42 protein-coding genes, 1 tRNA gene and 1 pseudogene (1 of these 44 running past the window's edge) are annotated in these 57,671 nt (G+C 57.9%); 24 read left to right on the forward strand and 20 right to left on the reverse strand.

Annotation, left to right across the window (positions count from 1 at the left end; all coding sequences use genetic code 11):
- Nucleotides 1–229 precede the first annotated feature (229 nt).
- Complete coding sequence (locus G3N58_RS08890; protein ID WP_205998958.1) at nt 230–502, forward strand: hypothetical protein; 273 nt, start codon at nt 230–232, stop codon at nt 500–502.
- Nucleotides 503–578: 76 nt separating this feature from the next.
- Here G3N58_RS08890 and G3N58_RS08895 read toward each other — a convergent pair whose 3' ends face one another.
- From G3N58_RS08895 to G3N58_RS08905, 3 genes are all read right to left on the reverse strand, one after another.
- Nucleotides 579–2,246, reverse strand: coding sequence for a Na+/H+ antiporter (locus G3N58_RS08895; protein ID WP_205998959.1), 1,668 nt, complete (start codon nt 2,244–2,246; stop codon nt 579–581).
- Nucleotides 2,247–2,350: 104 nt separating this feature from the next.
- Nucleotides 2,351–3,925, reverse strand: a complete 1,575-nt coding sequence (locus tag G3N58_RS08900) for a mechanosensitive ion channel domain-containing protein (RefSeq protein ID WP_346778253.1) — start codon at nt 3,923–3,925, stop codon at nt 2,351–2,353.
- Nucleotides 3,926–4,140: 215 nt separating this feature from the next.
- Nucleotides 4,141–5,241, reverse strand: a complete 1,101-nt coding sequence (locus tag G3N58_RS08905; protein WP_205998961.1) for a linear amide C-N hydrolase — start codon at nt 5,239–5,241, stop codon at nt 4,141–4,143.
- A 579-nt stretch (nt 5,242–5,820) separates the two neighbouring features.
- Here G3N58_RS08905 and G3N58_RS08910 point away from each other — a divergent pair.
- The 5 genes from G3N58_RS08910 (at nt 5,821) to G3N58_RS08930 (ending at nt 12,092) form a co-directional block, all read left to right on the forward strand.
- Nucleotides 5,821–6,027, forward strand: coding sequence for a hypothetical protein (locus G3N58_RS08910; protein WP_205998962.1), 207 nt, complete (start codon nt 5,821–5,823; stop codon nt 6,025–6,027).
- Between the two features lie 572 nt (nt 6,028–6,599).
- On the forward strand, nt 6,600–7,175 hold the full coding sequence (locus G3N58_RS08915) for a type 1 fimbrial protein (protein WP_241017043.1): 576 nt from the start codon (nt 6,600–6,602) through the stop codon (nt 7,173–7,175).
- 110 nt (nt 7,176–7,285) lie between these two features.
- Nucleotides 7,286–8,461, forward strand: coding sequence for a fimbrial protein (locus G3N58_RS08920; RefSeq protein WP_205998963.1), 1,176 nt, complete (start codon nt 7,286–7,288; stop codon nt 8,459–8,461).
- A gap of 121 nt (nt 8,462–8,582) precedes the next feature.
- Nucleotides 8,583–9,320, forward strand: coding sequence for a molecular chaperone (locus G3N58_RS08925; protein WP_205998964.1), 738 nt, complete (start codon nt 8,583–8,585; stop codon nt 9,318–9,320).
- 144 nt (nt 9,321–9,464) lie between these two features.
- Entirely contained in the window at nt 9,465–12,092 is a 2,628-nt protein-coding gene (locus G3N58_RS08930; RefSeq protein WP_205998965.1) for a fimbria/pilus outer membrane usher protein, read from the forward strand.
- 230 nt (nt 12,093–12,322) lie between these two features.
- Here G3N58_RS08930 and G3N58_RS08935 read toward each other — a convergent pair whose 3' ends face one another.
- The 3 genes from G3N58_RS08935 to G3N58_RS08945 all read right to left on the reverse strand — a co-directional run bounded on the left by G3N58_RS08935 (nt 12,323) and on the right by G3N58_RS08945 (nt 19,281).
- Nucleotides 12,323–12,619 carry a hypothetical protein gene (locus G3N58_RS08935; RefSeq protein WP_205998966.1) on the reverse strand — a complete coding sequence of 99 codons (297 nt, stop codon included), beginning with the start codon at nt 12,617–12,619 and terminating at the stop codon, nt 12,323–12,325.
- A 91-nt stretch (nt 12,620–12,710) separates the two neighbouring features.
- Nucleotides 12,711–16,214, reverse strand: a complete 3,504-nt coding sequence (locus G3N58_RS34625; RefSeq protein ID WP_205998967.1) for an ATP-binding protein — start codon at nt 16,212–16,214, stop codon at nt 12,711–12,713.
- 271 nt (nt 16,215–16,485) lie between these two features.
- Nucleotides 16,486–19,281 carry an ATP-binding protein gene (locus G3N58_RS08945; protein ID WP_205998968.1) on the reverse strand — a complete coding sequence of 932 codons (2,796 nt, stop codon included), beginning with the start codon at nt 19,279–19,281 and terminating at the stop codon, nt 16,486–16,488.
- A 242-nt stretch (nt 19,282–19,523) separates the two neighbouring features.
- Here G3N58_RS08945 and G3N58_RS08950 point away from each other — a divergent pair, with 242 nt between their 5' ends.
- Nucleotides 19,524–20,180, forward strand: coding sequence for a response regulator transcription factor (locus G3N58_RS08950; RefSeq protein ID WP_205998969.1), 657 nt, complete (start codon nt 19,524–19,526; stop codon nt 20,178–20,180).
- A gap of 70 nt (nt 20,181–20,250) precedes the next feature.
- Here G3N58_RS08950 and G3N58_RS08955 read toward each other — a convergent pair whose 3' ends face one another.
- The 3 genes from G3N58_RS08955 to G3N58_RS08965 all read right to left on the reverse strand — a co-directional run bounded on the left by G3N58_RS08955 (nt 20,251) and on the right by G3N58_RS08965 (nt 22,837).
- Nucleotides 20,251–21,486, reverse strand: coding sequence for an EAL domain-containing protein (locus tag G3N58_RS08955; protein ID WP_205998970.1), 1,236 nt, complete (start codon nt 21,484–21,486; stop codon nt 20,251–20,253).
- 235 nt (nt 21,487–21,721) lie between these two features.
- Nucleotides 21,722–22,402 (reverse strand): response regulator transcription factor, encoded by a 681-nt coding sequence (locus G3N58_RS08960; RefSeq protein WP_205998971.1) that lies wholly within the window; start codon nt 22,400–22,402, stop codon nt 21,722–21,724.
- Between the two features lie 84 nt (nt 22,403–22,486).
- Nucleotides 22,487–22,837, reverse strand: a complete 351-nt coding sequence (locus tag G3N58_RS08965) for a hypothetical protein (RefSeq protein WP_205998972.1) — start codon at nt 22,835–22,837, stop codon at nt 22,487–22,489.
- Nucleotides 22,838–23,760: 923 nt separating this feature from the next.
- On the opposite strand from G3N58_RS08965, the gene mobH reads away from it, so the two are divergent.
- Nucleotides 23,761–25,644, forward strand: a complete 1,884-nt coding sequence (gene mobH, locus G3N58_RS08970) for a MobH family relaxase (protein WP_205998973.1) — start codon at nt 23,761–23,763, stop codon at nt 25,642–25,644.
- A 112-nt stretch (nt 25,645–25,756) separates the two neighbouring features.
- Here the strand turns inward: mobH and G3N58_RS08975 are convergent, their stop codons facing one another.
- From G3N58_RS08975 to G3N58_RS08985, 3 genes are read right to left on the reverse strand one after another with little or no spacing between them, the layout of a single operon-like run.
- A complete protein-coding gene (locus tag G3N58_RS08975; protein WP_205998974.1) occupies nt 25,757–26,383 on the reverse strand; it encodes a ParB/RepB/Spo0J family partition protein in 627 nt (208 codons plus the stop codon).
- Nucleotides 26,373–26,813 carry a transcriptional regulator gene (locus G3N58_RS08980; RefSeq protein ID WP_205998975.1) on the reverse strand — a complete coding sequence of 147 codons (441 nt, stop codon included), beginning with the start codon at nt 26,811–26,813 and terminating at the stop codon, nt 26,373–26,375. The genes G3N58_RS08975 and G3N58_RS08980 overlap by 11 nt, the downstream gene beginning before the upstream one ends.
- Nucleotides 26,791–28,035 carry a DUF3440 domain-containing protein gene (locus tag G3N58_RS08985; RefSeq protein ID WP_205998976.1) on the reverse strand — a complete coding sequence of 415 codons (1,245 nt, stop codon included), beginning with the start codon at nt 28,033–28,035 and terminating at the stop codon, nt 26,791–26,793. Before G3N58_RS08985 ends, G3N58_RS08980 begins: the two co-directional genes overlap by 23 nt.
- Nucleotides 28,036–29,062: 1,027 nt before the next feature.
- Between G3N58_RS08985 and G3N58_RS08990 the strand changes: the two genes are divergently transcribed.
- Entirely contained in the window at nt 29,063–32,860 is a 3,798-nt protein-coding gene (locus tag G3N58_RS08990; RefSeq protein ID WP_241017046.1) for a transporter substrate-binding domain-containing protein, read from the forward strand.
- Between the two features lie 90 nt (nt 32,861–32,950).
- Here the strand turns inward: G3N58_RS08990 and G3N58_RS08995 are convergent, their stop codons facing one another.
- Together G3N58_RS08995 and G3N58_RS09000 are read right to left on the reverse strand one after the other, a co-directional pair.
- Complete coding sequence (locus G3N58_RS08995) at nt 32,951–33,916, reverse strand: DUF6685 family protein (protein WP_205998978.1); 966 nt, start codon at nt 33,914–33,916, stop codon at nt 32,951–32,953.
- Nucleotides 33,917–34,052: 136 nt separating this feature from the next.
- Nucleotides 34,053–34,703, reverse strand: a complete 651-nt coding sequence (locus G3N58_RS09000; protein ID WP_205998979.1) for a response regulator transcription factor — start codon at nt 34,701–34,703, stop codon at nt 34,053–34,055.
- Nucleotides 34,704–35,462: 759 nt separating this feature from the next.
- Between G3N58_RS09000 and G3N58_RS34110 the strand changes: the two are divergent.
- Nucleotides 35,463–35,588 (forward strand): annotated as a pseudogene (locus G3N58_RS34110) (TauD/TfdA family dioxygenase); the annotation flags it as partial.
- A gap of 438 nt (nt 35,589–36,026) precedes the next feature.
- On the forward strand, nt 36,027–36,842 hold the full coding sequence (trmB, locus tag G3N58_RS09005) for a tRNA (guanosine(46)-N7)-methyltransferase TrmB (RefSeq protein ID WP_205998980.1): 816 nt from the start codon (nt 36,027–36,029) through the stop codon (nt 36,840–36,842).
- Between the two features lie 117 nt (nt 36,843–36,959).
- Here the strand turns inward: trmB and G3N58_RS09010 are convergent, their stop codons facing one another.
- The 3 genes from G3N58_RS09010 to G3N58_RS09020 all read right to left on the reverse strand — a co-directional run bounded on the left by G3N58_RS09010 (nt 36,960) and on the right by G3N58_RS09020 (nt 38,974).
- Nucleotides 36,960–37,796, reverse strand: a complete 837-nt coding sequence (locus G3N58_RS09010; protein WP_205998981.1) for an undecaprenyl-diphosphate phosphatase — start codon at nt 37,794–37,796, stop codon at nt 36,960–36,962.
- Nucleotides 37,797–37,886: 90 nt separating this feature from the next.
- Nucleotides 37,887–38,480, reverse strand: coding sequence for a DUF1439 domain-containing protein (locus tag G3N58_RS09015; protein ID WP_167046417.1), 594 nt, complete (start codon nt 38,478–38,480; stop codon nt 37,887–37,889).
- Nucleotides 38,481–38,617: 137 nt separating this feature from the next.
- On the reverse strand, nt 38,618–38,974 hold the full coding sequence (locus G3N58_RS09020) for a YkgJ family cysteine cluster protein (protein ID WP_241016227.1): 357 nt from the start codon (nt 38,972–38,974) through the stop codon (nt 38,618–38,620).
- A gap of 228 nt (nt 38,975–39,202) precedes the next feature.
- Between G3N58_RS09020 and G3N58_RS09025 the strand changes: the two genes are divergently transcribed.
- Together G3N58_RS09025 and G3N58_RS09030 are read left to right on the forward strand one after the other, a co-directional pair.
- A tRNA-Leu gene (locus G3N58_RS09025) sits at nt 39,203–39,287 on the forward strand.
- 173 nt (nt 39,288–39,460) lie between these two features.
- Nucleotides 39,461–40,681, forward strand: a complete 1,221-nt coding sequence (locus G3N58_RS09030; RefSeq protein WP_205998982.1) for an integrase arm-type DNA-binding domain-containing protein — start codon at nt 39,461–39,463, stop codon at nt 40,679–40,681.
- Nucleotides 40,682–40,900: 219 nt separating this feature from the next.
- On the opposite strand, the gene G3N58_RS09035 is transcribed toward G3N58_RS09030, so the two are convergent.
- The gene (locus G3N58_RS09035) at nt 40,901–42,283 is read right to left on the reverse strand and encodes an amidase family protein (protein ID WP_346778252.1); all 1,383 of its coding nucleotides are present in this window, start codon (nt 42,281–42,283) and stop codon (nt 40,901–40,903) included.
- Nucleotides 42,280–43,362 (reverse strand): tartrate dehydrogenase, encoded by a 1,083-nt coding sequence (locus G3N58_RS09040; protein WP_167046829.1) that lies wholly within the window; start codon nt 43,360–43,362, stop codon nt 42,280–42,282. Before G3N58_RS09040 ends, G3N58_RS09035 begins: the two co-directional genes overlap by 4 nt.
- Before the next feature lie 118 nt (nt 43,363–43,480).
- On the opposite strand from G3N58_RS09040, the gene G3N58_RS09045 reads away from it, so the two are divergent.
- The 11 genes from G3N58_RS09045 to G3N58_RS09095 all read left to right on the forward strand — a co-directional run bounded on the left by G3N58_RS09045 (nt 43,481) and on the right by G3N58_RS09095 (nt 56,306).
- Entirely contained in the window at nt 43,481–44,380 is a 900-nt protein-coding gene (locus G3N58_RS09045) for a LysR family transcriptional regulator (RefSeq protein WP_167046407.1), read from the forward strand.
- A gap of 175 nt (nt 44,381–44,555) precedes the next feature.
- Complete coding sequence (locus G3N58_RS09050; protein ID WP_205998983.1) at nt 44,556–45,782, forward strand: GAF domain-containing protein; 1,227 nt, start codon at nt 44,556–44,558, stop codon at nt 45,780–45,782.
- Nucleotides 45,783–45,881: 99 nt separating this feature from the next.
- Nucleotides 45,882–47,177: an MFS transporter gene (locus tag G3N58_RS09055; protein WP_167046401.1), complete on the forward strand. Its 1,296-nt coding sequence runs from the start codon at nt 45,882–45,884 to the stop codon at nt 47,175–47,177.
- 83 nt (nt 47,178–47,260) lie between these two features.
- Nucleotides 47,261–48,148, forward strand: a complete 888-nt coding sequence (locus tag G3N58_RS09060) for a polysaccharide deacetylase (protein WP_167046399.1) — start codon at nt 47,261–47,263, stop codon at nt 48,146–48,148.
- Nucleotides 48,149–48,199: 51 nt separating this feature from the next.
- The gene (locus G3N58_RS09065) at nt 48,200–48,496 is read left to right on the forward strand and encodes a hypothetical protein (protein WP_205998984.1); all 297 of its coding nucleotides are present in this window, start codon (nt 48,200–48,202) and stop codon (nt 48,494–48,496) included.
- Nucleotides 48,493–49,539 carry a GTP-binding protein gene (locus tag G3N58_RS09070; RefSeq protein WP_167046393.1) on the forward strand — a complete coding sequence of 349 codons (1,047 nt, stop codon included), beginning with the start codon at nt 48,493–48,495 and terminating at the stop codon, nt 49,537–49,539. The genes G3N58_RS09065 and G3N58_RS09070 overlap by 4 nt, the downstream gene beginning before the upstream one ends.
- 403 nt (nt 49,540–49,942) lie before the next feature.
- Nucleotides 49,943–50,083 carry a hypothetical protein gene (locus tag G3N58_RS09075; protein ID WP_205998985.1) on the forward strand — a complete coding sequence of 47 codons (141 nt, stop codon included), beginning with the start codon at nt 49,943–49,945 and terminating at the stop codon, nt 50,081–50,083.
- 1,046 nt (nt 50,084–51,129) lie between these two features.
- Entirely contained in the window at nt 51,130–51,663 is a 534-nt protein-coding gene (locus G3N58_RS09080; RefSeq protein ID WP_167046387.1) for a PAAR domain-containing protein, read from the forward strand.
- Entirely contained in the window at nt 51,660–52,388 is a 729-nt protein-coding gene (locus tag G3N58_RS09085) for a VRR-NUC domain-containing protein (protein ID WP_205998986.1), read from the forward strand. Before G3N58_RS09080 ends, G3N58_RS09085 begins: the two co-directional genes overlap by 4 nt.
- Nucleotides 52,389–52,405: 17 nt before the next feature.
- The gene (locus G3N58_RS09090) at nt 52,406–53,494 is read left to right on the forward strand and encodes a type VI immunity family protein (RefSeq protein ID WP_205998987.1); all 1,089 of its coding nucleotides are present in this window, start codon (nt 52,406–52,408) and stop codon (nt 53,492–53,494) included.
- A 412-nt stretch (nt 53,495–53,906) separates the two neighbouring features.
- Nucleotides 53,907–56,306, forward strand: a complete 2,400-nt coding sequence (locus tag G3N58_RS09095; protein WP_205998988.1) for an NACHT domain-containing protein — start codon at nt 53,907–53,909, stop codon at nt 56,304–56,306.
- Nucleotides 56,307–57,139: 833 nt separating this feature from the next.
- Here the strand turns inward: G3N58_RS09095 and G3N58_RS09100 are convergent.
- Nucleotides 57,140–57,671 carry the final stretch of an amino acid permease gene (locus G3N58_RS09100; RefSeq protein WP_167041200.1) on the reverse strand. 854 nt of this gene lie beyond the right edge of the window, so only the last 532 of its 1,386 coding nucleotides appear in the window; its start codon lies off the right edge, out of view; it ends in the stop codon at nt 57,140–57,142.

Raw genomic sequence — 57,671 nt, forward strand, 5'->3', positions numbered from 1 at the left:
CATCCGCACCTCGTCAAAAAATGCAGGAATTACGCGTTAATATGCCTGCTTCCTGCAATTCCCTCAACCCCATTCAGAGCGCAAAGCCTTGCACCATAAGGCTTCGAGGATTGTTCAGGCTCGACTACCAAGGCAAAGTGATGCTTCATCTTGGAGGTGTCATTTCGTGACACCTTTTGGAGTGTGCATTTATTAAATTGAATATGCCTAAAGCGTTATGAAATCACTCGTGGATCTTTTGCTGCTGTTCGCGATTGTTGTTTTTTTTCTCAGAGCGGCATATCGCAAATCGACCCGCGCCGACCGGGTTGCAGAGGCAATTCCAACGCTGGCGCAGTATCTACAGAAGAATCCGCAGTGCAAAACGAGGCGTGGAATTCAGTGCATTGTTTGCAATTCAATGAGCATCAGAAACTGGGGCTATGAAGATGCGCACGATTCACGTCGCCTTTTCAAATGCAATCAGTGCAATACCACGCTCTACCGTACTGAAGACTGGTGATGAGGTGGTCGATAGACCAATTCTGGTCCTATGTGCAGGCGTCTAGCGCAAGTGCTGTGGTGTCCAGCCGATTGATCTAGTAGCCGTGGGGCTCAGTACCCGCGGATCCGAGTAGCGACGTCTCCTGCAGATCCAGCCACATCACGTGCTCACGAGCCAAAGTATCGGAGATGCGATGTCGCTTTGCCAGACGATACACGGCTTGTCGTGACGCCCCGATAGCTGCAAGTTGCATCTGACGTTCGATCGTGCGCTCTCTGGCAAACGTTTCGGCTGAGTGTTCTGTGGCATCTTGACCTGCCTGGCGTTGAAACTTCGCCAACAGGCTTTCTGTCACACTTGCACACAGGGCTGAGTCCTCGGGATGCTCGGTGATGAGACGCTGACGTGTTGCTACCACGCTCGCAGACGCCGCTTCAAGCATGGCAGCCCGCACGAGTTCTCGTTCGTGCGATACCGGGTCCGCAGCCGTGGAACTCATGCTCCGCAGCAGCGGCGGCAAGCTTATGCTTGCAACGATCAGTGAAAGCAATAACACGATGGCTGCCAAACAGATAGCAAGTTCGCGAGCAGGAAATGGAGTGCCATCAAGCAATGTAAGAGGTAGCGCCATGACGCCTGCCAGCGTGATAGAGCCCCGTGCACCCGCCAGGGACATCGCGAGGATGAGGCGTCTGCTCACCTTTGCCCGAGGCTTGCCGCGGCGCTTTCCTATAAACTCCTCCAGCTTCAAAGAAATAACCACCCAGACCAGCCGAGTCAAAATCAAGCCCAGGTAAATCACCGCGGCATATACGGGCAACCAATACAATTGTTCAGGCCGCCCGCTTTCCTTTGCCGCCAGGGCAAGGTTGCCTAACAGTGCCGGCAATTGCTCTCCGAGCAGTACAAACATCATCCCGTTCAGGGTGAATTGCACGATTGTCCATATCGTTTGACGATTGACCCGGCCCGTTGCCGGCAGCCGGCCCGACATCTCGACATAACTCATGCAGATGCCTGCCGCGACTGCTGCCAGAATTCCAGATGCTCCGGCCCGCTCGGCAATGGAATAAACGACAAACGGCATAACCAGGCTCAGCAGTACATCGCTGCCCGGCTCGACCCCAAATCGCCGTTGGATAACCCCTTTCGTGTACATCAGAATCGCGGTAACACTGACTCCTATGGCGATACCTGCTGAGGAAATCCACAAGAACGATAACGTCGCGTCCGAAAGCGAAAACGCGCCTGTCACAGCCGCCACAACAGCAAAGCGAAAGGCGACCAGACTGCTGGCATCATTAAAGAGCGCCTCTCCTTCCAATATGGTCATCATCTTTCGCGGGATGGGCACCCGGCGGGCAATCGCCCCGACTGCCACTGGGTCCGTGGGCGAGAGGATGGCCGCAATGGCAAATGCAACAGGCAGAGGTATCGAAGGAATCATCCAGTGAATGAGATACCCCGTACCAACTACCGTTAGCAACACCAAGCCGATAGCCAGTTGAAGAATTGATGAGACTTCGCGTAATGCCGCAACCTTCGAAACTCGCCATCCATCCAAGAACAGCAACGGCGGCAGGAACAACAGGAAAAAAATCTCCGGCTCAATCTGCACTCCGCGCTCGAACACCGCTGCGATTAGCACGCCGAGAGCTATCTGCAGGAACGGTATCGGAATAGAGATAGGTAGTACACGTACCACGATGCCGCTTAGCATGACTGCGGCCAGCATGGCGATGATGATCGTAAAGGTATCCATTAGGCTTTCTTGGCTGGCATCAACACGCCGGCCCCCATCACGTTGAGAATTTAAAAACCGCTATGCAGGGGATTCATCAATTGAGAGGTCGAAATAAAAAATACCTAAGAGGTGGATTCAGTCATCGTAGCGAGCACGGGTCTGGCAAGCGGGATATCCAATTCTTCAATCAATTCGAGTATCTGCAAAAGCAAGGCCTCCTGTATCTCGAGAAACGTCGTATAGTCTTTGGTCAAGACATAGGCTCGCAAATCTACATCGATATGGCCGACCGCGATGCCCACACAACGAACCCGTGGCCACCCGTCCGATTTCTCAATCGTTTCTTCAGCAGCGGCCAGACGCCGTATGCCCTCAAGTAGCTGACGGAGTTGATCGACAGAAGTATCGAGTTGCACCGAAAATCTTTGCGCTACCAGGCATTTGTTGCGTCGGGTGAGATTCTCGATCTTCATTTTGGCAAGATCGCCATTGGGCATCGTGACGAACGTCCCGTCCAGCGCACGAATTCGAGTGGACCGGGTTCCCACCGTTTCAACCGTTCCCAGTGCATTATTAAAGCTGATGGTGTCGCCGATGCGAAAGGGTCTGTCCGCGAACAACGCGATACCTCCGAAGAGGTTTTCGATCGTTGATTGCGCGGCCAGTGCAAGGGCAATACCGCCGACGCCAATGCCGGTAACGAGGCCATACGCGGGGATGCCAATTTCGTTGGCACCGTAAATGAGAAAGCCTCCTGCAAGACAGATCGCGGCAATGCGTGCAGTCAGACGAAGCAGATGGCTATCGAGGGTATTCCCTGCAATTCCAGGCTTACTAATGACGAGGTCGGCTAACAGGAGGCAACCGATCCATGCTGCCCAGGCCGCCAACCCATACCAAATCGCTGTGGCAAGCAGGCCCTCCCCCATTGCAAGAAGCCCCGCAGGGTTGATATGGGCGATGAGGAGTTGCACGCTCAAGTAATAGATGCTCAGGAACATAGTAGGCAATGTAAAGTGCCAAGCCAGTTTCTTTACATTGCTTGCGTGACGGCTCTGAGTCTGAACCACACGAACCCAACCGTAGGCAAGTGCCAACATCAATACCACAACACACGCTATCGCGATAAATTTCCAAATAGGGGTATTAAGATAATCCGCCTTCAGTGAGTCGGGGATGTGCTTTCCAAGCCAATCAGGGATAAAGGGTCCCGTGGCATTGATATACTCCAGGTGGAACAATGGGTAATGCCGGGGATGGAGTACCGGTAGATGCTGCATCCGGATATAGTCGTCGGCGAGAGCATCGATGCTATTAGTCGTGACGAGATAGGCGCCCGTATTGGGACCGCTCGTAACGCGAGCAATCTGGATATCGGTGCCAGGGATTTCCCAACTGGCAGGCAGGCCTTTTTCACCGGCGACCACCCCGGGTATTTTTGTCAGATCGGGGGCAGGCAGTCTGATCAGGATATCAGCAAGATAGGTAAGTGCTTCGTCGCCGACCTTGACTCGGCTGGCCTCCGGCACGGCGCTCAAATCAAGGAGCGTGCGCAAGCGTCGGAATTCATAACGAAGTTCGCGAAGATTGCCGAACGTTTTGTCGTTGGTATAGGCTCGATACAGGCTTTCGAGTCGCTTCGCGCCGGAGATCAGAGAACCGTACGTCTCGCTGGGACTGGAGCGATTGATAAGCACCAACGGGCTTTCGTCTTGAGCCCATATCGGAAAAGCCACGAGCAAAAGGCCGACCAAAAGACATACACGTCCGAGCAGGCATGCTATCCCGGTGCGACAACTCTTCACACTGACCATCTGCCCTTCCTTTTCTCGTTATTGCCTACGTTGTTAATTCCTGAGCATATTGCTCATTTATTGATTTTGCATTACTCACTTCACTGCAAATGCGGTGTTCATCGTCCAACGAGTTTAGAAAGAGAACTGTAAGAACTCGATAGCACGTGCGTCATTGGAACAGTCTTAAACGCGTCCAAATCCTGGCACAAAGCTTGAATATCAAAGCTCGTATAATTCATTCCATCGCTCCCTCGCACAAAGAATCTCTTTCCCTCAAGATCTGAGATACTCGTCCAAGAGGTGAACTCAGTTGGAATGCCTGTAAGAGCATGATCTTGTATGTTCAGATGATCACTCCCTTGATTCGGGGAGTCAACAGTGATGCCTCGCGGGCGATCAAAATTGTTCATAATATGCGCGACCATCTGAACCGATTTTTCCGGATCCACTTGTTTTTCTGCAAAAGCAGCATAAAACACTGCGCGAATGAAACGGTCGACTGAAGTGTCGGTGGCGGGCAGGCCTATTTTGGCAATGCCGGAGCCAAATTGTGCGGCTTCATAGTTTCCGAATTTGGCTTTGGAGTGGTCAATATTGGTCAGAAAGGTATAGTTGTTCAGATTCGTTAGGTGCCAGGGGAATTGGGGGGAATTGGTCATCACGCCCACCGGATTGTCATAAATCTCCCTGACTCCATGATGAAACTCAATCACTATGCTTTTTCCCGAGGCATCGTGAACAGCATAATGAAATGGCATTCTCAAGCCGCCCAAAATTGGCACAGCGTCCGGAATCACCTTCAAGCCAGTCAGTGCAGCCTTGACTTCATCGACATTTGAAAACTGACTTAAAACCCAGGCGCCAAGGTCTATGGCAGACAGCACGTTACATTTGGGTTCAGCCTCAGGAGCCGAGCCCGCGGCGTCAGGATAGGATTGGACACTGAAGGTGAGGCCGACACTATTCATACCCTCAATGACTTTGAGATCTGTGGCATCGCCAAGCTTTCCAGGCACAGGCGCCGTTGCGGGCATGGTGATGGCAAGGAATGGGTATTGGACATTCCAGGAAAGCGGGGAAAAGCCGTCAATGGAAGAAAACAACGGAAGCGACTTAGGAAAGAACGATATTTGATAGGGAAGCTCTATGCTTAGCTCTAACGTTCGTCCGAGATAGGCGCGCTTGGCTGCATCCAAATAAAGAAGAGAGGTGCACATAACCGTCCTTTCAAACGAAGGCTTTCTTTAGAGATTAATGAATTAGACAATAAATCCGCATTTCTTCACTCTTACGCTTTTGGGTATGGGTTGGCAAACCTGAGCGAGCCATCGGCGTGCGCTAGGGCCTGCGGGAGCCTGTGCCTTGGGAGCGTGACGTTGCAAATGCGGCACAGGTGTCGGCATGGCTAGGTTACGCACGCTTTGACTGAAGCACAACGCTTCGAGCCCAAGCTGCGACAGGCTGTCTTGATGCCACGGCTTCTCGTACTGCAGGACAAACGCCGCAACTTAGTCTGCGGCAACATCAGGCGGGCAATTTCCTCGCGGTCGCCACGGCTACTGTGATCGAGTTCGTCACGTTCGGCTTGTCGCGTCTGAACTACTTCCCATTGCCCGGCGAACAGTGCCATCAGAGCACTGATATCGCCGAGAGGGTGAGTGGCAGGTAGCATCCCCCCTTATTCTATCGGCGGAGACATTGCGTGAGAATCTTCGTCTGGTGCTGTGCGCGTGAAAGTGTCGCGTACTTGGCGTCCCGCTGCCTGGTTTATCGTCAACGCCACAAGGAAGCAGCCAATGCCGACTTCCGCCTACCAGCCTCCCCACGCGCGCCAGTTGCACCGCCTGCATAAACAACGTCTTGAACTCGGCCAGATGCAATTGGTGGAACTCTCGGTTTGTTTTGTGCACCGGAAAATTGCCCCCCCCCAAAACACCGGAATCTCCACATCCATCTCCAGCTGTCGGGTGATCTTGCGCGACGAACACACCGTCATGGCGTAGCCATACATACGCTAAAACCGTCAACAGCATCGACGGATCATACGACTGGCGCCTGGCGCCCTTCACGCGTGTCCATGAGACACCGATAGATTTGGATCGCGTCACAACCGCATCGTTCGCGCCCATGGAAAATGCTCCTCAGGCAGCCAGTCCTTCAGTGACGGTCAGCAATGGAAATTGATTGGAATTCTACGGTTTGTGGATCGTCGGCGTGACCCGCTTTAACTCAGCCTAATCCTACCGCCCACGCTCCTGGCGGTGGCACACCAGGCAACTTGGCTACCGTCGCGCGCGGCGAACGGCCGAAATTACTGTCGCACGTAGTGCAAGGCGGATTGGCGATGGCGCTTGAGTTGAACAGGTGGATGAGACGTGTCCACTTTCCAGTCATGTGGCCATTTTTCGTACCAATACGATCTATTTCTCAGAAATCTCGTACCAGTCAATAACGAAAATCAGCCGTTAATTCCTAGAATTTCGGTACCCGCTCATAAATCGGGTTGACGTTCTCAACAAGGAAGTTTTCCTGGTTGGGAAGATTCATTAATTCTAATCAGGTCCAAATTTATCCAATGAAAAATCACCTTATCGCCCTCGCTGTCCTTTCCGCAATGGGGATGACCGCAGCGCACGCGGCTCCCGTTGTTGGCGCGACCGGCCTCATCAAGTTCACCGGCCGCATCAATGCCAACGCCTGCACCGTTGCGAGCAACAGCGCCAACGTCAGCAGCAACGGCGGGAGCATCACCGTCGACATGGGTTCCGTGGCAATCAACGACCTGGGCACCGAAGCGCAACCCGCCTCCGGCACCGTCTCCGGTCAGCTGACCCAGCCTCTGACTCTGGAACTGACCTGCTCGGCTGGCACCGAAGTGGCCCTCAAGCTGACGCGCCAGGTTGCTGCGGGCAAGGGCATCGGCCTGCAACCGGGCGGCGCCCAGAACGTGCAGGTCATGCTGATCAATGACAACACCGGTACCCCGCTGGACTTCACGAGCGGCTCGGTCGCCCTGGCTGGTGACCTCGTCGGGGGTTACACCTCCTTCCCGCTGAAGGCTTACTACGCCATGGCCGCAGGCAAGGCCGCCACCGACGTGGTGACCGGTGTTGCCAACGCCACCGTGAACTACGAGCTGACCTACGAGTAAGCCGTAAACGACTCGCCTTTCAATCACTACTGCGAGGCGGGTCACGCACACCGCCGTCGGTTTGGCGGCGGATGTGTCACTTTTCCCCTGTTGTCGCCGAGGACATCCGTTTGTTCAATACCATGATTACAGCACTAATCCAAAAGTTCTTCGGTGGCAAGCCAGTAGTCCGCGCCGCATCCCTGGTATTTGCGGGCTGTCTCGCCTGGTCTTCTCAGGCAACGGCTGCGTCGACTTGCAGTAGTCAGGCTGCTTGGGGTGGTATGACCGCGTGGACTATCAAACCTCTAACGGAGAAGGTGACCGCCGGAATGGTGTTGGCCACAGCCAATGCGGCATCCCATACTTTCATCTTGAATCCTACAGAGGGCGAGTTGTTTAGGTCGGTCAGCTCCTGGTTTGGGACAAAGCCCGAATCGGAGTTCCAGACCATTCCTCTGAGAGGTGCCGCTGGCGTCGGATTGAGGGTCACGTGGGAGGCCGCGACTTCGTCGGGCGGCATTAAAGACATGACGACTGTAGATCCTGGTACGGTCATTGCGGGCCAACCAATCACAACAATGTCAGGGAAGTTGGACGGATCGGCATCCGACGTACTGTATGCCGACACCTTCAAGTTTGAATTGGTGGTGACTGATCCCGCTCTCTACGTCGGCGGCGACAAGACGCTTTCTACGGAGTCGTTTTTCTTTTATTGGACAGGCTTTGGAGAGGCCACATTCCCTGATGATCCCAACGGCACGGGTTGCATCGTCTCTATGGCCACACTGCCTCCTGGGGCCTTGGCCAATATTAAGCTGCCATACGAACCCGTTCCCACCTGCGAGTTCGATACTGCGGCGTTGAACCAGACTGTTCCGCTGTTGCCGATTGTGAGTGCTTCCGTAGCGCGTAGCAACGCCAGCCGATCTGCTGGCGCTGAAGGGGAAATGGGATTCACCCTCTCAGCGAGGAATTGTGACGCCGGCGCGAAGTTCAGCCTCTATTTCACGGATGCTCTGTCCGAAGGCAGTGAGCGGGACTACCTGCAGCAGGCCAATGACTCGAACGTCGGTATACGTATCTACTACGGAAACTCCACGACTCCGGTCGAATTCGGCCCCGCACCCGTCGGCAGCACGCTTCCCTCTCGAGCTCCCATCTCGCTGGGCGACAAGAGCGTGCCGGTAGGTGCCACTTACGATCTTCCTTTCACTGCTCAATACGTGCGGCTGCCGGACATGGAAGGAGGAGCCTCCGTCGGCGAGGTGAGCGCGAAGGCAAAGGTCACGGTCGTGTATCTGTGACTCTCGGGCAGCCGTGCTGCAAGCGAAGGGCACACGCCGGATTTCTGAAATTTCGTATGACTAATTTAACCCGCCTGTCCTGCCCCACCGCATTTCAGGAAAGGCGACATAGGAGGACAGCATGCCTATCTCAACCATCCTTCGGTATTTGTCCGCACTCGTGACTGCCGCCACTTTGACGTGGAGCGCAAGTGCAAACGCGTCGATAACGCTCAGTGGTACCCGGCTTGTCTTTGACGGCAAATATAAGGAAGCCTCGCTTGCCGTACGCAATGGGAACTCCAACATCTTGGTGCAAGCATGGATCGAAAGCAACACGCCCAATGACGAGGGCGAGTTGCCGCTTGCCGTGACACCGGCTCTGGCGAAGATGCGTCCTGACGGACAGCAGCTATTACGCGTGTTGTATGCAGGCGGCAAGAACGCATTGCCGCAGGACAAAGAGTCCGTGTTCTGGCTCAACGTGCAGGAAATACCGGAGGGCACAAATTCTGCGGGCTCGTTGCAGGTGGCGGTGCTTCAGCGCATCAAGGTATTTTTCCGTCCGAAGGGCCTGGCAGGCAATGTCGCAGATGCCCCCGGCGCGCTGACATGGAGCATTGCTCGCGAATCCGGCAAACCAATGCTGCAGATCACCAACCCGACCGCTTATCACGTCTCATTGAGCAACATCTCCGTCGGGGCCGGCAAGCGCCTACCTGCCACCATGATCGCACCGGGCGAAACCGTCCGCCTGCCGTTCGATGGAGCGGGTTCGAAACTGACTTTTTCGAGCATCAACGACTATGGCGGCGCCGACAAGTTCGAAGCCACGCTCTCCGACAGCAGCCCCGTCACGGCCCAAGCCGTGATCTCGTAATTTTTGACGGTTTAGGTACTGCCATACGGCCCTGCCGCGCAAACCTGCTTCGCACCAATCCCAATATCGTTCGCCTGGCGCGATCCGGATCTTCCGGATCGGCCGGCTAGTACTCGGCTGCGCAAGCCGCTGGCGACAAGTTTTATGAAAACAACCAAGCGATACTCCTGCAGCCGCGCCGCCGCGCTTAGCGCATTGGCCCTGGGCCTGCCGATCGGCGCGCAATCTGCGGAGAGCACCGAACCGCTGCGCGACCAGAAGAAAGTTGTCCTGGCGTCGGCGAATACGCAACAGCCATACAGCCTTGCTTTCATGAACGGGCTGCGTGCTCCGGTGGACGTCAAAAACCTGCTGTCGGGCAGCGATGTGCTGCCCGGCACCTATCGGGTGGACCTGTACCTGAATTCGACGTTCGCCGGTCGTCGCGATATCACCTTCCTGCAGGATGATGCGGGCGGTGAGCCTTGGCCTTGCTTTTCGATCGATATGTTGCAACAACTCGGCGTGTCTTCGGAGAAGATCGAGGTCGATGGTAAGCCGCTGCGTCCGGTGCAATGCTACCGGCTGGGCGAGCTCATCCTTGATGCCAAGGTCATCTACGATCCGGCCAGTCTGCGGCTGAACATCAGCATGCCGCAGATCTACCTGAATGCGGCTCGACGTGGCTATATCGACCCTGCGCTGTGGGAAGACGGCGTGCCCGTGGCATTTGTGAACTACAACGCCAGCACCATGCACAACTTTTCATCGTCCAGGGGCGCGTCTTCCTCGCAGCAGACTAACGTGAGCCTGCGCATGGGCGCCAACCTGGGGCCGTGGCGCCTGCGCAATAACTCGTTCGTCTCCTCGGGCGGGTATCAAGGTACCCAGTTCACCAGTCAGAACACGTACGTTCAGCGCGGGTTCAGCGGTATCAAGAGTCAACTTGCGCTGGGCGAGACCTACACACGGTCCGCGCTGTTTGATAGCGTGCGCTTCCTGGGCGTCACCATGGGGTCCGACGAAGCCATGCGCCCGGATAGCGAACAGGGCTACGCGCCCGTGATCCGCGGCACGGCCGAATCCAATGCGACGATCGAGGTCCGGCAGAATGGCTTCCTTATCTACACGACGACGGTGGCGCCAGGTCCGTTCGAGATCACCGACCTTGCTCCGTCAGGTTCCAATGGCGATCTGGAGATAACCGTCATCGAGGCCGACGGACGCCGCCGCGTGACGCGCCAGGCGTTCTCCAGCCCCCCGCTGATGGTGCGCGAAGGCCGCATCACGTATGACGCCGCCGTCGGGCAGTACCGCGAAGCCTATCGTGGCACCGATCGGCCTATGTTTGCCAGCGGCTCCATGCTTTATGGCCTGACCGGAAACCTCACCCTGGCAGGCGGCGCCCAGCTCTCACAGGGCTATCAGGCTCTGTCCACGGGAGTGGGGCTGAACACGAGTGCGGGCGCGATATCCCTGGATGCGACACATGCGCGTAGCGATGCAGCCGGCGACAAGGCCTCTGGCACGCGGTGGAATCTGCGCTATCAGAAGTTCATCGAAGCCACGAACACGAACGTATCCGTCAATTACCAACAGTCGTTCAGTCAGGGGTTCCGCAGCCTGGCCGACCACGTTCAGGCGGGCAGCATGATCGATGATCGCTACCGCTACTTCGCGAGCGCTGCCCAGGTGAAATCGCGCGTGGACGGCTACATGTCGCAGAACTTGGGCAGCAGCAGCCGTTACGGCAATCTGTACCTGAGCGGATCGCACTCTCGCCTGTGGGACGATTCACAATCCAGCAGCCTTACCGTCGGATATAGCAATTCCATCGGCCCCGTGAGCTACAACCTGGGCTACACGCATTCTCGCAACGTCAGTTCGCAGGTTTCCCGGCAGCGCTACTCCGACGACGTTGTGTCGTTGTCGCTGTCGTTCCCGCTGGGACGTGGCAGCAATGCGCCCCAGGGCTACACAGCGCTGAACCGGCAGTCGTCCGGGACTTCGGTACAGGCCGGGGTGACAGGCCGCCTACCGACCGAGCAGGACATCAGCTATTCCCTGGCAAGCGGCCGAGACGTCGATGGCGACGCCAGCGGATCAGCGGCGATCAGCACGACCACGTCCGTGGGACGTCTTAGTGCGTCGTACAGCCAAGGCAACCAGTTCCGCTCGGGCACGCTATCGGCCAACGGGTCGCTGGTCGTGCATGAAGGCGGCGTGAACCTGGGGCAGTCGCTCAGCGATACCTTCGCGCTGGCCAAGGTGGATCCGCCCGTGGCGGGCATTGCGGCATCCAGCTATTCGGGCGTGACGACGGGAAGCAATGGCTACGCCATCGTGCCTTCGGCAATGCCCTTCCGGGGAAACTGGATACAGATTAGTGCACGCGACGTAGATACCGACATTGAGTTCGACAACGCCACCCAGAAGGTCGTCCCCACGCGAGGCGCAGCGGCGCTGGCGACCTTCAAGGCCGACACTGGTCGCCGCGTCCAGTTCGAGATCGTGCAGGCGGACGGCCAGCCCATTCCGTTCGGCGCTACGGTCGACAGCGTCGATGGCACGCGCCTTGGCATTACGGATCCGCGTGGTCGCGCACTCACGATGATTACGGATGGTAAGGATTCGGGCAAGCTCACTGTCCGTTGGGCGCAGTCAGTGTGCGAAGTCCCATATACCCTACCTGCCCGCGAAGGCGGCGAGTATTACCTGCGAATCCCCGTGACCTGCGATCCTTCGGCGCCCGCGCTTCGTCGGGATAAGCCTGCTGCTAGCGACGTCGGCTAACGCAGTCGGTTATTGGGGTGAAAGTATCGGGGGCGGTCGCTTGTCGACCGCAGTCAAGAGTCCTGAGCATACCTAAACGATGGTCAGGCCAATGCAATGCGAGTCTTAATTCTTTGACGTCACACAGGGGGTGATGTATGGGTGAGATAGGTTAGAAGATGAACAGATTTGATGTGGTCCTCTTGTTGCTAAGCACAGCGGCCTCCGAAAGGTTTGATCTTTTTCTTAGTTTATACGGCGCGTTGACTCGGGCGGGATTTCATACGTCGTTCGCCACGCATCCGATTGACCTGCGCAAGCCGAACACGCGATTGCGCGTCGTAGTTGTCGATGGCAATGAACACGCACAGGATTTGGATCCTTTGCTGGTGACGCGTCAGTTGTGTGACCAGCATACGTTGCATCAACGTATCATTTACGTAGCGGGTACAACGCTTGGGGCTCTCAACCAGGGATGGAAAACCGGTGCGGATATGGTCGTGCGCGAGAATGTCCAGGGTGCTGTCCTGTGCGACTTGATAAGCCATCTAGTACGCAGTCCTTACCAAAGGACGATCCTCAGAAAGCGCAGCATCTCTGAGCATGTAAGAGAGCCCTGACAAGCGTTTTCACCGCTCGTTACGGTCGTACTTCCCGTGTGCAGCCCGCAGTTTCGGAAGGTTGTTGTCCATCTTGTAGCGAGGCTAGTAGCGTTTTCGCAAGTTCTGCCACGCTCTCCTGGCTGCCGTCCACTGGTGTGCTATCCAGCCGCTCGACGATCCGCTCGGCCTGTCTTGCCAGGTGAGGCGCTTCTCGCGTCGCTGTGCTCAATAGGGCATCGCACAGCGCTTCCACCGCATCTCCGCAAGCTCTTACTCCATGCTGCGAAATTGCCTGTGCTAAGACAGCACAGCGCTTAGCCACCTGTTCAAAGCCAAAGACGCGGCATGCGCCCTGGACGGAATGCAGTTCGGCCAGCAGGATCGGTGCGTCATCCCGGCGCGCACCTTCTAGCATTTTCTGCACCGCATCGAGGCAAGACTGCCTGTAGGTATGCCAGGTTTCTTCCGCCATCGGCCTGCCTCCCAGCAATCCGTCATCCGCCGTTCTGGATCCTGTCCAGCGCAGCCCGGCAACCTCGGCGAGCGCCTGCGCCAGATCCGTGAGAGATAGTGGTTTTCCCAGCACACGCGCCATACCGGCACGCTCACCTTCCTCGCGCTGCTGTGGCGTCACGTTGGCCGTTGCCGCCAATACCGGCATCCGGGGCCAGCGCTCGCGGGTCTGTCGAGCCAGCGCAAAACCATCTTGGCCGGGCATGGACAGGTCGGTGAGTAATACATCGAACGTCTCACGTTCCAGGCGCTCGAGCGCCTGTTCCGCATCCTCGACGGTGACGGCGTCACAACCGATCAGTCCAAGCTGCTCGGCGAACAGCCTGCGATTGACGGGGGAATCCTCCGCGACGAGCACCCGAAGGCGCTTGTCTAAGGTGACACTAGGCTGGTCCCGAACCGCTAATGCATGGCCCTGGAGCGCGTAGCGCAGTCCATTTACGAGCGCCCGCATGCCGTACGTGGTTGCGCTGACCAGGCGTCCGGACGCGACAGGCTGCGCGGGGCCGCCCTCTGTACAGTCGACGATCCAGGGTGCTTCTTCCACTACTCTGTTCTCATCATCGGGATGCCAGGTCTGACGATCGCCCCAGAACACCAGCACGCCAGCATCCTCAACGTCTTCGATCGCAATCAGCGCAGGATGGCCGTAGGTCGTCACCTGCAGTCCATAGGCGTTCAGCATGCGGGCGAGCGCCTCGCGCTGTTCTGCCGCGGCGGCGACTAGCAGGAGCTTTTCACCGTCAAAGCGTGGGGCATCGATCGCGTGGGCCGACACCCCGCGAGGCAACCGCAGCTCGAAGCGGCTGCCCGCACCCGCCTCGCTATGAGGCACCAGGCTCCCCCCCATGGCGTGGATCAGCCGCTGGCTCAGCGCTAGGCCCAATCCCGTGCCTCCAAACCGCCGGTTGATTGTCGCGTCCGCCTGGTTGAAATCCAGGAACAGGCGAGAAAGCTGTTCGGTGGTCATGCCTATACCGGTGTCCTCGACCTCAATGACCACCTGTGCGCGCGCATCATCACTCGACACACGTAGTATGACCTTTCCGGATTCGGTGAACTTGATCGCGTTGGAGAGCAGGTTATTCAGCACCTGCCTCAGACGCGCAGGGTCGCTCTGCATCGGGAAGGCGACCGCCTGGCCAAGGTCTCCCGCCAATTCCAGGCCTTTCGCCCGTGCCACCGGTGCGAACATCATCAGGGTCTCGGAAGCCAACTCCAGGATGTCGAACTGCAGGTCTTCCAATACCAGCTCGCCCGCTTCGATCTTCGAGAAGTCGAGCACATCGCTGACGACCGTGAGTAGGCCGTCGGAAGCACCGCGAATGATATTCAGACGGTCCCGCTGCAAGTCGTCCAGCGGCGAATACGCCAGGAGTTCCAGATTACCCAGCACGGCGTTCAAGGGGGTGCGGATTTCATGGCTCATCGCGGCGAGGAAAGCCGACTTGGCCGTGTTTGCGGACTCCGCTGCCAGCCGGGCGTCGTGCAGTTCCTGTTCCAGGCGCTTTTTTTCGGTCACGTCGGTGAACGCCGTGACCAGTACGTCCTGGTCCTGATAGCGAGCCCGCACCATGCTGACCGATAGATCTAATCGCTGGCCGTCGTGAGTCGAAAAGATCAGCTCGTCCCTGAGAACCGCAGGCGCGAGATCCCGCACGCCAGCCCGCGCGGGTTGACTCCCGCGCTCTTGATAATGCTGCAGAAGGGTCGACGAAAGATCGCTCCCGTCGTGGGCCACGCGTTTGGCGACATCTTCCATGGTAGGGCTGTGCAGGAGCGCGCCATCCCCATTCTGTGCGATGAGCCCCAGTCCGACAGGCGCGGTCTGAACCAGTGTGCGACTAAGCTGCTCGCTGTCGAAGACGCGCTGGGATTGGCGCACCGCCGGCACAAAAACACGCCGTTTTACCAACAGCAGGAGTAGCCAGGTTAGCGCAATGACAAACGTGGAGGTGGAAAGTGTCAAAATGACCTGAGAGCGGACGCCCGCCGCGATCTCGCGCCATGATAGCGCGTGGATAAGTGTCCATCCGGTGGATCCGAAAGGCCAGCTGCTCAGCTCGAAGCCGTTGGAAAATTTGCTCTCGGACGAGCCATGCAATCCGGAAGCCTGGGCCACGCGAAGCGCCTCCGACATGTCCCGGCCCGTTGTGTCGGGACATCGCACAATCTCGGAACCGTCGCCGGCGACGACCATACACGTCCCCGAGACGCCGCTCGACGGCAGGGTAGAGACCAACGCGGCGAGGGGCATTTCATAGACCAAGGTGCCGATGGGTTGACCATCGGCGGCCTGCAGTTGCGTTGCAACACGCACCGCTTGCTGGCCTGTGAGGGGACTCTCATACGGCGGCAGCCAACGCAGCTGCGGCACGCCGCCGACGCCCGCGGCAGTATGTGCAACCGAAATGGGCTTTCCTTGCGACGAACCGAGTGCGGCGAAAAGGCTTTTTCGATCGGCTGTGATCCGTTTTTGCCATTCGCTGCCGCCCCAGGGCAGCACGGACAGGATCAAGTATCGCTGATCGGCACTATACAGGTAGACGGCGAGATCGCCGCCGTTGCGGGCGGCGATCGCACCGGTAGCCAGGGCCATTCTGCTGGCCAGTATCACATAGCGCCAAGCCTCGCCAGCATTCGGGGCATCGTCGTTGCGGATGACGAGCAGGGGGGGGACGTCTTGGGTGGCTTGCACCCGCAACACACCGCTCGGCCCCGGCACCGGCTCGCCTTCCCCGTTGTCAGCTAATGCGCTATTCCACGCCGACTCCATGTTCTGGACGTTGTTGCGTACCGTTGCGACCGCCTGCGTTGTGAAGCGCAGGGACTGGCGCACATCGTTGGCAACTTTCTCCTTCGTGCTCGCCATGTACGCGTCGACTGACGCCACCACTTCAACGAGGCTCGCGCCAATGACCGCTGCGGTTATGGCTGCCCCGCCTCCCATGACCAGGATCTGCTGATATCGGCGCAAGCGGGCTAGGACGTTGCTGGAGTCAGTCGTCGGCATATCGGTTGTAGTCACTGCGGAGGCTCGCACGAGGGCAATGAACTGCGTTCGCGCGATTATGACGCGCCGCCACATCCTGGGGAAGGGGGGGCGCGGGCCACATACTGTGTCGAGAGTGGATGTTTCGCAAGGAATCCTATGAAAACTCCCACAGCGCGGCGTGACTACCAGTGCTCGATCGTGACCCTAGAGCGGATTGCTCAATCGCTCCACCGGTACTGGTGCGGCAGCACTGGGGGTTTCTACGATCTGAGTATTGCCAATAACGGCTCAGTCTATCGCGTCTTCATGGCGCGTTGCTCCGAATTCCTTCCGTGCCGGCGCCACCTGCGCACTCCAACCACTCTTCGATCGTGTCCAGCAATGGTCCTGCGGCAGTCAGATCGCCCTGCGCTGCGATACTCGCTTCGGCCTGGCTCGCAAATCTGCTCAATTCATACTCGCCGAAGACGGCGGGTATGCCGCGCAATGCATGCAATTCTGCAAGCAGCATGGGAATATTCGCCGCAGCCCTGCCTTGCTGGATCCTGCCCAGCGACGTTTCGCAGGCCTGGCCATAGATCTCCCGCAGATCTCCTCTGATGGGGTGGCCTCTCAGCGTTCCCCTCGAATGCACCTCCACATGCAGGGCCCGCTCACCGGTCACTTCGGACAACGCTCCGGCCAGGTCTTCGAGCGCCATCGGTTTACTCAACACGACGGAAATGCCGGATTGCCGGCACCGCGTCCGTTCCAGCGCTGTGACGTGCGCGCTGGCAGCTATGGTTGGCATAGTCGGCCAGCGCGCATGTGCCTGTTCCGCCAGCGCATAACCGTCCAGCTCTGGCAAGGTAAGGTCAGTCAGCAGAACGTCGAACGTGGCCTTTTCAAGGTTAGCCAACGCCTGCGAGCCGTCTGGCACGGCGACCGGATCACAGCCCAACATCCTCAATTGATCCTCCAGCAGCGCGCGGATTACGCCATAGTCCTCCACCACCAACACGCGCAACCGTCGCGCGAAAACTGGGTGTCTCAGGTCCGTGCCCGCCAGTGTCGCACCCTGCAATTTGTGACGCAGGGCATCAGCCAATCCCTTGAGACCGATGGTCGAGACGCGTAGCAAACGCCCTATGGCCAATGGGTCAGCGGGGCCGTCCTCGACGCAATCGATCACCCAAGTGGTTTCCTCGATCACCCGGTTCTCCGCGTCGGCGTCCCAGGCGGAACGTTCTCCCCAAAGCACGACGGCGTCAGCCGTCTCCAGCGCGTGGACTGTCACCTGGGCCGGATCCGCGAATGCATGCACACGCAGTCCCCAGGTGAGCAAAGCACGCTCGAGATGAGAACGCCAAGCGGCGCACGCGGATAGTAAAACGACATGCTGGCCGTCGAAGCGCGGGATACTTCCCACGCGCGCGCCGTGACTTAGCGGCAGGCTCAGCGCGAACACGCTGCCGTCGCCCGGCGCGCTGCGCGCCGACAGCGTTCCCCCCATGGCCTGTGTGAGCCGGTAGGTAAGCGCTAGGCCCAGGCCCGTGCCGCCAAAGCGGCGGTTAATCGTGGAATCCGCCTGGTTGAAGGGGCGAAACAATCTGGACTGCTGCTCAGGCGACATTCCAATTCCTGTATCTCGAACGTCAACAGTCAACATATTCTGTTCGCTATCGATGGATAGCTGGAGTGCAACCTCGCCCACTTCGGTGAATTTGACCGCGTTCGATAGCAGGTTGCTAATGATCTGGCTGAACCGCGTCGGATCCCCCGTCATCGGCAATTCTGTGACTTCTCCCAGCCATGCGTTCAGCACCAGCCCTTTGGCGCGGGCAACGGGCGCAAAGACCCTGATTGCGTTTGATACCACCTCCAGCACATCGAACTCGATCTCCTCCAGCCGCAGTTCCCCTGCTTCGATCTTGGAGAAGTCCAGGACGTCATCGACGATGGCCAGAAGGCCATCCGACGAGATACGTATCGTCCGCAGGCGGTCTCTCTGCACGGCGTCCAGCGACGAGTGCGAAAGCAACTCCAGATTGCCAAGCACGGCGTTTAGCGGTGTACGGATCTCATGGCTCATCGCCGCCAGGAAAGCCGACTTAGCCGCATTCGCAGAATCGGACGCCTGGCGAGCCTTACGCAATTGCTGGTCGAGCCGCCTCTTCGCGGTGACATCGGTAAAAGCAGTCACCAGGACGCTTTTGCCCAGGTATCGCACACGGACCATGCTCACCGACAGATCAAGGCCTGTGCGATCGTGTGTTTCGAATTGCAGGTCCTGGTTGAAGATTCCTTGCCGCCAGGTAACATCGTTGCGGGCGACGCGGGCCGAATATTGCTGCAGGCACGCGTCCGACAACGCATCCTCGGCAGGAGCGATGCGCCTGGCCAGTTCCGCCATGAGCTGGTTGCGCACCAGCACCTTGCCCGAATCAATCGAAATCAAGCCGAGGCCGACAGGAGCCGTGTCGATCAGCGCCTGGTTGAGCTTCTCGTTTTCGTAGACGCGACGTGACCATTCCAGCAACGGTCTAAACACGCGAAATTTTAGGGCGATCAATAGAATCCACATCATGCCCAGCGTGGGCAGGGTAATCATCAAATCTGCGAAAGCATCTTCGCTCGCGGCTGCGGCCAGGTTGCGGGAGTCATAGGTGTGGACTAGGGCCTGACCATCCGAGAGGCGTCTCGAAATCAGGAACAATCCGTCCTCGTATTCTTCTTGCGGCTCTGCCCCCGCATTGGATGCAAGCCTTTGCAGAGTCTGCTGCGACGGCGCGCCCTCCGCTACGTCACTTTGACCGGCCCTTGTAGCAATCGAGCCGTTGCGGCCGACAATCATCGCTATCCCCGGCGTTCCGCTGATCCTGGCCGGGTCGATTAGCCCCTGCTGCCCGTGTGCCCGAACCAGATCAAATTCCAGCGTGAACGCACGTCGCTGCGCCTCCACATAGGTGTCCAGATTGGACCATACGCCCAAACCGAGGATCAGCAATGCGATGAGGGAACTGATCAGTCCCCCGCCAAAAAGCAGGCGGCGCTGGAAGCGGCGAAGACGGGTGAGGATGCTGGGATTGCTGTCGATTACCACGCGTGCTGCGGAACCCATTTATAGTCCCGTCCTTGGATTAATTTGATGAAATTATGTTTACAGGTGGACAGTGATCAATAGTTCGCGGCATAGTTTCGTATAAATCCTATCGACTGCGGGTTTAATTTCGGACTGGAACGAAGCTATTGCTCGGATAGGGCACCGATCTTGTAATAATTCACACGGTTTTTCCCGGTTTGCGCTACATTTAAAATCGCCAGCTTTTTGCTCGATGACAATGGTTCGGACCGCCGCTAGCTATGAAGATCCACATTCTGCTCGCTGATGATCACCCCGCCGTGCTGTCGGGCGTCAAGCATGAACTGCAATCGGTTCCCACGCTCGTCGTTGAAGGGCTGGCGCGCGATTCCGGACAGCTCGTCCACCTGCTTGACACCGTGCCCTGCGACGTGCTGATTACCGACTACGCTATGCCAGGGGGCGCCAATGGAGACGGCATCGCCTTCATCTCCTACCTGAGACGCAACTATCCTGATCTAAAAATCGTGGTGTTCACCATGTGGGACAATCCGGCGATCACTCTCGAACTTGCCAAGCTGGGAGTGCATTCCGTGCTCGGCAAGGTCCAGGAGACCCGGCAGCTCATCTCGGCGATTCATGCGGTGTATGCTGGCGCGCAGTACTTCCCCCACGACCCGGCCAACGGCGCCTCGACCAGCCATGCTCGGGGTGCCCGTATCGGTCCTGACCTGACCAAACGCGAGATTGAAGTCGTTCGTATGTACGTATCCGGTTTGTCGATCAACGAAATTGCGGCGCAGTTGAACCGCTCCAAGCAGACGATCAGCTCCCAGAAATCCAGCGCGATGAGAAAACTCGGCATCGAACGTGATGCAGACCTGTTCCGATTCGGCTTCGACATGGGCGCCGTCACGGCTACGGAAGTGCCCACGTAATGCATGCTTTTGGCCAGAACCTGATGCTCGGGATTGGCCTGGCCGGTCTTTGGATGGCAACGCTGTCGCGTCAGTGCTCCACACCGCGCTGAGCTTTTGACTGGACCATGCGCAAATAGGCGTCGACCTCCATCGGTTTTCCCAGGCCATATCCTTGTCCGAGGATGCAGCCCATCGCTTGCAAGCGTGACGCCTGTTCGGCAGTCTCGACGCCTTCGGCAACCACTGACAACCCTAGCTCCCGGCCCAGGCCCAACGCCGCCGAAACCACGGCGTTTGCGGCGAGATCCGACGTCAACCGTTGGACAAATGAACGGTCAATCTTGATCTCGTCAAACGGCAGACGCGTCAGCCGGTCGAGCGAGGACGTGCCCGTGCCAAAGTCATCCATGCTTAGGCCAAAGCCGTGTGCGCGAAGCCGTTGCAACCCGCGATTTAGAGCCGTGTTGTCGGCAAGCGTTTCGTCCTCTGTGATTTCGACGGTAATCAGGTTGGGTGATACGCCCCACTGCAACGTCCGCGATTCCAGGCTGCTCACTGCATCCGGCAATGCAAGCGTCGACACCGATGCATTGACCGATATGCGCTTGAAGATTCCCATCCTCATCAATTGCGCCTGAACCCCCAGTACGCGCTCGGTCACCAGGTGAAACAGCATCGGTGCCATGGCGAGACGGGTAATCGCCGGCACGAAATGCGCGGGCGGGATCTCGCCCGCGCTGGGATGGCACCATCTCACCAAAGCTTCCGCGCCGACAATTCGGCCGGAGCTCAACTCGACCTGGGGTTGCAGGACGATTCGCATGTCCTGCGCGCCAAGCGCCATGATGAGTTCGTCATCGGTATAACGCGACACCAAGGCCTTGTGCGGCGCCGGTAATTGAGGCCGCTCAGCGCAGCGCAAAAAAGCCTGCGCCATGTCCTCCCCGTCCGGCGCTATCTCAATCACCGCCCCTGCCGCGCGCAGACCGGCCGCATATGTGTCTAGCGCACGTCTCGGTAGGTCGCTGATCCAAAGCACCGTCGGCATGCCGTCAATGCGATGCTTCCTCGCATCGTCGAGCAATCGGGCCGGGACGAGTAGTCCCTCGTACTCTGCACCGGTAACCTCGCATATCACCAGATCAATGTCGCCTCCGCGCACTGCCGCAGTCAGACCGTTCAGATCCAGGCTTTGCAGCGAACGAAGCGTTCCCTGCTCCATCAAGGCGTTTAATGTGTGCGACGCGCCGTGCAAGGGGCCGAGGGTGATCGCGTTCAAGCCTGAAGCACGGCCTGGCATGTAAGGAAGCGGGGATTGAATCATGGTGTATGTCTCGCAATTGACCATCGGGGGCTCAGCGGGCGCAGGATGTCGTGCCAGAGCGGAAGCGCGAATCTGCGCGGCCTTCGCACGAAGACCTGGCCGATGGACAGTGAAGGTAGTAAAGGGATGGGCACACAGGCGCTTTGCCGCCATCGCACCGGTCACATGCGCGGCACGGAACGATGTGCTCGTGGCATGGCTCGGAATGTCCCGCCCCAAAGAGCAGCCGGCACCCCTAACCCTCCTGCGTGACCGTCGACTCCTGACTGTCGTGATCGACCAGCGCGGCAGCGTCGCTCAACAGCCCGGTTTCGTGTGCAACGCGAAACAGTTCCACATCTCTCTTGATGCCAAGTTTTCGCATCGCGCTCGTCTTTTGGGAACTGATTGTCTGTTTGGAGCGGTTGAACTGCGCCGCAATTTCGTTGATCGACACGCCGGACATGTATAGGCGCATCACTTCTGCTTCGCGACGGGTTAGCTTCGAGAAGGCCTGCCCAATCAACGTAGCTGAGCGAAACTTGGGGGAGAAATAGGTCGCGCCGGCATATACGGAGTGAATCGCGGAAACAAGGTGCCCTAATGTGTCCGCTTTACTCAGCACCGAGTGCACACCGATCTTCACCATCTCCGCAACCATGGCGTGGTTGTCGATGGACGTAAACACGATAATTTTCAAACTGGGGTAAAGACGGCGGAGGAACATCAGCATCGCCATACCATCGCCGAAATTGCCGCCAGGCATAATGTAGTCAGTCACCAGCACGTCGCAATGCTTCTTTGCCAGCAGCTCGAACGTCTCCGTTGAATTGTTGGCGGTGCCCACGATGGAAATGGTGTGAAAGTCCGCGAGTTCGTGTTTGACACCCATGATCAACGCGGGATGATCATCTGCAATAATGAGGGAGATCTTCATGGTGCATTCCGCCCGATGGCTAGTCGTGTCCGTGATGCATCCACTCTAATGTCCATTCCCGCGGGCGGGTTTCGTACTCGTCTATCATTGAGTCAAAATCACTAATACCAGTACGAAAATTGCCAAACTGGCCATAAAACCAGCCTGTGTGATATCCACGCCCATGCTCTCCATGAGTGATGGCAGCGCAATGCCAACTATGCGCAGATAGTCGGCACCAAGTGCGACGGCTAGCGTGAAGTAGTCGAGCATCACCCAATGAAACGTCGCGACTGCGGACTTGTTGACCAGTATCCGGAAGTCAGCCTGTCGCGGTCGCATACGCCGTGAACCAGGGCATGAAGCCAGTGCATCGGATTCGCTTTCCGTGGACGCGAAGGCAGCTCGGTTCATCTGCTCAGCTTCGCGCTTGTTGATTTTGGCGCGGGTACCCAAGGTGCGCGCACACGAGCTGAAGCGAACGAGCTGCTAGACAAAACGATCAGCCTGATCCGCGAAGCGCAAGAACACTCGAAAGCCATCTTGAAAGCCGAGTGGCAGCGTGTGAAACAGGAAGCTTCGTACCCCGAAGTGTTGATGTCGACAATTTCCAAGCCTTAGCGATTTTCCTTTGGCCACATATCACGACCGCCCCCTTCCCGGAAGTGGCCAGTGACCACAGGCCCCCGGGCCTTTCATACAAGGCTCGGCTTTCTTCTCTTACAACTCCCAACGTATCGCCGAGTGCTCGAGACTTCTGTGTTTCCTTCCCAATGCCCCTACGGGCATATCCCAAATCTGCCAGCTTGGACTGTCGCGCTAATTCAATAGCGTTTATTGCAAAGTTCGCCTTTCTTCAGCCTGCAGGCCGTCCATCTGCGCAGAATAGGAGAAGATGCCCGCGCAATAGCAGGTGTTGCCGGCCAAAGCCAAAAGGCGACCTTCAAAAAAAAGCGGACTTTATTCCTGTTGCTCAGAGAGCATGGTCGAGGCGATCTGACCCATTATTTTTTCCGCTCTTCCCACATCGGTTGGACGGCCGGATGGGATCCAAAGCGTAAATGGCGAGGCGTGCACGCTCGCCCGCCAGGTCTCGTATTTGCCGGTTTTCCGAAATAGTGAAAGGGAAAAAGGCTCAAGGGAAGGACGCGCAAGGGGAAAGGCCCTACCTGGAAAGGGGGGGAAATACGCTCCGCTTCAGATTTCTCGGGCCGTTCAGACGTGTCACGGACCTCTGCCGGTTCCCGTCCCTTTAGGCCTCAGGGCAAAGACGGACACCCCGCGCATCGGATTGTTGATGGCGGGAAAGCACCCTTGGCGTTACATCAGGAGTTTCAGAAAAGGAAAAGGCCACTGAAGGTCAATCTACCGGTACACGCATGTTCCGACTGCTCAAGAAGAAGCCCGCCCCGCTCGCCTCCACTCAGCCTTTACCGGTACCTGCCGGCTTCGTACGCCCGGAATCGGCGGATCGGTTGTTAGGTACGCAGCGGCGCCAGATGCTGTTGGAGCACATCTGGCAACGGACGTCGTTGTCACGCCAACAGTTTGCCGAGCTGTACCAGCGCCCGCTCGAGCGCTACGCGCTGCTGGTGCAGCACCTTCCTGCATCCGAAAGCCACCACCATGCCTATCCTGGAGGAATGCTGGACCATGGTCTGGAAATCGTTGCCTATGCATTGAAGCTACGGCAATCGCGGCTGCTACCCGTTGGCTCTACGCCGGAGGATCAGGCCGCCCAGGCGGAAGCCTGGACGGCTGCGACGGCCTATGCGGCGCTCCTGCACGACGTGGGCAAGATCGCAGTCGACATCCAAGTAGAACGGGTCGACGGCGGCACGTGGCACCCGTGGCACGGCCCGATGACACAGCCATACCGGTTTCGCTATCGCGAGGGCCGCGCCTATCGCCTACATAGCGCTGCGTCCGCATTGTTGTACCGACAAGTGCTGGATACCGGGATCCTCGATTGGCTCAGCGATCATCAGGATGTCTGGGAGCCGTTGTTGTACGTTCTGGCAGGCCAGTATGAGCATGCTGGTGCGTTAGGAGAACTGGTAGTCCAGGCGGATCAGGCTTCGGTAGCGCAGGCGCTGGGCGGAGATCCGAGCCGGGCGCTTGCCGCGCCCAGGCATGCGCTGCAACGCAAGCTGCTGGATGGATTGCGCTACCTCCTCAAGGAAGAATTCAAGCTGAATCAACTGGAGGCCTCCGATGGATGGCTGACGCAGGACGCGCTCTGGCTCGTGAGCAAGACCGTGTCGGACAAGCTGCGAGCCCACCTGCTGTCGCAGGGAATTGAAGGTATCCCCAGCAGCAATACCGCACTGTTCACCATTTTGCAGGACCACGGTATGGCGCTGGCCACAGTTGATGGCAAAGCAATCTGGAAGGCAACCGTCACCGGAGAGAATGGTTGGTCGCACACGTTCACGTTCCTCAAGCTAGCCCCCGCATTGATCTGGGACAACTTGGGTAAGCGTCCTCCTCCATTTGCGGGCACGGTGGTCCCAGAGAACGCTGCTAGCGAAACCCTGGTCGAGCCAAAGTCGGATGGCGATCCGGGGATGGCTTCGGCCTCGCCTACTGCTGACGCGGTGGACCCGGTTTCCGACCTTCTTTCCATGTTCGGAACTCCGGAGGAGGCCGCCGCTCCGCCATCGTCGCAGCAACTACCGACCACTCTTGCGGGAGCCATTGCGCAGCCGGTAGAGGCTGTGGAGATGCTCGTGACGCCTATGCCTCACAACGAGAGGCAAAGCACTGAAGAGGCGGCTCGCGCACCAGCAACATCCGAGCCACTGCCTTCAGTCGTCATGCCATCTGGCAAACACTTCATCGCCTGGCTGCGGCTGGCTCTTCAAACTCGCAAACTCGTCCTGAATGACGCGAAGGCACTTGTTCATACTGTGGCCGATACGGTGTACCTCGTGAGCCCAGGAATTTTCCAGCGCTATGCGCAGGAGTATCCACGGATTGCTGCGCTAGCCAGGGAAACACAGTTGCAGGACTGGCAATGGGTACAGAAGCAGTTTGAAAAGCTGCAGATACATCGCAAGCAAGCCAATGGGCTGAATATCTGGACATGCACGGTAATGGGGCCACGCAAGTCTCGCCAGCTTCACGGCTACCTGCTAGATCAACCGTCTGAGCTTCTTGATGAGCTGTACGCCAACAACCCGTACTTGTCGGTGAAATCAGATGCGAAAGCCCCCGGCGCCCCGATTTCAGATACCGACGACGCGCGAAGCGCAGGCAATTGAGTACGCCAGTTCCATTTGCTGTCGAAAGGCAGAAAACTGAGGATGTTCTGCAAGAACAATCTGTTATTACTGAGGTCGGAGGCAGCCATATGGCCGTGTCACTGATATTGTTTCAATCCCAGGACTGTGAGTACTCGCGATTTCTGAATAACTCAGAGAGCCCGGCTACCTGCTTGAATCGCAACACCTCCTCCGCATCCATGCCGAGCCGCTGGGCCACCATCTCATCGCTCCAGCCTGCTTTCAGGAGCGTTACGACCACTTCAGTCATGGGCTGAACGCCGTGAATGCCGCGGGCGCGATTGTGGCGTATTGTCGCTGCCATGCGGTCTGCCAATTCGACGCGCTCGCTGCGGATCTTGACCACAGGAAGGTAACCATGGAGGCGGGTCTTAATCGGCGGCGACGTTTTACCGACTTTCTGTCGGTGAAAGCCATCGACCACGACACGCTTACTGCCTTCCTGATGAGTCACGATCGGCTGGGTGAAGCCGTCTACCTCGATCGAATGCTGCAAGAGCTTGACCTCGGGAGGTGCAACGGCGTTTGGATTGTAGTCATTTCCCACGACTAACGTCGCAGGCAACCACTCGACCAGGTCGACCGGCTCACTAGCAAACGGACTATAGGCGTGCAGATTTCGGCGCAGGGAATTGAGGGTCTCAACCTTCTCCGCTAGCGGAAGTGCCGCTATTTCCTGGAACAGGAGTTCGGCGCGTTGTAGCAGACTACTGGACATGCTGTTCCCTCTCAAGAGTTACCCATTTTCCCCGTGTGCTCCGGACACAGAAACCGTATGGTTCAAGCAGCGGAATCGATGCAACGAACACCCGAGTCGTGCAGTGCAGTTCATGCCGGTCCACATAATCGAGGACGTTGTTGCGAAGCGCCCTGAACAGGCCGCAGCCGCGAGCCTCGGCTCGGACATACCCCTCGCGCCACATCAGCGTGTCGCCTTTGTGCTCGATGCTTGCGAAACCCAGCGTACGGTGCTCACGCTTGTGTTTGGCGACGAACCATCGGTAAAACGGTCCGTCATTTAGCGGGTAGCCACCACACTCGCGACGTACAGAAGGATTTGAGAAGAACCAACCGAGCGATGAGAAAAAGTGAGCCTCGTCATCGATCGAACGCAGTTCAGACAACTCAAACTCCACTGGCGTCGTCATGTGTTGATTCTCCTGTTTTAGCCAAGGTTTGCAGGTCTCGCTGCGAAACTCCAAACGAGAGTGAGCGAGCCATATCCTGCTTGAGTAATGCCATAGCAACGCGACGCCACGAGGGCTGAACCTTCTTGTTCTCCAGCGCAGGGGTACCGGCGTCCGGCCATTTCTCAAGGGGATAGCCGTTGTCTTTCCACCAGAGGACGAAGCGGTGGATTCGTCGCAGATATACCTGACGCATGGGCTGCGGCATGCTGCACAGCAAGAACTGGCTGTACTTGCGCCAGGAGTCGAACGAGGTTGGCAAGCCTAACCCGCCGCGGTAGCCAAGAAATTGTTGTCGACTGTAGCGGGCTGCGTAGTTGGCGCCGGCGACGCGTTTTACGATGCGAAACCAGGTCTCAGGCTCAAGTTTGTGGAACAGGTCCAGCCCCCTGCGCTGATCATCCCCGAAGGGTTGGCAAATGCGCATCTGCGAAAAAGGCACACCGGCACGGTACATCAGGTCATATACGGCGTTGTACTCTAACTGCGCATCACCGACGTAGCGCCACAGATCTTCGAACCGCCAGTCGTAGATCGGGAAGAACGTGACGCATTGGTCTCCGGCCTGCAGATCCCTGGTACTCCAATGTATGGCCAAGTCATGCCCGGGAGGCGTCCAGGCGCGCTTTTTTACCCTTGGCCCTTTTTTGACAGCCATGTAGCGGTTTAATGACTCATCGGAGCGGATACCGACAAGAAATGCGGTGGGTACGTCTTCCGAAAGCCAGGCGTTGAATGCGGGGAAGAACTCCTCGAATTCCATTCTGTACCGATAGAACGGAAAACGCGCCGGATCACTGATCACCGATGGGTGGTCTGGCAGGGGACGCACCCATTCATTCTCACGACCAGGCTCCCAACTGCACCAATAGGGCTCAGAAAGGCTTGAGGCATTGCGCAAGTTGATCGGCAGGCAAATCCACCAGGGACGCACCTCTTCAAGATCGAACATCGTCGTGACATGGTCGATGGTCGCCTTGTACTGTCCCTCTAAATCAATGAAGAGCGCGTGCACGGGGAGCCGATTTAGTTCACGGGCAACTTCAATCGCGAGATGCAGTGTGACGGTACTGTCCTTGCCACCGGAGAACGCAACGCAGACACGCCCGAAGTGTTCAAAGACAAGACGTAAGCGTGCTTTAGCTGCGTCATAGACATTAATACTCTTAAAATTCTTTGCCACACTCACTATCTCGCACGAATAGATTCAATATCTCGTACAGCCCGACTCACTAAGAGGCACCCCGTCAAGTCCGGGCTCTCATCTGCAATAAGCCTCAAACTGACCGTTGGCGTTGAAAAGAGAAGAACGCCAATTAAATGTTCCTTCTGGAATTGTCGGTGGAGCATAAATTTAATCTACTACCCTGCCTTCCCTTATCGCCAAGTTCGCTTTTACCGCTTAGGCATAGGACATTTCATAACCTGCCAGGAAAAGTTTCATTAGACAAAGACGAATAACATAAGATCGATGGTGACGCCCAGGAGCAGAAAATCCGGAGCTGGCACCTGAGAGAACTTCTTCGCAGATCGTAAGGTGGATCGTTATTGAAATGAAGAAGATGTATCCCGAAAGATTGTCAGATTCTTCTGATAGCGCGGTTCGCCGGAGTAGAACAGGACTGGTATGGAAAGGAGGCAAGTGCGCGCGAGCAAATATTGCTCCTCCCCTCTAGAGCCGAGACACCATGGGCGTCACCTTAGGCCTGCCTGCCAGGGGCGGAGGTCAATGCATCACTTGCATGCGCGAACCAGCGGATGGCGTGGCCAGGCACGTGAAGGGGCCAGGCGAGTACTTTTGACGAGCTTGGCGGACGAACGGTGATCCTGGGGAACGGACGACCGCAAGACAGCGCTACTGGGAGCGCTACGACGAAACGAGCACTGATCCTGGCCGATTGAAGGAGACACCCTGCGCAGGCACTGCCGGGAACTATCTGATCGTTTTATCAGATAGTTCAGAAGAAAAATAGGATGAATTCGGCGAGATTTCTTCCACATTCTTCAGTACGGTATATAAAGTCAATCTCTTCAAGACCAGCGGTGGCCCTAGCTATGTCTAATTATCGCTCTATTGGTGAATGGACGCAGCCGTCTGTAGACGGCAAAAGAAATTGGGCTACGTCCTTGGAGGCTAGCGTAATACCTCGTTGCGCACACAGGACTCGGAGTTTGACCCCCGTTTGTCTGGATGTCGTAACCCACGCGTGATGGAGTTCGGACTCGATACTTTTGTCCAAAATAAGGGTTTCCGCCAAAGCGAAATTGGACATATGCGCAGGATCATTCAATCAATTACATTGATGCTTTTCCTGGTGCTCGCCGGGATAGCGGTCGCTTCACCTCAGTCAGGTACGTCTGCTCCGGTCGAGCTAGAGCTGTTCAGTACCGCTCGAGCCGAGTCCGTAGAACTGCCGCTGTCTGACGAAGATTGGCGCTATTTACGACGCAAGGGTGAGTTGCTCGTAGGCGTCACGGAGCCCGGCTTGCCTCCTCTTGAGGTTGCTGGTTCCACGGACTTCAAGGGGATTACAGCCGACGTTTCTACTTTGCTCGGCGAACAACTGCACGTCAAAGTGCGCATACTCCTCTACGCCACGCGTTCGCAAGCCTTGAATGCCCTGCACGCCGGCGAAATAGATCTGCTGTCGGGCGCCTCCACCTTGCGTGACGCAAGCAATAGCATTGTCCTGTCGACTCCCTATGCCCATGACATCCTGGCAATCTATCGTCGTCCCCAAGACACCAGGACCTATGGCGAAGACTTGGCTGGGGCAAAGATTGCCATTACCGATGGATATATCGATGAAAAGGTCCTAAAAGGTGCGTTTCCGAACGCCAGGTTTCAGACCTACGGGTCGGCCGGTCAGGCCATGGCTGCCGCCGCCTTTGGCGAAGCAGACCTCTACCTGGGCGACACCCTGACCGCCCGCTACCATATCAATCACAGTTACTTCAACTACATCAAGATCGAGCGCCTGCTAGAGGTGCAGTCCGATGGATATGGGTTTGCCATCGATACATCCAATACCACCCTCCGTCGGGCTGTCAATACCGCGTTGCATACACTGGGTAAAGCCAAGCTTGATTCACTGAGCCGTCGTTGGGTCGGTGGTGGATATGACATTCCGGAAACCGAGTTGAAGTTAACTCGGGATGAAGAAACCTGGCTTGCGGAACACCCGACAGTAACGTTGGCGATTAGCGACGATCAGGCCCCCGTCGCTTTCGTAGACAGGGAAGGCAACTTCAATGGAATTGCTGCAGACGTTCTCGACCTGGTTGCTCAGCGCACCGGCTTGCGATTCGAGATAAAGCGCATCGACAACTCCAGTTCGCTGATCAGCGGGGTCATCGATGGCAAGGCGGACTTGAGCATTCTCAGCAGAACGCCCGAGCGGGATGCCTTCATGCGCTTTACTCCGCGCTTCATGACCAGCACGTTCGTGTTGGTTTCGCGCGAAGCTGAGACGGCGCAAGCCAGACGACTGCGAGATCTCCAAGGCAAGCGACTGGCGATCACAAAAGGGCATGCGTGTTACAAGGCGATTGCCGCCAAGTATCCGGATATACAACTTATCGAGACGGCAACATCTCTGGATTCGATGCGCGAGGTCGCAGCGGGGCGGGCCGATGCGGCTGTGACAAGCTTGATCCGGGGACGCTACTACATATCCAAACTCTTCGAGGACACTCTGGTAGTTAGTGGCATCGTTGACAACGATACCGCTGTGAGCAATTTCGGGATGCGTCGTAGTGATGTTGAATTGCAGTCGATTCTGAGCAAAGTCATTCTCGATATCCCGCCGGAGGAAATGAACTCGATTGCTAGTCGCTGGCGGCCAAACCCGGCGATGACCGGACAGACTTGGTTGGATCACCGAGAGGTCATCTTCGCCATCATTCTGGCGTCTATCGCGATGATTGGCGTCTTCGTGATCTGGGCGCTAATTCTACGGCTGCAGATCGCTAGACGGCGGGGGGTCGAGAAGTCACTGAATGACCGGCTTCAGTATATCCAGATCCTTGGCGACGCTACGCCGCACCCAGTGTACGTCCGCGACAGGGAGCTGAAGCTAACTGATGCGTCACGCAGCTACGAAGAGGCTGTGGGCGTTAGTCTTGACGCTCTTGTCGGCAAGACCGTCATCGACGGATCATCCAAATTTGGCGCGGCGCATGAATTGCACAGTGCTTACCAGAAGGCGCTCGAAAGGAACGAACCGATTCGGGCGCGGCGATTGGTCTACATCAACGGCGAACGACGTTGGCTCGATCATTGGATTCAGCCATACCACGACGCTTCCGGCATGGTGCAGGGTCTCCTTTGCGGGTGGATGGACGTGACCGAGCAACAACAATTGACTGAGACCATGGAGAGTCTGGTCTGTGAGGTCGAGCAAGCCCGCGAGCGTGCCGAGCAGATCAGCCGCGAGAAGACAAACTTCCTGGCGACGATGAGCCACGAGATCCGAACGCCGTTGAGCGCGGTAATTGGAACTCTAGAACTCGTTCAGCGACAGGCCGATGAGGGAAAACTTGATCGCCCAGGTATTCAGGTGGCACATGCGAGTGCCAAAGGTCTTCAGGTGTTGATTGGAGACGTTCTGGATATCGTCCGAATTGAGTCAGGGCGCTTGAGTCTATCCCCAATGCGTGCCAATGTCCGAGACCTGGTTGAATCGGTGGCCCTGGTGTTCGAAGGGCTGGCTCGCCAGAAGGGATTGAGTTTGGCCCTCGATCTCGACCTGGACGCCAACATGCGAGGTGACGTATTGATTGACCCGACGAGGTTCAAACAAATTCTGTCCAATCTTGTCAGCAACGCTATTAAATTCACGACGTCCGGCTCTGTGACGATCGCGGTACAGGGGCGCGCACAAGACGACGCCAGGGTTCATCTTGAGGTGGCGGTCATGGATACCGGAATCGGCATCTCGCGAGAAGATCAAGAGCGTCTTTTTCATCCCTTCACCCAGCTCAGAAAGGCGAATTCGGATCACGGCGGGGCGGGCCTTGGTCTTGCAATTTCGCGTTCCCTGTGCGAGCTGATGGGAGGCAATTTGAACATGCGCAGTGCCCCGTCCAAAGGGACTACTGTGACTGCAAGCTTTGTCTTGCACCACATGGATAATGCGCTGGTAGCTACCGTCCCTGACGCTGGACAGACCGTCTCGAATCCCGCTCCTCTTGAGCGGCAGAGTCTTCAGGTACTTGTGGTCGATGACTATGGCATTCATCGGCGGTTGCTCTGCCAGCAGTTGGAGTTTCTCGGTCATAGGCCCACTGCCGCAGAACGCGGCGAGCGAGCGCTTGAGCTGTGGAGAGCGGGCTGGTTCGACGTGGTTATTACGGATTGTCAGATGCCCGGTATCCAGGGAACAGACCTCGCCAAAGCAATCCGGTGCGAGGAAGCCGCATCGGATCGATCATCCTGTGTGATCTTGGGCCTTACTGCGGATGCTCAGCCTGAGGAACTCGCACGTTCTCTCGCGGCTGGTATGAACGGCTGCACCGTGAAGCCGATGGGGCTGGACGCGTTAAGAGACAGGCTTTCTACTATCAAGTCCAATGGGCACGTTTCGCCCTTTGCGCAGAGCAGTGAGTGTGACATCGATACCCATGAGATGCCCGACACCGCGCTCAGAGGTATCGAGGCCCTTCGGGCGGTCGCCGGCAGTAATCGGGCAAGGAGACTTGCCTTGGTTCGCGAGACGATCAAAGCCATGGAAGATGCGCTGCAGAAGCTTGATCAGTTGGAGCCGCGTGCGCATGAATCTGAGATCGCCTTGCTCGCCCACCAACTGCTCGGTGTTGGGCGAATGCTCAACCATGCGGAGTTGGTCCGCTGTTGCATTGCCCTGCAGAATGCGGGCACGTCGCAGTCGCCGCTCACAGAAGAAATTGTCTCACAGATGCAAGACCTGAAGTCGATTCTGACGGCGATGTGTGATGGGTACTTGCAATACCTGACGGCTGCAGAGTCGGAGCACAATCCACTACGATAGATGAGAGCGTCGGGCCGGCACGCAATGCGCAGGGCCCGTCGAGTAATTGCGTGGCTACTTACAAAAGCGGTATCGCGGTGACCGACTTGCCTAGATTTTCGGCTTTACTTTTCCTTGGCCGGGTATCAGAGATTGATGGCTGCAGGTGTCGTGCTGCTGTTGGAACGACAATTGTTGCCTCAGCAGAACGGATAGAGATGCACCCACGTCGAGCGCATTCTTCTCCCTGAGGAGAGTCGCAATGCGGAGCACCCGCGGTTTGTTTTTGGGCAGAAAAATTGAGCGGAAGGTATTCCAGGGTCTCGGAAGGGCCTTCCAATAGTACGAGGCACCACTCAGGCGCAGCAGTTTATGGAAATCATGATCGTGGGACCAATCTTCTGGAATTGCCAGGATCTCAAAGCGAGTGATGAGGTCCTGAACGACAACAGGATTGAGGGAGTGTTCGTAGAGTTGGCCTTCGAGCGGGATCTTCACGCCGATTCGTTTGGCGATGTACCTGGCGGCGCTGAAGTGGTGGGATCCTCCGCTGTTTCGAAGATAGAGTCGACCGTCCCACTGACATCGGCTGAAGAAATCACCACCAGATGGGCCCTGTAGGATTCTGATTTCATGATGCGCCAGGTTCTTGTCTAGCCATATTCGGTCAATGGAGGGGATCATCTCCCGCGAATTCGTTTCTACCAGATCGTCTAACGAGTTGAAATTGGAGAGGTTTGACTTAGACGCGCTCAGGCCATGTACATCTTGAATGTCACAACGCCACGAGTCGACCCTAGAGGTGAGCGCGAAGTCGGCCAGTAAAGACAAGGACGTACTTTCGTAACCGTAGCGGCTACGCTTCCATCCGTGAACCGTTCCCGGTTCTTCTCCATGAGAATTGCATCTTGCGCTCCCCCATTCGTGCCACTCGACCAGGTCGGCGAATCTGACGCTGCGATCGCGGGTGATTGGTGTTGGACATGCTGGCAGCTTTGCAAGGGTTGCCTTGAATGTAGCGAGACTCCCCATCTCAGCGCCGATGACATTTACAAGGAAGCACAGGATTTTTTTCATTTGTGCTCGCTGAGGCTAGGCGTCTGCGAGACATCTTTTGCTATCCCTGCGAAAACACTAATCAAGGATGTCTACGTCAGGCCAGCCGTACTGGTGTACGCCATTCAAGGTGGCCGGATCAGGGGTACGAGAGCGGCTAGATCGTCTCAATACCATTGCGCTCGGCGACCTTGATAAGGTCAACCATGGTCGGGGCATTGAGCTTGCCCATCAGGCGTATTTTATATGTGCTCACCGTCTTGTGGCTAAGCATCAATGTCCGCCCAATTTCGTGGTTATTCATCCCTTTCACAAGCAAGCCGAGAATAGTCATTTCGCGGTCAGTAAGGCCGTCGAGTTCGGAAGCTGTGCCTTCCTTTTGGGGTAAGAGCTCCTGGACTCCATCACGAAACATGTCCGTGACCACGCGCGGGAAATAGGAGTAGCCGGCGAGAACGGCTTTAACCGCACCGGATAGTTCATCAAGTCTGTCGTCCTTGCACACGAAACCAGACGCACCAGCTTGCAGGCAACGCATTGCGTAATTGCGGGAGTCACTAGCGGTCAGCACCAAAATGCTCGCCGCGAGCGTCGGGTTTCGCAGTCGTCCGATCACGGACAAACCATCAAGGTTGGGGATTGCCAGATCAAGGATTACCAAATCCGGCTTGTGAGTGCGAACGGCCTGAACACCATCTGCGCCTGAATGACACTCAGCGACGACTTCGCAACCATCTCGTTCCAATACAACACGTACGGCCATTCGCATAAGCGGATGATCGTCGATAATTACAACACGTGGAACCATCGTTTCTCCCCGCACAATGTGGCCTTGTTCTTCAGATTCTTGCCCGTCATTTTACGAAATAGCCGAACTCAAAAATATAGGACTGGATCGATTTTGGAGATGATTGGGATGGCTCGCTGAGAGCCACGTCAAGGCTGTCTTCCCGGCCTCAGAGGCCGGTTGTGGAGGTCGTGTCGTAGTACGGCGCGCTTCTAGACCCTGTGTCCTGAGAGTGGCCCGTGAATGAGGTGGCATTGATCTCCCCTTGCGTCTGGCCGTTAGGGTACGGCCGTAACGTTGACTGGATCTGCGAACTTGACGATAAGTCTAACGATAGCGGTAAGTGCAGAGCGTCTTCGTGCCCTAGCCGATCAGACTAATTAGTTGATTTGCAGCACCACTACGAAGGCAGCTCGAACTGGCGAAGCAGACCACCAGCGTGCTGCAACTGCCAACGAAATCCGCGTTCTGGCAGACCGCATCTACGCTTCCTCGGCCCCGCGAGAGGTCCAAAGACCCTTGACTCTGGCTTTTGTACATCCCGGTCCCCATCTTCTCCTTGCTTGCGACTGTCTATCAGTCGCCGCAGGAGCAGGCCGGGTAACTTTCGCAAAAATCGTCGGTTCTTCTCGCCGAGCAAACCTGTCTAGATGGGCGTTCCACTTCCAGCCGAGGGGACTTTCGATGTCCGACGTTCACTCGCAGCGCTCCGCAGTTTCCGATGCGTCTGCGCATCTGCAGTCCGCCACCCAGTGACACCCCGATACCATGCTCGTCCCCCGATGAGTCGCGAGCCCCATTGGCGCGCGCATAGACGGTCTGCGTCTTCACGCCAATCTCGATAGGGCCACTTTCGATGCGATCAACGCTGCCCCGACTCGTCATAAAGTGCTGTTGTTCCGTGGCCTGCTTCAATGTTCATTGGCGTACCAGATTCGGCTTGCCCTGAATGGCTGTAGATAGCATTCGACAGAACGTGCTGGTCGACGAGGATTGAAAGACGGCCTAAACAAGTAGATAATTGAGGCCTTTCCCTCGTCTCGAATCGGGGGGAAGTGTTTATTTATCAATATGTTGAAGGGCGCTTGCTGCTATCATCACCCGCTCCACTTTCCGGCTGAACATTCAGCGGAATCCAGCAAGAGCCGCCTCCCTGAAGGCGGCTTTTTTGTAGTGACATGGCGGACGGAGCGCGCCGCCAGCATCGCTGGCCATCCCGCAAGCCGCAGCGCGCTGCATATGCCGGATCCGCGCTTGGCCGCACCGCGCGGCGCGCATCGGCGGCAAACAGCGCACGGCTCGCCACGCAGGCCGTCAGGCCCTCACCCTTGCAGCACATCGACGATGATCCACGATCCCAACGACTCCGGCCTGCCGGACGAACTCCCGGCGCCCAGCGGCAACCACACGTCCCATGCGGATAGCGCCGACAACACGCTCGACGACGCACACGACACGGAAGGCGCGAGCCCGGAAGAAGCACTGCATCGCCGCCGCATCCGCAGCTTCGTCACGCGCGCGGGGCGCGTCTCGACCGGTCAGCGCCGCGCGCTCGACGAGTTCGGCCCGCGCTTCGTCGTGCCCTTCTCGCCGCAGCAGCCCGACTGGAGCAGCGTGTTCGGCCGCGCGGCGCCGCGCGTACTTGAGATCGGCTTCGGCATGGGCGCGACCACCGCGGAAATCGCGGCGCAACGTCCCGGCGACGATTTCCTCGGCGTCGAAGTCCACGAGCCCGGCGTCGGTGCCTTGCTGAAGCTGATGGGCGAGCAGTCGCTCGCGAACATCCGCATCATCCAGCACGACGCGGTCGAAGTGCTCGAACAGATGATCGCGCCGGACAGCCTCGACGGTGTGCATATCTTCTTCCCGGACCCGTGGCACAAGGCGCGCCATCACAAGCGCCGGCTGATCCAGCCGAAGTTCGTCGCGCTGCTCGTGTCGCGCCTGAAGCCGGGCGCGTATCTGCATTGCGCGACCGACTGGCAGAACTACGCCGAGCAGATGCTCGAAGTACTCGGCGCCGAGCCGCTGCTCGATAACACCGCCGACGGTTATGCGCCGCGGCCGGACTATCGTCCGGTGACGAAGTTCGAGCGGCGCGGTTTGCGGCTCGGCCACGGCGTGTGGGATCTCGTGTTCCGCAAGCGCGGCGCGGCGTAAAGCAAACGCGCGACGGTCATTCGCCGCCGGCAACGCAAAAAGGTCCGCATACGCGGACCTTTTTTACATGGCGCAAGCGCCGGATAAAACGAAATCGCAAACCGCGGGCGATAACCCTCAATCCCCCCAGCCCAACCCGCCGCTATAACCGATCAGCAGAATCAGCAAACCGAAGCCGATCCTATACCACGCGAACACCGTGAAGTCGTGCGACGCGACGTAACGCAACAGCCAGCGCACGCAGATAAACGCGCTCACGAAGGCGGCCACGAAGCCGAGCGCGAAGCTGCCGAGCGCGTCGGTGGTGAGCAGGTGCCAGTCCTTGTACAGCTCGTAGGCGGTCGCGCCGAAGATGATCGGAATCGCGAGAAAGAACGAGAACTCGGTGGCGACGCGGCGCTCCAGACCGAACAGCATGCCGCCGATGATCGTCGAGCCCGAGCGCGAGGTGCCCGGGATCAAGGCGACGCACTGTGCGAGACCGACCTTGAGCGCATCGAGCGCGCTCAGATCGTCGATGCTGCGCACCCGCACCGCCGCTTCGCCGCGCGCACGCTGGCGCGCCTCCGCCCACAGGATCACGACGCCGCCCGCGACGAGTGCGAACGCGACCGGCACCGGCGAAAACAGCGCCGCCTTGATCGACTTCTCGAACAGCAGGCCGAGCACGATCGCCGGAATCGTCGCAATGATCACGTTCAGCGTGAAGCGACGCGCCTCGGGCTTGCCCGGCAAGCCCACGATCACGCTGCCGATGCGCCACCGAAACTCCCAGCACACGGCGAGAATCGCGCCGAGCTGGATCACGACGTCGAAGGTTTTGGCGTGGTCGTCGGAGAAGTCGAGCAGGCTGCCGACGACAATCAGATGCCCGGTGCTCGACACCGGCAGAAACTCCGTCAAACCCTCGACGACGCCGAGAATCAGCGCCTTGCAAGCCAGTAGCCAGTCCATCCGTGCCCCTTTATCGCGGTAGGTTGTCGCAACGATCGGGGCCCGCAGGTCATCCTCGGCACGCGCGGCCCCATCGGCCGCGCGTGCAGGTCATTTTTCGACGATCTGCACGCGTATGCCGTTTGTAAGGATTGTGATTGTACCGGGTTCGTAGTGGACGCCGGCAAATTGCAGCTGCTCGGGCTTGAAGGTGTAGATCGGATAGTTGGTCAGCAGCTGCGTCGCGAGCAGTGCGGCCGCGGCGTTGATCTGCTGCGTATAGGCCTGTGCCTGGCCGTTCACGCTGACGTTATCGACGCTCGGCGATTTGAGGATCACCGAGCGGCTCGCCGGGTCGTACGCGAGTTCGCTCGACAGCGTGAACACGCCGTCCACCGGCTGTTGCAGGAACGGGCTCGCGAAGCGCGCATCGAGCTTCACCGAGACGCGGTTCGCATCGGGCAGCATGCCCACCACCGGGTTGCTCAGCGCGACGTCGAACACCTGCGACACCGTGCGCTGATACGGGAACTTGCGCTGCACCGCTTCCTGCACCTGCTGCTGCGAGAACGTGTAGTGCGACGGGATGAACGGAAACGTCGGGCTCGCGCAGGCCGCGAGCGACACGGTGATGCCAAGCGCGCCGCAGCCGGTCAGCGCCGCGCGCAGAAAGCGGCGCCGGGTGGGCGCTGCGAGTCGGGTCATGCGAAATCTCCTGGGGAAGGCTGGCGGGCCGTCGGCTTGGGTGGGCGGATGCGATGAACGCGGTTTCCTGGTTTCTTGATTGAGTATCGAAGTGAATAGCGGAAGCGAGCAGCGGGTCGAACGAAGCGCGCCACGCGCTACGAAGCGGACAGCGCCTGCGGCCCGGTCAGCACTTCGAGCCGGGTCAGCCATGCGAGCGCTGCGTCGCGATTCGCGCCGCACATTTCGAGCTGCGGCTGCAGACCCGAGCAGCACGCGGGCCGCTCGGGCTGGCCGAAAATCGCGCAACGCAGATCGTCGCCGAGCTGCACGCAGCGCACGCCCGCGGGCTTGCCGTTCGGCATCCCCGGAATCGGACTCGAAATCGACGGCGCGATACAGCACGCGCCGCAATCGGGACGGCACGCGTGCCCGGCCACCCGAAACGGAGATTCGCGCGTCGCGGGATCGCTCGCTCCGACACTCGCCGACCCGGCGCTATTCAAACCTTCCATCACGTCATTCCTGAACTCGAAAACCGGCACCGCATTACCAGACCCGCATTGTGCCATCGCAATCCCGTGCGGCCTTTTTTGCATTTTCGCGCGGGGTCTGAGTGGGCTTGAGCCGATGCCGACGCTACGCGGCGAGCGAAAGCAACTGGCTTGCTCGTCGGACGATTTTCGGCCATAATCTGCGTCTTCCTCACGCGCGGTCATTCCGCTACGCGCGCTGCAGAATCTGCCCAGGTGGTGAAATTGGTAGACGCAGGGGACTCAAAATCCCCCGCCGCAAGGCGTGCCGGTTCGATTCCGGCCCTGGGCACCAGAAGCTGTTCCGGCGAGAGCCGAAGAATTCCGGGAAACCCCGCTAGATCAAGGTCTTGCGGGGTTTTTTATTCTTCGGCGATCCGACTTGATTCAGTGACAGCCGGTGGTATCTGGTGGTATTTTTGGTGGTATCTGGCTTGTTTCTGGGTTTTCCCAGCGGGAGATACCACCATGTCGCTCACCGATGTGCAGGTTAGGAACGCTCGCTACAACCCCGAGGGAACCGGCAATCGCCTCGCGGACAGCGATCGCATGTATCTTCAGCTCGACAAGTCCGGCGCGAAATACTGGCGGATGAACTTCCGGTTTGCGGGGAAGGATAAGACGCTCGCGCTTGGTGTCTATCCCGACGTGTCGCTTGCGGCAGCGCGGAAAAAGCGGGACGAGGCCCGCGAAAAGCTGGCGGCGGGATTGGACCCGAGCAATGTCAAACGCCTTGAGAAACGCGCCGCCAGACTGGCAGCAGCCAACTCCTTCGAGGCGGTCGCGCGGGGCTGGATGGACGAGCGCAAGAGCAGCGTCGAGCCGGCCCAGCACGTCAAGACTCTCGCCCGTATGGAAAACGACGTGTTCCCGTGGCTTGGCAAGCGTCCGATCACTGACATCGATGCACCGGATATTCTGGCCGTACTGAAGCGCGTAGACAGCCGTGGCGCTCGCTTCACCGCCCATCGTGTGCGCAGTGAAATCAGCCGGGTATTCCGGTACGGCATCAAGGAAGGACATTGCAAAGCCGACCCCGCTCGGGATCTGGTCGGCGCCATTCCACCGGCACAAACAACCCACTTCGCTTCGATCACTGAGCCAACCAAGGTCGGCGAGATGCTGCGCGCCTTCGACGGATTCTCCGGCACCTTCCCTGTCCTCTGCGCACTCAAACTTGCGCCGCTACTGTTTGTCCGGCCTGGCGAGCTTCGCAAGGCCGAATGGTCTCAAATCGATCTGGACAAGGGCGAATGGCGCTACCTCGTCACCAAGACTGAAACTGAGCATCTGGTGCCGCTTTCCAGGCAGTCGATCGCCATTCTGCGCGAACTGCACGCACTCACCAGTGCCGGCAGCTATGTCTTCCCTGGCGCGCGCGATCGCAAGCGGCCAATGAGCGAGGCCACGATCAATGCAGCACTGCGCAGACTCGGCTACGACACGCGCACGGAGATCACCGGACATGGCTTTCGTGCGATGGCGCGCACGATCCTGCATGAAGAGCTCGATCAGAAACCAGAAGTGATCAAGCATCAGCTCGCGCACGCAGTGCCGGACAACCTTGGCACAGCCTATAACCGCACAAAGTTCGTCAAAGAGCGCCGGGCAATGATGCAGAAATGGGCCGACTATCTGGATCGGCTCCGTTTGGGTGCGGAGGTCATTCGTATTGGTGATCTGCTCTAGAAATCCTGGACACAAATGAGTGTTAGTGTTTCGGAGCAATTTTCCCCATGACACGGGTGGTTGGCGATGAAGCGCAAGCAATACTCGGTGGAGCAGATCGTGGCTGCGCTCAGGCCAGGTGAACTGGGCATGCCGATGGCGGATCTGGTTCGGCCGTCCGTGTGAATCTAAACCCCGCCTTGAACACGGAAATTCTGACACCCCCACTCCGCTCAGCAATCAGGTCTGGTCCGCGATAACTTTCTCCAGCGCGCCTCCTGCACGCAACAATCGTGACTCATGCGAAGCAGGCGCGCACAACAGAAAGCTGGTTGGCAGCCCCGCCTCCCCCAACCCGTTCGGCAACGCCAACCCGCAGGTGTTCAACATACTGCCCAAAATGGTATTGCAGATCGTCTTCAGATTGACCTGTGCGAACAGATCATCGTTCGCCGCCAACGGTTCGATCGGTGGCGCGACGTGCGGCACAGTGGGCATGACGAGCAACGCGTTGCCGAGGCTCGCCCATAACGAGCGTCGCAATGCCAGGCGGCCGTGCAGCAATGCATCGAGGTCGTCCTGACGGGCATCCTTCGCCTTCATGATCCGCGCATATACCGTAGGATCAATCTGCGTGCAGGAAGGCCCCTCCAGCAGCGCCTGATGCGAGCGATATGCTTCGATGCTGGCAATGTTCCCGTGCCGCGCAATCAGCTCCCGGATGCCGGTCAATTCGGGCACGTGCTGCCAGCGCACGGTCGCGCCAGCATCCTTTGCCCGTTCCAATGAAGCGATGAAGTTGCGCCGCACCGCGGGTTCGAGGTCGTCGAGAATTGCATTCTCCGCAACCACCAGCGTCAGCGACGAGACGTCAATCGGATCGGGCTCGGGCGAGACGATGCGTTCGCCGCGCAACGCAAGATCGAGCAGATAGCAGTCGGTCACGTCGTGGGCGAACACGCCGATCGTGTCGAGCGTCTTCGACAGCGGGAAGACTTGTCGCGTATCGATCCAGCCTTCGGATGCCTTGAAGCCGACGAGACCGTTAAAGGCAGCGGGCGTTCGCACGGAGCCGCCCGTATCAGTACCGATCGCGACCGGCACCAGCCCGTCGGCAACTGCGACAGCGGAACCCGAAGACGAACCGCCCGGCACACGCGGTACGTCAATCGAGCGCGGATTCGGTGGCGTACCGAAATGCGGGTTGAGACCGAGCGCCGAATAAGCGAACTCGGACAGATTCGTCTTGCCGATCGTGACCATGCCCGCGGCAGCGAGATGCCGGACCATCGGCGCGTCCTCGACAGCCGGCGCGGCATGTCGGTAAATATTCGAGCCGGCGGTGGTCACGAGTCCTGCGACGTCGATGAGATCCTTCCACGCAACCGGCACACCGTCGAGCGGACCGCGCGGACTGCCGCTCCGGTATCTTGCGGCGCTTTGCGCCGCTTCGTGCCGCGCGCGCTCGAAACAGACCGACGTGAAGACGGCCGGATGCGCCGCCTGTTCGATACGTTCGATGACGCGTTCGGTCAACTCTCGCGCATCGAGCGCGCCCTGGCGGAGCAAGCGCCCCAGTGCCGCAGCAGTCTGCGGTCGGTCGGGCATCGGCGCCGACGTCATGCTTCGAGTGCCGCTGCGATGGCCATACCGACCTCGGTCGTACTGGCGTTGCCTGCAAGGTCCGGCGTGCACGGCCCCTCGACCAGCACGGTTTCGATCGCCTTGACGATCGCATCGTGCGCTTCGCGGTAGACACCCTGGCTGTCGCCGAGGAAGTCCAGCATCATCGCGCCGGACCAGATCATCGCAATCGGATTGGCGATATTCTTGCCATAGATATCCGGCGCTGACCCGTGAACCGGTTCGAACAGCGAAGGAAACTGACGCTCCGGATTCAGATTCGCGGACGGCGCGATACCGATGGTCCCCGCGCAAGCTGGCCCGAGGTCCGACAGGATGTCGCCGAACAGATTCGACGCGACAACCACGTCGAATCGATCAGGACTCAGCACGAAGCGTGCGCAAAGAATATCGATGTGATACTTGTCCCAGCGAACCTCCGGATACCGCTTCGCGATTTCCTCGACGCGCTCATCCCAGTACGGCATCGTAATCGAGATGCCGTTCGACTTGGTCGCGGCGGTCAGGTGTTTCTTCGGGCGACTCTGCGCGAGCTTGAACGCGTAATCCAGAATGCGGTCGACACCGTGACGCGTAAATACCGTTTCCTGCACGGCGAATTCTCGCTCTGTGCCCTCGAACATACGGCCGCCGATCGACGAGTACTCGCCCTCGGTGTTTTCGCGCACCACATAAAAATCGATTTCACCCGGCTTACGGCCCGCCAGAGGACTCGGCACACCGGGCATCAAACGCACCGGCCGCAGATTGACGTACTGGGAAAAATCGCGGCGGAATTTGAGCAGCGAGCCCCATAGCGAAATATGATCCGGTACCACCGCCGGCCATCCGACCGCACCAAAGAATATGGCTTCGCACTGCATCAACTGCTGCGCCCAGTCACTCGGCATCATTTCGCCATGCTTGGCATAGTAGTCGCAGCTGGCCCAATCGAAGACCTCGAATTCCAGTCCGATACCGAATCGCCGCGCCGCTGCCTCGAGCACGCGCAGCCCTTCGGGCATGACCTCTTTTCCAATGCCGTCGCCGGCAATAACTGCGATCTTGTGAGTTTTCATCGAAGGCTTGAGTTGTGATGTGACTGGCCGGGTTCGATCGATCCCGAAAGAAACCCAATAATAGCGCGCACAGTCGGCGATACAATCATCGTCAGTGTGACTCCATCGATTACGAAAAGTGGACAATCTTCCTTTGTTAGACGATTTGCGTCTTTTCTGCATGGTGGTACGTAAGGAAAGTTTCGCCGCATCCGCACTTGAGTTAGGGGTTTCCCGAGCATTGATCAGTAAAAGGATTGCCGTTCTCGAGAAACTCCTCAACGTCAGGTTGCTACACCGAACAACGAGAAAAGTATCGCTCACCGAGAGCGGGCACATCGTCTACCTATGGGCTCACAGGCTTCTCGAAGACGCAGAACAGATGGTCGAGGCGATTTCGCTCGCCAAGGTCTCGCCGCGCGGCTTCCTGCGTATCTGCACGAGTTCGGGATTCGGACGCAATCATGTGTCGCGGGCAATTTCGGCAATGGCGCAGCAATATCCGGAAATCGAATTCCAGTTGGAGCTTCTCGATAGACCGGTCGACATCATTCGCGAGGGATTCGACCTCGATATCCGCATTAGTGCCGTACACGAGAAGAGTCTGATTGCACGCATGATCGCGCAGAACGTTCGCGTGCTTTGCGCGTCTCCTGCTTACCTCGATAAAGCCGGAACGCCGAACACGCTGCCCGATCTTGCGTCACACAAATGCATCGTCATCCGCGAACGTGACCTGGAATTCGGCCGTTGGCGTCTGGACGGGCCTCACGGTGTCGAATCGGTGCGTATCGGCGGCCCGCTTTCGGCGAACAACGGCGAGATCGCGCATCGATGGGCCATGGACGGCCACGGCATCATCCTGCGCTCGATGTGGGACGTCGGGCCCAGCCTCAAAAGTGGCGAGCTGAAACGTGTGCTGCCCGATTACCATCAGGATGCGAACGTCTGGGCGGTGTATCCATCGCGTCTTTCCACGTCGGCGAAAGTGCGCGTGTGCGTGGAGTTTCTTCAGAAATGGCTGGCGTCGAATGTGTGAGCCTCGACGGCCTACAACCACCGATGGCGGCCGCATGTACGGCCCAATTCATATAGGACGGCGTGTTCGAATGCGGTAATTGTCTACGGAGCGTGTTCTCTCGTTTCACAGATCAACGATTACGTTGCGAGTCGTGATCACTATAATCATTAGCATTCAAACAGGGAGACATGCCGTGAGCAACACGATCAAGCAATTAGCAGGACTTTCCGAACTGAAGAAAATCGGTTTTCTGACCCCGTCGTCGAATTCGGCGCTCGAACCTGTGACAGCGGCAATGACCGGACAGATCAGCAATAGGGTCTCGACACACTATAGCCGCGTCCCGGTAAGATCTCTCACGCTCGGAAACGACGATATCGGTCAATTCAAGACGGACACCATGGTCGAATCGGCCGCGCTGCTCGGCCACGCGAAACTGGACGCCATTCTGTGGAACGGCACCTCGGGCAGCTGGACAGGCAAGGGCCTTGAGGCAGATCAGGAAATCGTCGAACAAATCCAGCACGCCACCGGCATCCCGGCCTCGACGACGTCTCTCGCACAACTGGAAGCCTTCAGGCACTACGGCATCAAGCACTATGGCCTCGCTGTCCCCTACGTCGAAGAACCGACGAACAAGATCGTCGAAACTTACGGAAAAGAAGGGATCAAGGCTGTCAAAACCGCGCGTCTCGAACTGACGGAGAACGTGGTGATCGGCAATGTGCCGCTCGACCGTATCAGGCAGCTGCTGCGCGATGCGGATTCTCCGGACGCGGAATGTATCGTCGTGGCCTGTACGAATCTGCCGGCCACGGTCGTGGTCGATGAAATGGAAGCAGAACTGGGCAAGCCGATCTTCGACAGCATCGCCGTCACGCTGTGGAAGGCACTGCAGATGACGTCGATCGACACGCCCTTGCATGGCTGGGGCAAGTTGTTGAGAGACGATCCGGTTCTCGCACAGCTCGAACCTGTCATGGCGTCGCTGCGCGAAGCGACTGGCGCTAGCCGCACGACGTTACGCATTGACGTTCCCGCGCACAACTGCCATGTGGACACCGTTTGCGCGGAGTCGGTCGCAAAGGGCATTCCTCCACTGAAGCTGAACTCTTCGCTGAATCAGCGCAGCCTTGCCACGGTTCAATGGCTCGAGAGAAATCACAAGCCGCTGGTCCAGGACGACTGCGCCAATGCTGAATTCAAGCCGCCTCAGGCGCTGATGGACATCTACGGCGTAAAAGCACAAATGCTGATCGGTATGCAGTCCAAAGACGGCAATACGATGGGCTGGATCTCGGTCCACAACGTCGGCAGCACACGCCGATGGCGCGACACCGACGTCGCCGCGCTCGAATCGGCCGCGCAACAGGTACAAAGCGTGCTGCAAAAGAGCGGCTGGGCAAGCTTCGGATCCTGAGGCGAACCGAAGGTGGCCGTCGTACGAACGGCCACCGGTGCAAGGAATCTGCATCATTCATTATGTACTCCAAATAATATAACCATGGAGATGAAGTTCATGAGTACGTCGACCAAGACGATTACAGATCAAGGCAAGACAGCGGTACGATGGAAGATATTCTTCGTACTGCTGGTACTGGTCGCGATCAACTACATCGATCGCGCGTCACTGTCTGTGGCGATGCCGTTGATTTCGAAAGATTTCGACATCGACCCTGCGATCCAGGGTCTCCTGTTCAGTTCGTTCTTCTGGACTTACGCGCTTATGCAGGTGCCGGGCGGCATGCTTGCCGACCGCTTCAAGCCGCGGATCGTGATCACCGTCGCCGCTGTCTGTTGGGGGGCATGTCAGGCGATTGCCGGCCTGTGCACCAACGGCACCACGCTGCTCCTGACTCGCTTCGGGCTTGGCGCTGCCGAAGCGCCGATTTATCCGTCCGGCGGCAAATTGAACCGGATCTGGATGACGCGGCACGAACGGGGCCGCGGTGCAACGCTACTTGATGGTGGCGCACCGCTTGGTGCCGCGCTCGGCGCACTACTGATCGCCTCGCTGATCGGTGCATTCGGCTCGTGGCGAATTGCATTCGCGATCGCCGGCGTGGGCACCGTGCTGGCGGGCCTCTTCGCATGGTATTTCATTCGCAACGATCCGCGCGAACACCCCGGCGTCAACGAGGCCGAGGCACTTTACATCGAGCGGGCCCATGAAATCGAGGCGGCAGAAGAGCCAACGGAAGTCAGCGGCAGACGGCTCGATCTGTTCAAGTACCGCTCGGTATGGCTGATGTGCGCAGGCTATATGTGCGCGAACATCGTGTTTTACGGCTTGCTGACATGGATGCCGAATTACCTCAGCAAGGTGCATGGATTTAATATCCAGCAGATGGGAGGCGCCAGTTTCATCATCTTCGGCTCGGGCTTCGTTGGCGAACTGGTAGGTGGATTCCTGTCCGACAAGTGGAAGACCGCGGGAGGCTCCCCGAACAAGGTGATGCGAACCCTGCTCGGCTTCGCTGCGATTATCGTGACCGCAGCGGTGTTTTCCGTCGCCTATTCGACGGGACCGGTGCTGACCGTCGTGCTGCTGTCGATCACGCTGTTTTTCCAGCGCTGGACCGGGCTTTACTGGAGCATCCCGTCGCTGATCGGCACACGCGACAAGGTCGGTCTGCTCGGCGGACTGATGAACCTTGGCGGCAACATCGGAGGTGTGCTGGTACCACTCGCCGTCGGCATAATCGTGCAACTGACAGGTTCGTATTTTCTTGCGATGATGGTATTCGCGGGTGCCGGAGTCGGGTTGCTGCTTTGCTCAATATGTATCGATTTCGGCAATAAGATTCCGGTCTGATTCAAGCAACTGCGGCACACGCGACGAACCACGTCGTTCGTTGCTGTGCGGCCAATGTGTCCATTGAAGGAGAGCAAGGGAAAATGAGCAAGGAAATACTCGTAGCTTTCGGTGTCGATGTCGATGCGGTTGCCGGCTGGCTCGGCTCGTATGGCGGAGAGGATTCGCCCGACGACATTTCCCGCGGCCTCTTTGCCGGGGAAGTCGGTTCCATGCGCATCCTGAAGTTATTCGAGCGCGAGAACATCAAATCGACATGGTTCATACCGGGCCATTCGATCGAAACATTTCCCGAGCAGATGAAGGCTGTCGCCCAGGCCGGACATGAAATCGGTATCCACGGCTATAGCCACGAGAACCCGATCGCGATGACCCGCGAGCAGGAAGAAGCCGTGCTCGACAGGAGTATCGAACTGGTAACGGCGCTGGCTGGTCGCGCGCCGACCGGTTACGTCGCGCCCTGGTGGGAGTTCAGTCCGATCACGAACGAGTTGCTGCTCGAGCGTGGCATCAAATACGACCACAGTCTGATGCACAACGACTTCCACCCGTACTACGTGCGCGTCGGTGACTCGTGGACCAAAATCGACTACAGCAAGCATCCGGACACGTGGATGAAACCGCTCGTGCGCGGCCATGAAACCAATCTGGTCGAGATTCCCGCCAACTGGTATCTCGACGACCTCCCGCCGATGATGTTCATCAAGAAGTCGCCGAACAGCCATGGCTTCGTCAATCCGCGCGACATCGAATCGATGTGGCGTGACCAGTTCGACTGGGTCTATCGCGAGCATGAGTACGCTGTATTCCCCATTACGATCCACCCGGACGTATCGGGCCGTCCGCAGGTGCTATTGATGCTCGAACGGCTCATTGCGCACTTCAAAGGCCATGAGGGCGTGCGCTTCTGTACGTGCGACGAAATCGCCGACGATTTTCTGCGGCGCTTTCCCCGTCAGCAGACTGCATGAATATGCGCAATGCAGCCGGTCTTGACCTCGCGCTAACGATGGAGCGCTAGTATGTGCGGTGCGTGCGGATTGTTCGGTGGCGGCAGTCATTGGTCGAATGCGACGCTGCCGCGTGACGAGGGTGGCGTGCGGCGCCAGCGCTATCTGCAGACGGCACTGGCAAACCGGATTCTCGTGCTGTTCCGGCTGCGGCTCGACGACTTCCACGGCCAATCGTTCGTGCTGACGTCGCCGACAGGTGCCTCCGAGATCGTCAATGACTTCGCGCAAGTGTGGCACACGGCGGAACGCATGCTCGGAAAGCCTCTCGATCCGCTGACGCTGTTCGACGGGAGTGAGCCACTATGAGCACAGCCTACGATGTGATTCCCGTCACGATAGTCACGGGTTTTCTCGGCAGCGGGAAATCGACACTGCTCTCGGATGTGCTAACGGGCGAGGTTGCGCGCGACACAGCAGTGCTGGTCAACGAGTTCGGCTCGGTCGGGCTCGACCAGATGCTCGTCGGCACGGTCGATACGCGTACGGTGCTGCTCGACCAGGGGTGCTTGTGCTGCGCGGTACGCGGCGAATTGAAGGACAGTCTCGTCGATCTGTTTTCGAGGCGAGCGCGTGGCGAAATCGCGCCTTTTTCGCGGCTTGTCATCGAGACAAGTGGACTGGCAATGCCTACACCGATCATCGCCACGCTGCTGTCCGATCCGTTCGTGAGCAAACACTACGTGCTTCATGCTACGGTAACGGTGGTCGACGCCGTCAACTTTGCGGATCAGCGTGACCGGCATCCAGAGTGGCTGGCGCAGGTCATCGCGGCCGATCGGATACTCGTCAGCAAAGCCGATCTCGCCGGCCCTCGCGAATTACAAGTACTGCGCGATACGCTCGCGTCGCGCAACCCGGCCGCCGACATAGTAATTCGCGACGCTGCGACGAATCCAACCGACTTGCTCGCATTATTGACCAATCCGGCAAGCAGCGACGATCTGATCCGGCGCGTCGGCGAATCTGTGCGTGTTTCGGCCAATGCAAACACGCTCGGTGGCCGCTCCCGGGGGACACTGATGCATCGGGAAGAACTGTCTGCAACGCACGTCGAATCGTGTTGCCTGACCTTCGACAAGCCGCTCGATTGGGTTCCGTTTACGCTTTGGCTAACACTGCTGTTGAACCGGCACGGCAGCCGAATCCTGCGCGTAAAAGGCGTAGTGTGGATGCGGGGATTCGATAGTCCCGCCGCGATTCATGCTGTCCATCATCTGGTCCATCCCGTTATCCACCTCGATCCCTCCCAAAACGTGCCACGCGTGTCGGTCATCGTGTTTATTGTTGAAGACCTCGATTGTGCCAAGCTTTCCGACTCGTTTGAGCGCTTCATGGAGCGCCTTGGTTAGCGATATGTCGCCGAGCATAGAGATTATGGAGAAACTCGTGAACGGTACGCTAATACAACGTCCCGCAATTACTTGCACTCTTACCCTGGATGTTATTCACGGCCTTGTGAACAAAAAAGTGGAACAACCAAAGCTTCGCGGTTCTTCCCACCGAACTCGCGCCCTGATATCTGCCTGCCACCTGGTTTCCTGCCCTGTCCCGCCCCCAGCTCCCAAGGTCGCACGGGCAACCGCGCGCTTTGGATTCTCGCTGACGCAATGCGCCAGATGAAGGCGTAAGCACCAGCGGGCATGACTCGCGGTTTCATTCCCCCTTCCTGTGAGGACTCCCGGCCAAGTCTTGTCCTGGCAGATTCGGGCAACACTACGGCCAGGACTTTTTTTGAATTTTCGGGAGTCAATCATGCAAACCCAGATCGAAACCCACTTCGACAACGAGCAGTCCATCGTAACCGTGCCGTACCTGACAGAACCCACGCTGAACTCGCCGTCTTTCCCCTTGTATGTTCAACAATGCCTTCCAGCGTATAACCCTTCTTTCTGACAGCACCGATCAACGCCCGCATCTCTTTCATTGCATCGGTAATCGGGATGCGCTACTCGGCCTCCGGTTTGACCGGTAACGACTCGATAGAGTGGATCAATTCATCCCACTGTGCCCGCGTATAGCTCTTCGCAATCGGCATGACTCACTCCAGATCACTCCCAGCATCTCATCCTCCTCACATGGGAAAGACCTGTCAATACCAGTTTTCCGGGCGAAGCTACTTCACCGGAACAGTACAGAACCCGGCAGATCGAACCGGAATAGAAGGAATATTTTTGAGCTGTCGTGCATGAACAACGATCCTGACTGGACGTCCCGCAGACAGCCACCGCGACCGCACCGACACGAGACATATCAAAGATCTATATCCAGACCGGCCGGATGTACGTGATGCACTCACGGACTATCTTTCGTATTCGACTGACTCGCAACCGGTCGCCCGTATATCTCCAAAACGACGGCACTGATTCCGCGAACATGAAGGGCTGATGGAACAGCGCCCATCTCACGGATTCAGGACATGAAATTGACGAACTGGGTCAGCCAGCCTCGCAGACTCCCGACAGTCAGTTATCCGACACGACCGGACCATCGCGCAGAATCGTTCCGTACCGCGTGCAGACTCGATCCATTTGTCTCGCAGACTATGTGGCGCGACTCGCGAACAGCTGAACTCCCCGGTGCAGACATATCCGGCCAACCTAACCAAAAGCGTTTACGCAAGGACATCAGAAACGATATAAAACAAGGAATCGCAGGAAAGGCTACCGCCGGTTTTGGGCGCCATGCATATGGCGACATCTACCCACTAACGTTGATGGCGCCGGGAGAGGCCGTTGATTCCGTCGCCTGATGCGAACGCATGTCGATCTCGGTGACAAAGGACGTTACTGTATGGCAAAGGAAATTGCCCCTCTCAAACTACGTACCGCCAGAAGGGAGTTCGTTCGCCCCACTCGGACAATCGGCAACGTCGATACGTTGGCCGCGAGAAAACTCGCCATGCTACATTCCACAGACAAATCGCCGGGAAGGTATGCAAAATGGGTTTTGCGTTCATCCGCGAGGGAGATACGACCTCGCATGGCGGCAAGGTTCTAGCTTGCACGTCGACCAATATCGTTCATGGAAAGCCGCTCGCCCTCCTCGGCGATATGGTGTCTTGCCCAAAGTGCGGCGGAGTCTTTCCGATCGTGACCGTCAAACCGTTGGGGATGACCTTCGGGGGCCGCCCCGTCGCGTCCGAAGGAGACAAGACGGCCTGCGGCGCCTCTCTTATTGCAACGCAGGCTGTCGCTACTGCGGCACCAACCGGTGGACAGGGAGGCGCGGCGGGTGCCGGTCGCAACATCATGCCCGAAACTGCTACTAACCAGGACGGTACGCACCGGGGACGCTTCCAGGTCCTTGACGATAGCACCGGCCAAGCGATCCCTAACCATCCGTACACCGTTACATCATCGACGGGGCAAGCGGTCACTGGGAGAACAGATGCGAACGGCTACACCGACTGGCTTGAGGACCACACGTCATCGTCGCTGACCTTCGAGCATCCTGGCGGATCGAGCGGCGCATGACCGATTACGCACAAGAGTCCGGCATTGGGTCCACAGGACCAGGCGCAGGAACCACGAACACTGTTCGGTTGCGCCCGAACTCCCTAGATCCGAAGGATCGCCAATTCCTCTGCTCCGCGATCTGCAAGTGCAACGCCACGCCCTCTATCGGCATCAGCGGCCAGCGGCTAAAGCAGCAATGCGTGAGCGGGCGGCTGAGAGCAATGGATTCGGCGGTCGACCATCAGAGCCCGTACAAGCCCGAGGTCAACTACGATATGACTCAAGATCCACCGGCACCGATTATGGACAGCGCGGTCATCACTAAGGCACATGATTGGCTCCCCGGGTGGATCCAGAAGTATTGGCCAGGCGGCCTGTCAGGCTACACTCCAGGAGTCGGGAACATCCGCCGACCGGATGTGGTAATCGTCAATGACCCATCGTTGCCACCGACACAGGACAATCTGAAGAACGTGGTGGAGTTGAAGTTTCCGCCAGACGCAATTGACCTCAAACAGCAGGCCGCGTACGAGGAAATCGCAGGTGACCCGGGCAAGGTAGCGACCATGGGGCCGGGCGACTGCGGATGCTCAGACGACAAGTCGCAGGAAGACTCCGAGACATCATCGGCACCGTCCTTTGCGTCGCAGATCGGCAAGCTCTTCGGCCAAGGCCTGAACGGCTACGTGCATGGCACACCAGGCGGAATGCCTCCTCCCCCTGTGCCGTTCCCTGTACCCTGATCAACGAGCGAACGACAATGAGCAGCAACGATTTTGAAGAATGGGCGCGGGACCCGAAGCGGGTAGGCACCCTTCCTTATGCAGTGTTCGAACCGAAGCACCCGCACAACGGCGTCGGCGCAGCACTAACCGTGCGTGCGTGCCTGTATTTCAAGGACGGTTACACCACCGACAAGCGCCAGGCGATTGCCCAGGCTTTCGACGCGTATCTCAAGGTCGCGCGCCAGGCCGTCGAAGAGGACGCCCAGCCGATCCGCTGGCTGTGGTTCAACGGAAAGCCAGCACTGACATTGGAAAAGGCACCAAGCCTGGCAACGCTAGCCAGGCAGGTCGGCACTGACGAAGGATTCGACGCGATCTACCTCGGCGGCGAAACCGCGCGTGAGGCTTCGTTCTGCGAATTCATGACCTTCTGCCTGGAAAAGTTTCAGGCCGATCTTGGCACCCGCGGGTTCGATGTCCTCGTGTTCACGCTGCCCGTCCCGTTTGTACGCGCAACCTCCGAACCGTTTGTTGAGCTATTCCGGGAAGTGGCGGTGCTGCTTAACGCGGCGCACGGGCACGCGGGACTAGCCGTTAATCTCTCACCCACCGGGCGCCCGGAGAACGAGAGCAGCGAATACTTCATGGCGAAGCAACTAGGCCCGGGGGTGGATGTCGGTGATCCGATGGCGATGAAGGTACGCAAGCTGTCGAGCAAACTGAAGACAGTCGACTGGCTCACGCTCATTGACAGCGCGATGCTTGAACAGGTCGGCGGTCTTCAGACGCTGCGCTCTGAACTGCCCCGCGATTGGTTCCGGCTCGATGCGTGCGGCCAAGGGCTGTTGATTCGTGCGGGCGTTGCTCCGCAACCCGGAATGCCTCAAGGTGAAGATCAGCCCATTGCCCCGCCACCAGCGTACGTGGTGCTCAATGCCGCGCTGCGCGATGTGCTCGCCGACAGCGTGAGCAGCTTGCAACGCGGAACCGTCAATGGCGACGCGCCGGTGTACAACACGGCAGCGAGCAGCGACGCGTGGCTACGACGTTTCGATGTCAGGTCCGATGATCTCATACGCGCGAAGGCCGCCGTGCTGAACACCCAGAAGCTGTCGGACACCTAACAAGAGCCGTTGCCACGCGTGCGATTCGAGCACGCGTCGCACCCTATCGCCACGCCGCGGCACGAGCGGGAGGTTAACTATCGGACATCGGACGGAGCGATGGGGATGGCCGAGTTGGGTCGCGTTACTCCTTTTGCATGCGGCGCGCGAGCGCGACGATTGTCGCACTCGGTCGTGGTGCGGCTCGCGGCCACTTCCAGCCGTCCGCCGGCATATTCGATTGGACATTCAAATGTCTAGTCCACCTAGCTAACAGACCGTCACATGCACTCCAGTCCAACCCAGTGCGCCATTGGCTGGTGGCGTACCTCCACGCATGGATGCGTGCCACTTGCGTTACTTCGCCATAGTCGGAACGGGTTATTATTCACACGTAAAACAACAAACCTTCAATCACATAACCTTTGAGACCATGGACATACTCAACTTCGTAGACGTTGCCAAGCTAGTCAACCGCATCGGCACTATTACCATCCCCGAGACACCATCGGACGAAGAACCTGGACATTGGGCTTTGCACGTGAGCACGGTTCAAGTGGGTGGAATCACCAGCGAAGTGAAAGTGCTTTATCTATATGCGGACGCCACAATGGAGGGAACGCGACGCGCCCGCGTCCTTTGCTCTAAGGCGAACGACCGGACACCGATACAGGTCGTGTATGCCGACTCGCTCCTGAAGAAGAACAAAGCGGTGGTGCAAAGCTTTAACGAAAAAGCGAAAAGCGTGCTTGGGCTAACGGAATATTTCAGCTCGTTTATTCGAACGCAAACCGAAACCTATGTACGAAAAGTGCGTTCGCTCGATTTCAAAAATTACGTCGACCCACACGTCAAAGTAGCGGAAACCTTCACTCGGAAGGTGCCGAACCCTGCGTTGTCGTTTTTGCTCGATCCAGACATGACCGGCAGTCAATTTACCGGCACCCTCGGTGTTCTCCTTGGTGAGCCTGGGCAAGGCAAAACGTTCATGTCACGATATCTAGCGGATGCTTGTGCGGCCCGCAAGACGATCCCTATTTATGTGCATTCCGAGCAGTGGTCTCGTATGCAGCAAGACGAGCTGTCTTCGCTATGGAAAACCATCGTCCATTCATTTCGTTATTTCGAGTCGCCGATTGGCTGGATAGACGGGGCGGAGGAACAGTTTCTGCGCGTCGCCCTTCGTACCGGTCTATTTCGAATCATTTTCGATGGGTTTGACGAATTCGTATTGTGGAACAAAGGTACGGTGGACGCGATTGAGACGATGCGCAGTCTTCAGGCACTTTCGGATGACACCGGCACTCGCATTCTGATTAGCTCGCGGACGTCCTTTTGGGAGTCGGAAGTCGAGGATGAGGAGGGGCTTGAGGGCCGGCCTCGGCATCTATTCCGCATCCAACCGTTCGACGAGAACAACGCGCAAAGATATTTCGATCAGCGCTTTGCTGCCGACAGTGGTAAAGGCAAAGCTGCATTGCAGCTATTCCGCGATCTGCGTCAGAAGGTCGACTCCAAGTCTATGGAGTTCGTCGGACGCGGCTTCTTCCTATTTCTGATTGCGGATCTTGTTGAGCGGGGATTTTCGATGGATTCCCTATCCTTGCAAGGTCGTACGGTGTTCAACTGGATGGCAGAGGCTCTATGTGAGCGAGAAAGGCGGCGGCAGGATCTTTCACTGACTGCACGCCAACAGTTGGATGCAATCAGCAACTTCGCTGAGTTTGTCGTGCGAGGGGAAGTGCCTTCAGGCGAAACCCTATCTCTTGTGTTGCAGGGGGCATCTGAATTGTCGACCTCGGAGGCTGACGCCCTTGTTGCACCGAACGGAAAACTCAAGGATCACCCGCTACTGCAACGCGATATGCATAGCGGAGCTTGGTGCTTTGTTCAGGAGCAGATCCGTTACAACCTGCTGGCTGAGCGTCTGATCGAGCTTTGTGCTGATTCCGGCCGCTCCTCGGAACTGGGTAACCTTGTAACCTCGAGCCATTTCGACCTCCAACTGCAGGCCGACGTTGCGTTTTCAATCGTCGAGCAAGTATTTGAACTTAGCGACGCCAAGAGCGGCGAAGCCAAGCTGAAGCAGATAATCGAAGCGTTGCTCGCGTTACAAAAAGCAGCTGATGATAGTCACACAAATGCGTCCTCGCTCGCTACCGCCATTGCCCTACTAACCACTAATCGCATTTACGGTAAAGGCTCGGCTCACGCGGAACGTGCGGCCTTTTTGATGTCTATGTTCCCGAATCACGTCATGAGGGGGCTCTTCTTTTTCGGTTCGTTGGCGCGTTTCGATTTCTCTGGATTTAAGTTCGAAGATAGTGTTTTCCATCAAGTCAGTTGGGCAAACTGCAAATTCTCGAGCGATAGCTCATTTGTCCGTTGCAGATTTGTCGGCGGATCTATCGCAGCATGCAATGATCTTGGACTGGCAAGTTTCGGCAATACGTGTCATTTTGACGCGGATGCGAAGAGCATAATAAATGCAGAGATTGTTCGATCCGGGCGTCGCGCATACGCAGAGGATGATTTGCGTGCTGATCTTAATTGTTTGATCTCGAAATTTATCCCGAAAGATGGATTGGGTGTTAAGACCGTCGAAGCTCGGAGTCTAGAGCGAGGAACCATAGGCAATTCAATCAACAAAGAAAAAGTAATCGATTATTTTAGGAGAAAAATCCTTGATCAATATGTGCTTTCTGGGCACAGCGGCACAGGCTACCAAGTGAGGGAGGAAGCCAAACCGTCGTTCATATACTTCTCTTCCAACGCCGTTTACACGGGCTTGCTCGGTGAACTTTTCGACGAACTGGCTGCGCGCTTGCTCTAAAAGGGCTGCGGAAACAAAAGACGGACGGCTCTTCGAAACCCATTTGCGTGCCGTAATCGTCTACTTCGGCGACGAATCGTCCAATCATCGCGCATAAAGTGACGGCAGTTGTACAACGACATCTGCCGTTCGCCTCCTGACCGCGAGAGCGACAGAGATGGGGCGATTACGGCCCACCAATACCAAGTGAATTCTCAACATAAGACACATGCCAACGACCGAATGACGAGCCAAGAGTGCCTGAATGCCCCAGCCCCACACCCGGTGGTATTTTTGGTGGTATCCACACCGGCAAAATTCCACGAAGCCGCTCCAGCCAAGCGATAGCAGGAATATTTCCGTTCCGGCCCTGGCACCAGAAGCTGTTCCGGCGAGAGCCGAAGAATTCCGGGAAACCCCGCTAGATCAAGGTCTTGCGGGGTTTTTTGTTGTCTGCCGTTGTAAAGCAATGAATGCTGACAATAGGCGCCATTCTGGGGCATGTCGCTACACTGACGTTTTGACCGGCGTAAATGTCCCCATGAATCGCAACCTATGGCACTGACCGACGCAGTCAGTGGTATCTGGCTCGTTTCCGGGCCTTCCCAGCGGGAGATACCACCATGCCGCTCACCGATGTACAGGTTAGGACCGCTCGCTACAACCCCGAGAAAACCGGCAATCCCCTCGCAGACGCCTAACCTGCACTCCCGCACCACCGTCGACAGCGAAAAATATCGCACGCCGCAAAATGCATAAACAATCAGCGATGCTGACGATACAAAAAACAACCCACACCGAAAAAATCGCGCATGCCGCGAGCCGAGCCTCTCCCGCGACATACCTATCGGCGCTTACCGGCTCGCGGCGCCCACCCCACCCCGCGCAACCTCGCGCCGACGCTTGACCACATAACCGCCCCACATCAGCACGAGCCACACGGGCACGAGCCATACCGACACCGACAACCCCGGCGTCATCGCGAGAATCACGAGGATCAGCGCCATGAACGCGAGGCAGATCCAGTTGCTGACCGGGAACCAGAACGAGCGGAACACGAGCGTTTCGCCGGCGGCCAGCATCGCTCTGCGCGACTTCAGGTGCGTGAGGCTGATCAGCGCCCAGTTCAGCACCAGCGCCGCGACCACGAGCGACATCAACAGGCCGAGCGCTTCGGCCGGAATCAGGTAGTTGATGATTACGCACGCAAACGTCGCCAGCGCCGACAGACCGATCGCCAGATACGGCACGCCGCGGCGGTCGACCTTCAGCAGCGCGCGCGGCGCGTTGCCCTGCTCCGCGAGACCGTAGAGCATGCGGCTGTTCGCATACACGCCGCTGTTGTACACCGACAGCGCCGCGGTCAGCACCACGACGTTGAGCACG

Origin of the sequence: Paraburkholderia sp. Ac-20342, assembly GCF_017104985.1 — a bacterium.
In the GTDB taxonomy this organism is placed as follows: Bacteria; Pseudomonadota; Gammaproteobacteria; order Burkholderiales; family Burkholderiaceae; genus Paraburkholderia.

Coding starts and splice junctions, on each gene's coding strand:
- G3N58_RS08895 (WP_205998959.1), bottom strand. CDS start 2,246: ATGGATACCTTTACGATCATCATCGCCATGCTGGCCGCAGTCATGCTA.
- G3N58_RS08905 (WP_205998961.1), bottom strand. CDS start 5,241: ATGTGCACCTCTCTTCTTTATTTGGATGCAGCCAAGCGCGCCTATCTC.
- G3N58_RS08910 (WP_205998962.1), top strand. CDS start 5,821: ATGCCGACTTCCGCCTACCAGCCTCCCCACGCGCGCCAGTTGCACCGC.
- G3N58_RS08915 (WP_241017043.1), top strand. CDS start 6,600: ATGAAAAATCACCTTATCGCCCTCGCTGTCCTTTCCGCAATGGGGATG.
- G3N58_RS08925 (WP_205998964.1), top strand. CDS start 8,583: ATGCCTATCTCAACCATCCTTCGGTATTTGTCCGCACTCGTGACTGCC.
- G3N58_RS08930 (WP_205998965.1), top strand. CDS start 9,465: ATGAAAACAACCAAGCGATACTCCTGCAGCCGCGCCGCCGCGCTTAGC.
- G3N58_RS08935 (WP_205998966.1), bottom strand. CDS start 12,619: ATGGCTTATCAAGTCGCACAGGACAGCACCCTGGACATTCTCGCGCAC.
- G3N58_RS08945 (WP_205998968.1), bottom strand. CDS start 19,281: ATGGGTTCCGCAGCACGCGTGGTAATCGACAGCAATCCCAGCATCCTC.
- G3N58_RS08950 (WP_205998969.1), top strand. CDS start 19,524: ATGAAGATCCACATTCTGCTCGCTGATGATCACCCCGCCGTGCTGTCG.
- G3N58_RS08955 (WP_205998970.1), bottom strand. CDS start 21,486: ATGATTCAATCCCCGCTTCCTTACATGCCAGGCCGTGCTTCAGGCTTG.
- G3N58_RS08960 (WP_205998971.1), bottom strand. CDS start 22,402: ATGAAGATCTCCCTCATTATTGCAGATGATCATCCCGCGTTGATCATG.
- mobH (WP_205998973.1), top strand. CDS start 23,761: ATGTTCCGACTGCTCAAGAAGAAGCCCGCCCCGCTCGCCTCCACTCAG.
- G3N58_RS08975 (WP_205998974.1), bottom strand. CDS start 26,383: ATGTCCAGTAGTCTGCTACAACGCGCCGAACTCCTGTTCCAGGAAATA.
- G3N58_RS08980 (WP_205998975.1), bottom strand. CDS start 26,813: ATGACGACGCCAGTGGAGTTTGAGTTGTCTGAACTGCGTTCGATCGAT.
- G3N58_RS08990 (WP_241017046.1), top strand. CDS start 29,063: ATGGAGTTCGGACTCGATACTTTTGTCCAAAATAAGGGTTTCCGCCAA.
- G3N58_RS08995 (WP_205998978.1), bottom strand. CDS start 33,916: ATGAAAAAAATCCTGTGCTTCCTTGTAAATGTCATCGGCGCTGAGATG.
- G3N58_RS09000 (WP_205998979.1), bottom strand. CDS start 34,703: ATGGTTCCACGTGTTGTAATTATCGACGATCATCCGCTTATGCGAATG.
- trmB (WP_205998980.1), top strand. CDS start 36,027: ATGATCCACGATCCCAACGACTCCGGCCTGCCGGACGAACTCCCGGCG.
- G3N58_RS09010 (WP_205998981.1), bottom strand. CDS start 37,796: ATGGACTGGCTACTGGCTTGCAAGGCGCTGATTCTCGGCGTCGTCGAG.
- G3N58_RS09015 (WP_167046417.1), bottom strand. CDS start 38,480: ATGACCCGACTCGCAGCGCCCACCCGGCGCCGCTTTCTGCGCGCGGCG.
- G3N58_RS09020 (WP_241016227.1), bottom strand. CDS start 38,974: ATGGAAGGTTTGAATAGCGCCGGGTCGGCGAGTGTCGGAGCGAGCGAT.
- G3N58_RS09030 (WP_205998982.1), top strand. CDS start 39,461: ATGTCGCTCACCGATGTGCAGGTTAGGAACGCTCGCTACAACCCCGAG.
- G3N58_RS09035 (WP_346778252.1), bottom strand. CDS start 42,283: ATGACGTCGGCGCCGATGCCCGACCGACCGCAGACTGCTGCGGCACTG.
- G3N58_RS09040 (WP_167046829.1), bottom strand. CDS start 43,362: ATGAAAACTCACAAGATCGCAGTTATTGCCGGCGACGGCATTGGAAAA.
- G3N58_RS09055 (WP_167046401.1), top strand. CDS start 45,882: ATGAGTACGTCGACCAAGACGATTACAGATCAAGGCAAGACAGCGGTA.
- G3N58_RS09060 (WP_167046399.1), top strand. CDS start 47,261: ATGAGCAAGGAAATACTCGTAGCTTTCGGTGTCGATGTCGATGCGGTT.
- G3N58_RS09065 (WP_205998984.1), top strand. CDS start 48,200: ATGTGCGGTGCGTGCGGATTGTTCGGTGGCGGCAGTCATTGGTCGAAT.
- G3N58_RS09070 (WP_167046393.1), top strand. CDS start 48,493: ATGAGCACAGCCTACGATGTGATTCCCGTCACGATAGTCACGGGTTTT.
- G3N58_RS09075 (WP_205998985.1), top strand. CDS start 49,943: ATGCAAACCCAGATCGAAACCCACTTCGACAACGAGCAGTCCATCGTA.
- G3N58_RS09080 (WP_167046387.1), top strand. CDS start 51,130: ATGGGTTTTGCGTTCATCCGCGAGGGAGATACGACCTCGCATGGCGGC.
- G3N58_RS09085 (WP_205998986.1), top strand. CDS start 51,660: ATGACCGATTACGCACAAGAGTCCGGCATTGGGTCCACAGGACCAGGC.
- G3N58_RS09090 (WP_205998987.1), top strand. CDS start 52,406: ATGAGCAGCAACGATTTTGAAGAATGGGCGCGGGACCCGAAGCGGGTA.
- G3N58_RS09095 (WP_205998988.1), top strand. CDS start 53,907: ATGGACATACTCAACTTCGTAGACGTTGCCAAGCTAGTCAACCGCATC.